General features: G+C 58.2%; 43 protein-coding genes and 6 pseudogenes (2 of these 49 only partly in view). 28 read left to right on the plus strand and 21 right to left on the minus strand.

The features are described 5' to 3' along the window. The 6 genes in view from JOH52_RS25275 to JOH52_RS25300 are tightly spaced (at most 50 nt apart) and all read left to right on the plus strand, a layout consistent with a single transcriptional unit that may run on beyond the window. A protein-coding gene (locus JOH52_RS25275) for a hypothetical protein (protein WP_015008469.1) crosses the window boundary here: on the plus strand, nucleotides 1-549 show its 3' portion. Its footprint begins 339 nt before the window's first position; 549 of the gene's 888 nt are visible here — the last part of the coding sequence; the start codon falls outside the window, past its left edge; its stop codon occupies nucleotides 547-549. 13 nt (nucleotides 550-562) lie between these two features. Then, nucleotides 563-2,155 carry an acyl-CoA ligase (AMP-forming), exosortase A system-associated gene (locus tag JOH52_RS25280; RefSeq protein ID WP_014530615.1) on the plus strand — a complete coding sequence of 531 codons (1,593 nt, stop codon included), beginning with the start codon at nucleotides 563-565 and terminating at the stop codon, nucleotides 2,153-2,155. After that, nucleotides 2,152-3,378, plus strand: coding sequence for a pyridoxal-dependent decarboxylase, exosortase A system-associated (locus tag JOH52_RS25285; protein WP_014530614.1), 1,227 nt, complete (start codon nucleotides 2,152-2,154; stop codon nucleotides 3,376-3,378). Before JOH52_RS25280 ends, JOH52_RS25285 begins: the two co-directional genes overlap by 4 nt. A 50-nt stretch (nucleotides 3,379-3,428) precedes the next feature. Next, nucleotides 3,429-3,692 (plus strand): phosphopantetheine-binding protein, encoded by a 264-nt coding sequence (locus JOH52_RS25290; protein WP_014530613.1) that lies wholly within the window; start codon nucleotides 3,429-3,431, stop codon nucleotides 3,690-3,692. A gap of 15 nt (nucleotides 3,693-3,707) precedes the next feature. Then, nucleotides 3,708-4,661 carry a glycosyltransferase family 2 protein gene (locus tag JOH52_RS25295; protein ID WP_014530612.1) on the plus strand — a complete coding sequence of 318 codons (954 nt, stop codon included), beginning with the start codon at nucleotides 3,708-3,710 and terminating at the stop codon, nucleotides 4,659-4,661. Between the two features lie 2 nt (nucleotides 4,662-4,663). Continuing rightward, nucleotides 4,664-5,347, plus strand: coding sequence for a polysaccharide deacetylase family protein (locus tag JOH52_RS25300; RefSeq protein WP_013850927.1), 684 nt, complete (start codon nucleotides 4,664-4,666; stop codon nucleotides 5,345-5,347). A 161-nt stretch (nucleotides 5,348-5,508) separates the two neighbouring features. Here the strand turns inward: JOH52_RS25300 and JOH52_RS25305 are convergent, their stop codons facing one another. Further along, complete coding sequence (locus JOH52_RS25305; protein ID WP_013850926.1) at nucleotides 5,509-6,105, minus strand: class I SAM-dependent methyltransferase; 597 nt, start codon at nucleotides 6,103-6,105, stop codon at nucleotides 5,509-5,511. A gap of 252 nt (nucleotides 6,106-6,357) precedes the next feature. After that, on the minus strand, nucleotides 6,358-7,203 hold the full coding sequence (locus JOH52_RS25310) for a 2OG-Fe(II) oxygenase (protein WP_014530610.1): 846 nt from the start codon (nucleotides 7,201-7,203) through the stop codon (nucleotides 6,358-6,360). A 636-nt stretch (nucleotides 7,204-7,839) separates the two neighbouring features. Here JOH52_RS25310 and JOH52_RS25315 point away from each other — a divergent pair. The 5 genes and pseudogenes from JOH52_RS25315 (at nucleotide 7,840) to glf (ending at nucleotide 14,050) form a co-directional block, all read left to right on the plus strand. Further along, a complete protein-coding gene (locus JOH52_RS25315) occupies nucleotides 7,840-9,087 on the plus strand; it encodes a rhamnosyltransferase WsaF family glycosyltransferase (protein WP_014530609.1) in 1,248 nt (415 codons plus the stop codon). 230 nt (nucleotides 9,088-9,317) lie between these two features. Continuing rightward, nucleotides 9,318-9,782, plus strand: a complete 465-nt coding sequence (locus JOH52_RS35260) for a hypothetical protein (protein WP_234705606.1) — start codon at nucleotides 9,318-9,320, stop codon at nucleotides 9,780-9,782. A gap of 665 nt (nucleotides 9,783-10,447) precedes the next feature. Then, a pseudogene (locus tag JOH52_RS25325) lies at nucleotides 10,448-11,588 on the plus strand (IS256 family transposase). 335 nt (nucleotides 11,589-11,923) lie between these two features. Beyond that, nucleotides 11,924-12,943 (plus strand): glycosyltransferase family 2 protein, encoded by a 1,020-nt coding sequence (locus JOH52_RS25330; RefSeq protein ID WP_017272712.1) that lies wholly within the window; start codon nucleotides 11,924-11,926, stop codon nucleotides 12,941-12,943. Beyond that, on the plus strand, nucleotides 12,944-14,050 hold the full coding sequence (gene glf / locus JOH52_RS25335) for a UDP-galactopyranose mutase (protein WP_013850922.1): 1,107 nt from the start codon (nucleotides 12,944-12,946) through the stop codon (nucleotides 14,048-14,050). A gap of 82 nt (nucleotides 14,051-14,132) precedes the next feature. Here the strand turns inward: glf and JOH52_RS25340 are convergent, their stop codons facing one another. From JOH52_RS25340 to JOH52_RS25355, 4 genes and pseudogenes are all read right to left on the minus strand, one after another. After that, nucleotides 14,133-16,292: a glycosyltransferase gene (locus JOH52_RS25340; RefSeq protein WP_017272711.1), complete on the minus strand. Its 2,160-nt coding sequence runs from the start codon at nucleotides 16,290-16,292 to the stop codon at nucleotides 14,133-14,135. Between the two features lie 134 nt (nucleotides 16,293-16,426). Continuing rightward, a pseudogene (locus tag JOH52_RS35265) lies at nucleotides 16,427-16,549 on the minus strand (IS110 family transposase); the annotation flags it as partial. Nucleotides 16,550-16,719: 170 nt separating this feature from the next. Beyond that, entirely contained in the window at nucleotides 16,720-18,255 is a 1,536-nt protein-coding gene (locus JOH52_RS25350; protein WP_017272709.1) for an O-antigen ligase family protein, read from the minus strand. A gap of 140 nt (nucleotides 18,256-18,395) precedes the next feature. Beyond that, nucleotides 18,396-19,009 (minus strand): annotated as a pseudogene (locus JOH52_RS25355) (IS5/IS1182 family transposase); the annotation flags it as partial. A 79-nt stretch (nucleotides 19,010-19,088) separates the two neighbouring features. On the opposite strand from JOH52_RS25355, the pseudogene JOH52_RS25360 reads away from it, so the two are divergent. Next, a pseudogene (locus tag JOH52_RS25360) lies at nucleotides 19,089-19,541 on the plus strand (transposase); the annotation flags it as partial. 141 nt (nucleotides 19,542-19,682) lie between these two features. Then, nucleotides 19,683-19,838 (plus strand): annotated as a pseudogene (locus JOH52_RS25365) (integrase core domain-containing protein); the annotation flags it as partial. Between the two features lie 332 nt (nucleotides 19,839-20,170). Here JOH52_RS25365 and JOH52_RS25370 read toward each other — a convergent pair. The 4 genes from JOH52_RS25370 to JOH52_RS25385 all read right to left on the minus strand — a co-directional run bounded on the left by JOH52_RS25370 (nucleotide 20,171) and on the right by JOH52_RS25385 (nucleotide 25,933). Further along, complete coding sequence (locus tag JOH52_RS25370) at nucleotides 20,171-21,442, minus strand: right-handed parallel beta-helix repeat-containing protein (RefSeq protein WP_017272707.1); 1,272 nt, start codon at nucleotides 21,440-21,442, stop codon at nucleotides 20,171-20,173. Between the two features lie 1,011 nt (nucleotides 21,443-22,453). Continuing rightward, nucleotides 22,454-23,188 (minus strand): right-handed parallel beta-helix repeat-containing protein, encoded by a 735-nt coding sequence (locus JOH52_RS25375; RefSeq protein ID WP_234833891.1) that lies wholly within the window; start codon nucleotides 23,186-23,188, stop codon nucleotides 22,454-22,456. Nucleotides 23,189-23,533: 345 nt separating this feature from the next. Then, the gene (locus tag JOH52_RS25380) at nucleotides 23,534-24,328 is read right to left on the minus strand and encodes a CpsD/CapB family tyrosine-protein kinase (RefSeq protein ID WP_127657775.1); all 795 of its coding nucleotides are present in this window, start codon (nucleotides 24,326-24,328) and stop codon (nucleotides 23,534-23,536) included. Between the two features lie 48 nt (nucleotides 24,329-24,376). Continuing rightward, nucleotides 24,377-25,933, minus strand: a complete 1,557-nt coding sequence (locus JOH52_RS25385; RefSeq protein ID WP_017271965.1) for a GumC family protein — start codon at nucleotides 25,931-25,933, stop codon at nucleotides 24,377-24,379. A 499-nt stretch (nucleotides 25,934-26,432) separates the two neighbouring features. Here JOH52_RS25385 and JOH52_RS25390 point away from each other — a divergent pair, with 499 nt between their 5' ends. Together JOH52_RS25390 and JOH52_RS25395 are read left to right on the plus strand one after the other, a co-directional pair. Then, on the plus strand, nucleotides 26,433-26,801 hold the full coding sequence (locus tag JOH52_RS25390; protein ID WP_127657776.1) for a glycosyltransferase family A protein: 369 nt from the start codon (nucleotides 26,433-26,435) through the stop codon (nucleotides 26,799-26,801). A 799-nt stretch (nucleotides 26,802-27,600) separates the two neighbouring features. Continuing rightward, a complete protein-coding gene (locus JOH52_RS25395; RefSeq protein ID WP_017271966.1) occupies nucleotides 27,601-28,284 on the plus strand; it encodes a sugar transferase in 684 nt (227 codons plus the stop codon). 116 nt (nucleotides 28,285-28,400) lie between these two features. On the opposite strand, the gene JOH52_RS25400 is transcribed toward JOH52_RS25395, so the two are convergent. Continuing rightward, nucleotides 28,401-30,611, minus strand: a complete 2,211-nt coding sequence (locus JOH52_RS25400) for an Ig-like domain-containing protein (RefSeq protein WP_017271967.1) — start codon at nucleotides 30,609-30,611, stop codon at nucleotides 28,401-28,403. Between the two features lie 232 nt (nucleotides 30,612-30,843). Between JOH52_RS25400 and JOH52_RS25405 the strand changes: the two are divergent. From JOH52_RS25405 to JOH52_RS25435, 7 genes and pseudogenes are all read left to right on the plus strand, one after another. Further along, nucleotides 30,844-31,461: pseudogene (locus tag JOH52_RS25405) on the plus strand (integrase core domain-containing protein); the annotation flags it as partial. 391 nt (nucleotides 31,462-31,852) lie between these two features. Further along, nucleotides 31,853-32,353: an acyltransferase gene (locus tag JOH52_RS25410; RefSeq protein WP_013850911.1), complete on the plus strand. Its 501-nt coding sequence runs from the start codon at nucleotides 31,853-31,855 to the stop codon at nucleotides 32,351-32,353. Between the two features lie 2 nt (nucleotides 32,354-32,355). Continuing rightward, nucleotides 32,356-33,393 (plus strand): Gfo/Idh/MocA family protein, encoded by a 1,038-nt coding sequence (locus tag JOH52_RS25415; protein ID WP_017265486.1) that lies wholly within the window; start codon nucleotides 32,356-32,358, stop codon nucleotides 33,391-33,393. Continuing rightward, entirely contained in the window at nucleotides 33,390-34,496 is a 1,107-nt protein-coding gene (locus JOH52_RS25420) for a DegT/DnrJ/EryC1/StrS family aminotransferase (protein ID WP_017271970.1), read from the plus strand. The genes JOH52_RS25415 and JOH52_RS25420 overlap by 4 nt, the downstream gene beginning before the upstream one ends. After that, nucleotides 34,486-35,190 (plus strand): acyltransferase, encoded by a 705-nt coding sequence (locus JOH52_RS25425; RefSeq protein WP_026031300.1) that lies wholly within the window; start codon nucleotides 34,486-34,488, stop codon nucleotides 35,188-35,190. The genes JOH52_RS25420 and JOH52_RS25425 overlap by 11 nt, the downstream gene beginning before the upstream one ends. 15 nt (nucleotides 35,191-35,205) lie before the next feature. Further along, nucleotides 35,206-36,180, plus strand: coding sequence for an NAD-dependent epimerase/dehydratase family protein (locus JOH52_RS25430; protein ID WP_107592570.1), 975 nt, complete (start codon nucleotides 35,206-35,208; stop codon nucleotides 36,178-36,180). Further along, nucleotides 36,177-37,370, plus strand: coding sequence for a DegT/DnrJ/EryC1/StrS family aminotransferase (locus tag JOH52_RS25435; RefSeq protein ID WP_013850906.1), 1,194 nt, complete (start codon nucleotides 36,177-36,179; stop codon nucleotides 37,368-37,370). Before JOH52_RS25430 ends, JOH52_RS25435 begins: the two co-directional genes overlap by 4 nt. A gap of 26 nt (nucleotides 37,371-37,396) precedes the next feature. On the opposite strand, the gene JOH52_RS25440 is transcribed toward JOH52_RS25435, so the two are convergent. From JOH52_RS25440 to JOH52_RS25465, 6 genes are all read right to left on the minus strand, one after another. After that, complete coding sequence (locus JOH52_RS25440; RefSeq protein ID WP_015008452.1) at nucleotides 37,397-38,905, minus strand: O-antigen translocase; 1,509 nt, start codon at nucleotides 38,903-38,905, stop codon at nucleotides 37,397-37,399. Continuing rightward, entirely contained in the window at nucleotides 38,877-39,806 is a 930-nt protein-coding gene (gene rfbD, locus JOH52_RS25445) for a dTDP-4-dehydrorhamnose reductase (protein ID WP_017271973.1), read from the minus strand. The genes JOH52_RS25440 and rfbD overlap by 29 nt, the downstream gene beginning before the upstream one ends. Continuing rightward, nucleotides 39,803-40,870, minus strand: a complete 1,068-nt coding sequence (rfbB, locus tag JOH52_RS25450) for a dTDP-glucose 4,6-dehydratase (RefSeq protein WP_015008450.1) — start codon at nucleotides 40,868-40,870, stop codon at nucleotides 39,803-39,805. Before rfbB ends, rfbD begins: the two co-directional genes overlap by 4 nt. After that, entirely contained in the window at nucleotides 40,867-41,451 is a 585-nt protein-coding gene (rfbC, locus tag JOH52_RS25455; protein ID WP_013850902.1) for a dTDP-4-dehydrorhamnose 3,5-epimerase, read from the minus strand. The genes rfbB and rfbC overlap by 4 nt, the downstream gene beginning before the upstream one ends. Then, the gene (rfbA, locus tag JOH52_RS25460) at nucleotides 41,448-42,326 is read right to left on the minus strand and encodes a glucose-1-phosphate thymidylyltransferase RfbA (protein WP_013850901.1); all 879 of its coding nucleotides are present in this window, start codon (nucleotides 42,324-42,326) and stop codon (nucleotides 41,448-41,450) included. Before rfbA ends, rfbC begins: the two co-directional genes overlap by 4 nt. 87 nt (nucleotides 42,327-42,413) lie before the next feature. Beyond that, entirely contained in the window at nucleotides 42,414-43,727 is a 1,314-nt protein-coding gene (locus JOH52_RS25465) for a polysaccharide biosynthesis/export family protein (protein ID WP_127657779.1), read from the minus strand. 489 nt (nucleotides 43,728-44,216) lie between these two features. Between JOH52_RS25465 and JOH52_RS25470 the strand changes: the two genes are divergently transcribed. The 3 genes from JOH52_RS25470 to JOH52_RS25480 all read left to right on the plus strand — a co-directional run bounded on the left by JOH52_RS25470 (nucleotide 44,217) and on the right by JOH52_RS25480 (nucleotide 47,745). Then, the gene (locus tag JOH52_RS25470; protein WP_017265479.1) at nucleotides 44,217-44,960 is read left to right on the plus strand and encodes a helix-turn-helix transcriptional regulator; all 744 of its coding nucleotides are present in this window, start codon (nucleotides 44,217-44,219) and stop codon (nucleotides 44,958-44,960) included. 793 nt (nucleotides 44,961-45,753) lie between these two features. Beyond that, nucleotides 45,754-46,530, plus strand: a complete 777-nt coding sequence (locus JOH52_RS25475; protein ID WP_164777888.1) for a response regulator transcription factor — start codon at nucleotides 45,754-45,756, stop codon at nucleotides 46,528-46,530. A gap of 426 nt (nucleotides 46,531-46,956) precedes the next feature. Then, the gene (locus JOH52_RS25480; RefSeq protein WP_107592573.1) at nucleotides 46,957-47,745 is read left to right on the plus strand and encodes a response regulator transcription factor; all 789 of its coding nucleotides are present in this window, start codon (nucleotides 46,957-46,959) and stop codon (nucleotides 47,743-47,745) included. 348 nt (nucleotides 47,746-48,093) lie between these two features. Here JOH52_RS25480 and JOH52_RS25485 read toward each other — a convergent pair whose 3' ends face one another. The 4 genes from JOH52_RS25485 to JOH52_RS25500 form a co-directional block, all read right to left on the minus strand. Then, a complete protein-coding gene (locus JOH52_RS25485; RefSeq protein WP_164851812.1) occupies nucleotides 48,094-48,936 on the minus strand; it encodes a Hint domain-containing protein in 843 nt (280 codons plus the stop codon). Between the two features lie 1,010 nt (nucleotides 48,937-49,946). Continuing rightward, nucleotides 49,947-50,138, minus strand: coding sequence for a hypothetical protein (locus JOH52_RS35270; protein ID WP_127638932.1), 192 nt, complete (start codon nucleotides 50,136-50,138; stop codon nucleotides 49,947-49,949). Nucleotides 50,139-50,954: 816 nt separating this feature from the next. Further along, nucleotides 50,955-53,969 (minus strand): AsmA family protein, encoded by a 3,015-nt coding sequence (locus JOH52_RS25495; protein WP_127657777.1) that lies wholly within the window; start codon nucleotides 53,967-53,969, stop codon nucleotides 50,955-50,957. 85 nt (nucleotides 53,970-54,054) lie between these two features. Beyond that, the gene (locus JOH52_RS25500; protein WP_122102894.1) at nucleotides 54,055-55,086 is read right to left on the minus strand and encodes a LacI family DNA-binding transcriptional regulator; all 1,032 of its coding nucleotides are present in this window, start codon (nucleotides 55,084-55,086) and stop codon (nucleotides 54,055-54,057) included. 206 nt (nucleotides 55,087-55,292) lie between these two features. On the opposite strand from JOH52_RS25500, the gene JOH52_RS25505 reads away from it, so the two are divergent. From JOH52_RS25505 to JOH52_RS25515, 3 genes are all read left to right on the plus strand, one after another. Continuing rightward, the gene (locus tag JOH52_RS25505; protein WP_127657778.1) at nucleotides 55,293-56,384 is read left to right on the plus strand and encodes a fatty acid desaturase family protein; all 1,092 of its coding nucleotides are present in this window, start codon (nucleotides 55,293-55,295) and stop codon (nucleotides 56,382-56,384) included. 44 nt (nucleotides 56,385-56,428) lie between these two features. After that, nucleotides 56,429-56,746 (plus strand): MocE family 2Fe-2S type ferredoxin, encoded by a 318-nt coding sequence (locus JOH52_RS25510; protein WP_010975439.1) that lies wholly within the window; start codon nucleotides 56,429-56,431, stop codon nucleotides 56,744-56,746. Nucleotides 56,747-56,857: 111 nt separating this feature from the next. Next, nucleotides 56,858-57,671, plus strand: the 5' portion of a protein-coding gene (locus JOH52_RS25515; protein ID WP_017271984.1) for an NAD(P)/FAD-dependent oxidoreductase. Its footprint extends 413 nt past the window's final position; the window shows 814 of its 1,227 coding nt (coding positions 1-814); it begins with the start codon at nucleotides 56,858-56,860; its stop codon lies beyond the right edge, outside the window.

Here is a 57,671-nt window from a genome sequence, read left to right on the forward strand (position 1 = left end):
CAGGATGGCTACACCTTTACCGACTTGTCGCCTAGCGGCAACGTCGTCTCGCTGAATGCTCGCCTCAACTTCCAGCACCTGGATACGGCGACCATGTTGGTTCCGAACTGGCCGTGGCCGCGCTGGGCGACGCGCACGCGCGTAATCTCCGATCCGACCTCAATCGAATGCAGGCTTCGCGGGCGCGACCTTGAGATTTACCGGGATCATGCGCACGCAGCTGCAGCGCACCATTTGGTTGTGCTTCGAGATAATGAATATTGCTATGTGATTTTTCGACGGGACCGGCGGAAGAGCCTTCCGTTGTTCGCGTCGATCCTGCACGTGGGCAATCCCGAACTGTTTCAAAAAGCCGCCCGTCCTGTCTACAGCTATCTCCTTACTCGCTTCGGAGTCGTGGCGACGCTGGTTGAAGAACGCGTGGCCGGTTGGTGCCCGCGCTTCTCCGTCGCGCTTCGTTCGCCACGTCCCAAGATGTTCCGGAGCAGCCGATTACAAGCCAGCCAAATCGACTATCTCTACAGCGAACTCACATGCGTGCCGTGGTGACTGGAAGACGCACATGCAACCACTAATCAAGGTCAACCTGTCCGATTTGCCTCACCACGCAGCGCTGCTCCACGCGGCAGCTCCTGCTCTTACCTACAAGAACACGACTTATAGGTATGCCGAGCTTTGGAGGCTGATTTGCGGATTCGCTTCTGGCCTGACAGCAACTGGGCTGCGTCGCGGCGATCGGGTGGCGATTCTGCTCGAAAAACGTGTCGAAACGGTGGTCGCCATTTTCGGCACCGCTGCGGCGGGCGGCGTCTTTGTGCCGGTGAACCCGCTCCTAAGGCCGCAACAGGTAGCCTACATCCTGGCCGATTGCGGCGTGCGCGTGCTGGTGACCTCCGCCGACCGTCTGGCGCAGCTGCAAGATCATCTAAGCAGCAACAGTTTGATTGACCAGGTAATCCTTGTCGACGAAAGGTCCAGCGTGAGTGATGCGATCAGTTTCCCTGGCGGCCAGGTGCGCCACTGGAGGCAAATTTTTGCTGATAGCAATGTCGAGCTTCCCCGGATCTGTACGGTCGACTCCGAGATGGCGGCGATGCTCTACACGTCTGGTAGCACGGGTAAACCCAAGGGGGTCGTTCTCAGTCATCGCAATCTGATCGTCGGCGCAGAGAGCGTCAGCCATTATCTGCAGAACTCCCCAGCCGACACGATCCTTTCCGTCCTACCGTTAAGCTTCGATGCGGGGCTCAGCCAGCTGACGACGGCATTCAACGCCGGCGCGCATGTCGTGCTGATGAACTATCTCCTGCCTGGCGATGTTGTACGGCTCTGCGAAAAACACCGGGTTACCGGAATTACCGGTGTTCCTCCTTTCTGGATTCAGGTCGCGAACCTGGAGTGGCCGGCCGAGGTTGCCTCGCGGCTACGCTATTTCGCGAACACCGGGGGGCGAATGCCGAAGACTACGCTCGACAGGCTACGCGCTGTGTTTCCGAAGGCGCTGCCCTACCTGATGTATGGTCTCACCGAAGCCTTTCGCTCGACTTATCTTGATCCGGCCGAAGTCGACCGCCGGCCAGACTCGATCGGCAAAGCGATCCCCAATGCCGAAATCCTGGTCTTGCGACCGGACGGGTCGCGCTGTGATCCCGGGGAACAAGGCGAACTTGTGCACCGCGGTCCCCTAGTGGCATTGGGCTATTGGAACGATCCGGAGCGGACGGCGGCACGATTCCGGCCGATGCCGGGCCGTGATGCCGGCTGGCGTGCCCCCGAGATAGCTGTGTTTTCCGGGGACACGGTCGTGGCCGATGAGGAGGGGTTCCTGTTCTTTGTCGGGCGTAGGGACGAGATGATCAAAACCTCCGGGTATCGCGTCAGTCCGACAGAGATCGAAGAGGTTGCGTATAGCACAGCCCTGGTCCGCGACGCCGTCGCGCTTGGTGTCGAAGATCCGGTTTTGGGGCAACGCATCGTTTTGGTGGCGAGCGCGATAGGCCAAGGGCCGCTCGACATCTCGGCCCTGTTGTCTGAGTTCAGGCACGAGTTGCCACAGTACATGGTTCCTTCGACGGTGGTCGAAATGAAATCCATTCCAACGACGCCTAACGGGAAATTCGATCGCGTCCTGCTGCGGGAGCTGCTAGCGTCGTGAATTCGCATCCGACCATCGCACTGTACGACGTTGTGGGGAACTGGCTCTCCGTAGGTGGCATTCCCATCAACCGGCTTGCGGAGTGTGTCGGTGGCACACCGTTCTTCGCCTATGATCGCCAACTGATTACATCGCGTGTCAAGTTCCTTCGCTCTGTCCTGCCCTCGGACATTCATTTGAGCTATGCGGTGAAAGCCAATCCCATGCCTGCGGTCGTTCAGCATTTGGCTCGGCTGGTCGATGCCTTCGACGTTGCATCGACGACTGAAATGAAGACGGCGCTTGATACGCCGACACCGGCATCGCACATCAGCTTCGCGGGGCCAGGGAAAACTATGGTCGAACTCACCCAGGCGGTCGCCGCCGGCGTGACTATCGAAATCGAATCCCCAACCGAAGCCGCACGCGTCGTCGAGGTCGGCAGCCGGCTTGGAATTCGGCCGCGCGTTGCTTTACGGATCAACCCTGATTTCCAAATCAAAGGATCCGGAATGCGCATGGGTGGCGGGCCGCAGCAGTTCGGAATCGACGTCGAGGAGATACCGTCGCTGCTCCAAAAGCTTGCAGCCGCAGAGCTGGACTTTCTCGGTTTTCATGTTTTCTCCGGGTCGCAGAACCTTCATGCAGACATCCTTTGTGAGGCCTTGGCAAAGCATGTCTCACTCCTGATTAGGCTTGCCGGAGAATGCCCGTGGCCGGTCCGCTACCTCAATCTTGGCGGTGGGTTCGGGATTCCGTATTTCGAAAAGGACCGTCCACTGGACCTTTTTGCCATCGGGGAGACTCTGAGTGACCTGATGGAGTGCGCAGTCCGCCCGAATCTTCCCGACGCTCGCGTCGTCATCGAACTCGGGCGATATCTTGTCGGTGAGTCTGGGGTCTATGTCACGCGCGTTGTCGACCGCAAGGTGTCACGTGGAAAAGTGTATTTGGTCGTCGATGGCGGTCTTCATCATCAATTGGCCGCGTCCGGCAATTTCGGCCAAGTCATTCGCCGAAACTATCCGATCGCTGTCGCGAACAGAATGAAGGAGACCGAGTTCGAGAACGTCTCGGTCGTTGGTTGCCTTTGCACACCGCTCGACATGCTGGGCGACAATATCACACTTCCGCGCGCAGATATCGGTGACCTTTTGGTCGTGTTTCAAGCAGGTGCTTACGGTCTGACCGCCAGCCCGACAGCATTTCTCGGGCATCCACTTCCGGTGGAGATTCTCGCCTAGGCGCCAGGTTTTATGCCCCATTTGGCTTTTTTAGGGAGCAGACGAACGTCATGAACTCAAGCACATCAACACTCGACGAGGTGAAGGACATCATCATTCAGACGCTTGGTATAGAAGACGCAAGCAGGATTGCGGACGCTTCGACACCCTTGTTCGGTAGTATACCCGAGCTGGACTCATTTGCTGTACTCAACCTGGCCATGGCGATCGAATCGCGGTTCGGATTCGAGATCGATGATAGCGAGTTTACGGCTGAAGTCTTCGAGACCGTGGGATCGCTTGCCGGATACGTCGACTGCAATCGCCGTCAGTAGACAGGGGGCCTCAGCGTGGTGAGAAATCAGCAAAAGATCGGCAGCAAGCGTGTGGGGAAGCCCTGTCCCCTGTCTGTTGTTGTCGTCACCTTCAACAACGCTTCCGCCCTTCCTGCATTACTCGACTCTCTGCCGGCAGGTCTGAAAGGCATCGACGATGTCAGGGTCATCGTCGTCGACAACGAGTCCGTGGATGACACGGCTGGGCTGGCAGAATCGCACCCAGTTAGGCCGGCAGTGATACGTATGGGTAGAAATGCCGGCTATGCGGCGGCCATCAATGCAGCTGGGTCGACCACAGATTCCGATTCCGATATGCTGATCCTCAATCCCGACCTTCGGCTCTACCCAGGCGCGGTAAGACCGCTTGTCGAGCGTGCCGCAACCGCGTCCGTGGGCATTGCCGTTCCCAGAAATTTCCGGGAGGATGGAACGACCGATCCGACCCTGCGGCGCGAACCGTCCCTATGTACGGCATGGGCCGATGCCGTTTTGGGCGGAACCCTCGCCGCCGGGCTCGGTTGGGGCGAGATTGTCGGCCAATCAAACAGCTATGATCGTAGCGGATTGATAGAGTGGGCAACCGGATCGGCGTTGTTGGTTTCAGCTAAGGCGCGGCGCGTCGTCGGTGACTGGGACGAATCGTTTTTTCTCTATAGTGAGGAGGTAGATTATCAGAGAAGGGTCCGCGAGGCCGGCTTCGACATTGTCTATGAGCCGCGCTCGCAGGTCACACATACTGGTGGTGGCAGCGGAACCGATCCGCGGTTGTTCGCGCTGCTCACGGCAAATAGGATCCGCTACTACAGGCGCCATCACGGCGTTTTGCCGACGTCGTTATTCAGGCTGGGCATAGCTTTTGGCCAGGCCCTCAGGTGCTGGCGCGGATCGGCCCATAGGGCGGCGCTACAAAGCGCTGTGATGCCCTTGAGGCCAGCGTCGTACTTCCTGACAAAACGGCAGAGCTGAGAATGCCGACGGCCTCGAGAAAATTCCGTGTTCTAAATTTCCACGGCATCGGAACGCCCCACCGCGTGCTTGATCCGCTTGAGGATGTTTTTTGGATCGGCATTGACCGCTTCCGCGATGTGCTCGACCGTATCGCTGTACATTCCGACCGCGAGCGACTGTTCATCACATTCGATGATGGCAACATCTCCGACTTCTTGATCGCGGTCCCGGAATTGCAGAGGCGCGGCCTCAGCGCCGAATTCTTTGTGCTGACGGGGCGCATCGGCGATCCGGGATCGCTCGGTCCCGAGGACATCCGAGCTCTCCTGCAGATGGGCATGCGCATCGGCAGCCACGGCATTGCTCACCGCGATTGGACCAGTTTGTCTGCGAGAGAACTCAACAACGAGCTGAATGCGTCGAAGGCGACGTTGGAGCGAATATGCGGCGAGCCCATTCGATGCGCTGCGATACCATTCGGGCGCTACAATGCCGCGGTTTTGGCGGCATTGCAAAGAGCCGGCTACGTAGCTGCCTATTCGAGCGATGGAGGCTGCATGCAAACAACTGCCTTTCTTAGGCCGAGAACCTCAATCCGGCACGATACTTTGGACGGCGAACTTACAGAGATATTGTCTGGGAAAATGTCCAATCTGCGATGGCTCCGCCGAGCCGCCGCCATGGCCATCAAGAGATGGGTTTAGCCGCGAGGTCAATATGAGCGGCCCGCGATGTCGGTGCTGAAACTTGCCATTCAGCATGAGGTGAATCTTCAATATGCGTGCCCGAAATGCCGGGCCACACGTCAGCCGTTCATTTTTTTACGAAGAAAGAACAACCTCAGCAAGCTATTCACCGCAACAGGTTATTTTGGGGTCCGATAGAAGGCAACGATGTGCTTGTCTCCGTCCTCAAACCGCTCGCAGCAGGTAAGCCATTCATGACGAGAAAACACCTCTTTATGCCCCACGCTCTCCATGACGAACGCCATTCGCGTAGCTCTGCCCTGTCTATCAGAGCGAATCTTGTTGAGAACGGAGTCCAGTAGGGGAGGTTCGAACGGATTAAAGAAGTAGAGCGCCGTAACGTCTGTATAGTCTGTCTCTTCCGCTGCCTGACAAAGGATTTTAGCGTCCGCTCTTCGCCCTCTAAGTCGCGCCACGTTCCGTTTGGCGACATCCGCACGCGTTGACGAATATTCGATCCCGATAGCCCGCTGTATCTTATGCCTGGCCGCGAGGCACACTACGCGACCCTTGCCGCAACCAACGTCTGCGAACGTGTCTGCCTCCGTCAGGTTCAGCTTCCGGAGGACGGATCGCGTGCAAGAGTAGGTGACCGTCGCGTAATACACGTGTCCCGGCAATTCCGCAGGGGCTGTTCCAGTTGTCGAAATGCCGAGCCACAAGTCCTGCAGATGGTTTGCGGCACGCCGAGCCGAGTGTCGAAGGACCGTGAGCACTGGTCTCCCCCTGGTATAGCTCAACTAGCGGCACGATACAGCGCTTCCGCGGGCTTGTCCCCGTCTCATCTTGGTACGGCTGGGAGGAAGCCGTATCGAGTCCGGCGCCCGCTCCGCGCACGGTGCTATCTTTGAACGACCCTTCTATCGTGCTGCAAATTACATGTAGAATAGCATAGCGGTACTCATCTTCACTGGTGCGGCGCCAGCATCGGAGCCGATCATGACACGTGGACCGATCTCCGGCTGGCGTCAATGTGTGCCGACCAGATGCTTCTTCAGGCGACGGAAGTTGCGGATCACCACCGGAGGGGCGAGTTCGACGGCCACTTCATTGATCTTGGTCCGCCAATCCACGCGGTCGGTCGTACCTGGACGGACCCGAAACTGTGTTGTTGTGTCCCGCTTCGTCTCGTCCCAAGTCGAGGTGTAATAGTAGAGCGCAATCGACCTTCGAGGGACCCTCTCGGGATGATTGATTGGCTGCGGATTTCCGTGCATGCTCTCCTGGGTCGTATTGAAAATTACACATCTGTTGAAAACCGGAACTATGGACTGGGCGCATCTGGTCATGCCCTGATCCCACAGTTCGAGTTGGCCACCATACTCCGCTCGCCAGTCCTTGTTGAGGTAGATCAGCACATTGACGCGCCGCTCCAGATTCATCGGCTTGTGATGATTGAAGTCAGCATGCATTGACAGGTGACCGCCCTGATGGATGCGATGGAGGCCTGCGCCGGCAAAATATGGATCCGGAATGAGACCTTTTAATCCGGTAATGTTTTCAATGACGCGGATGAATGGGCGCGAGTTGAACGAGTAGAAGATCTGTCGTGTGGAAGGCGGGAGGATGTCTGGGTTGAAACTTTCCTTCTGCCGCTCCTGGTGTCTGTCGAATTTCTGTTCGGCGACGTCGGACCCGGCAGGAAAATCCCTGACACAAATCTCAAGCACGTTGGACGGCAGGAATTCCTCTATCACTATGTGCGGGAAAGGGTCTGCACTCTGAAAGCTCTCGCGGAGTTCGCTGCCCTTGTCGCGGTCGATGTCGCCGGCAATCAGCCCGTTATTCTCATCCATTTCATGCAGATAGACCATGATATCCCCCAAGGAGAACCAGGTGGACCCGTATTTAGGCCGGACGAATCTACATGGCCAGCCATGCGCGGGACAATCGGCAAGGGATCAACTTAAGTGCCACCCGGGGCTACTCAATTAGAGGAAGTCGAGGTTACCCTAATCCGTTTGCGCATCGGTTTGTGCTGGGTTCATACGGATGCCAGCCGACCTTGAACCGGCCGGCATCCCCCGGTCGGGCCGAAGCCCGCCCGAGGGCAGGCTAGCGGTTGGTGAACAATCTCGAAACTTTCACCCACGAAGACGCCTCATCCAGCAGCGCGTGCCGATAGCCCTGCAAGGTTTCCTCGACGATGCGGATCTTCTCTGCATACGTCCACCCCCCGCCGGCAAGTTAGGCCATCGGCAGGGCAGGACCTCAATTCGTGAAACAACTGAAGCGACAATGGCATGGAATTGTAGCACCGTCACGCGCGTACGCGACAATCCCGCGGCCTCCCCTGCTATTATCCAAATTGCCGACTAGGCAACGCTAGTGATTTGACGTGTAATTGCGGCTGTGCGGCAAGTTCGGATGGATTGATCTTCGTCTCATCCGGAACGGCGCCTTACTATGGGCCCGCCGAGACGGGAAGAAGTTGGGGGGCTCGCGAAGCGATGGCGGCATCTGTTCTCGCAGCGTCTGTTGTCAATGCGGCGCGCCTTCAGCTCGGCCGCCGCGCGCGCCAGTTCAGTGCCATCCTGGCGAAGGACGGATACCAAGGAATCGTACGTCGTGTAAGGCTGAAGGCATCGGATTGGATCAGGCCCCGCAGCGTGGTTTGGTCCGTCTTTCCCGAGGACGTGATGGCGGCTGATCTTTTGCGCCCCCCGGTGACCGTGGTTCCGAAGATTGCCCCCGGCGAGCCGATCGTAGTCAACTGGGTGATGGAAGCATCCGGCCGCGGATCCGGAGGCCATACGACGACTTGCCGGATTATCAAGTACATGGAACGAAGGGGATATGTGAACCGCGTCTATTTGTATGATCCATTTGGTGGTGATCATAAATATTATCAAAGGATTTCGCGGGATTACTACGGCATCACTTGCGAAATAAGTGACGTAAGGGCCGGAATGAAGGACGCTCACGCGGTGGTAGCCACCGCCTGGCCGTCGGCTTATGCCGTCTACAACGCGCGCTGTTCTGGAAAGCGGTTCTATTTTGTCCAGGACTACGAGCCGTTCTTCTATCCGGCCGGCACAAACAGCGTACTAGCCGAGAACACTTACCGTATGGGCTTCCACGGTATCACCGCTGGGCGCTGGCTGGCTGAAAAGCTGTCGCATGAGTTTGGCATGATGACCGACTTCTTTCCGTTCGGATGCGATACGGCCCAATATCGCCGGCAGTCGTCATCCAAACGATCGGGAGTGGCATTTTATGCTCGAGCTGGCACCCCGCGCCGCGCGGTTGAATTGGGTCTGCTGGCGCTTGAACTGCTCGCAAATCGGCGACCAGATGTGGAGGTACACTTGTTCGGTGAACGAGTAGGACACCTCCCGTTCAAATTTCTGAATCACGGATTGGTAACGCCAGCCAAGCTTAGTGAGATCTATAACCGCTGCTTTGCTGGTCTTAGCCTGTCATTGACGAACGTTTCTCTGGTACCCTTCGAGATGCTTGCGTGCGGCTGCATTCCGATCGTCAACGACGCCGATCACAATCGCATGGTATTGGATAACCCCCACATTCGCTATGCTCCTCCCACGCCTCACTCGCTCGCGACTGCACTGGAAGCGCTGGTGAATATGCCGGATTTCGAAGCAACCTCCAGACGGGCGGCTGAAAGCGTCGTGTCTGCATCGTGGGATGATGCCGGAGCGGCGGTCGACGCCGCATTCCGTCGGGCTTTGGGCGCGTAGTGTCTCATGGTGAAACGACCTTGGATCCCTTCAGCTGGGCGATGGTAAAGTTGAGAAGAGGGCGGATCAGGGCGCCCTGCCTTTTGGATCGTGTGCCGCGCGTCAGTGTCGTCATCCCGTGCTATAATTATGGGCACTATCTGCGGCAATGCGTCGACAGCGTTACTTGAAACCAGCCGGGCATCGAAGTCGAGGTTATCATAGTCGATGACAAGTCCACCGACGATCGCATTGCCGTAGCTCGATCGATCAAGGACCGCGACGAACGCGTACGTCTGATCCTGCACGAGCAGATTAAAGGGCACATCGCGACCTACAACGATGGTCTCGATGGCGACGACGCCGGGCGCGCTTACCCGTGCCGCCGAACTGCTGGTTGCAGAGCCATCCGTCGGAGCGGTCTACGGAGACGCTTTTCAGCGGCGGTTTGCCTGCGCGCCGCACCGTTGGAAGAACCTGGATTATCTGGTCGGGTGTTGATTGGCTGCGTGACCGTTGCCGCACGGGGTACAATGTGGTTGCTTCTCCCGAGGTGGCCATGCGGACATTGGTACTGCGAACGATCGGTGGCGACCGCGCGGATCTTCCGCACGCCGGTGCCGTCGAAATGTGCCTGCGGACATCCGCCGTGTCCCAGATCGGCTTTTTGGTGGGTGTGGATAGGCGTAACTCCCGCCACCACGCCGTCAACATGAATAAACGAGATTTCAGTCAGGCACCTTACACGGCCAACTTATCGACCTGAAACAGCGTTGGCAGTCCTTCGCGGCCGTGTTCGCGGGCGGTGGCGGCAAGCTGGACGACAGCGCCACGCTTTTACAGGTCGCCCGCAGAACCTTGGCGCGTCAAGCATTGGAGCGTGTCAACTAATGCCTAGGCAAGATACTTTCGGGACTTTCGGGACTTCCATCAGCGGGGCGAGCACTCGCAAGGCGAAAGAGGCTTGGGATGGTTTCGCGGCCGCTTCATCCTCTTGTGGGCGCCATCAGCCATCGCTTTGCGCGTGGTACAAATGATGCGGCGCCATCGACAGCGGCGGATTGGCATATAGCTTCTCGACCGGTTAGAATTGGAAAACAAGCTGGGTTAGCCTAACTCAGTAGCCGCAGACCAGACTTCTTCTTCCAATCGATGTAGGTCGCCTGGCTGATGCCCGCCTTGGCGCAGATTTCCGCAACCCGGCACATGAACGCCTTCTGCGCGTCCGAACGGTGATGGCTTCGTCGTCTTCCGTTTGCTGTCGTCCGTCCCATCCCGCAGATTCGGTAGTGTGCTGAAGGTTCTGCAAATTCACTGAGAGAGGCGGTCATGGCAGGCTGGTGATGTTGACGTCACCTGATTCCCTGGAAGGAACGCCACCATGACCAAGACTGAAGGTAAGACAGCCAGCGCCGCCGTCAAAGACATTTTGCTTTCGAACCCCGATGGGCTGCGCGAGGTGATCCGCACGGTGATGCAGGAGGTGCTGGAAGCGGAGATGGACGAGGCGCTGGGAGCTGCGAAAGGCGAGCGCACGCCGGAGCGGCTCGGCTACCGTTCGGGCCACTATGGCCGCACGCTGATCACGCGGGTGGGCAAGCTCGAGCTGCGGGTGCCGCAGGATCGCTCGGGGCACTTCTCCACCGAATTGTTCGAACGCTATCAGCGCTCCGAGCGGGCACTGGTGGCAACCTTGGCGGAGATGTATGCCTTCTCGGCGTCATCGATCTCGGCGATCAACAAACGGCTGGACGAGAGCCTGAAGGCCTTTGCCGAGCGCCCGCTTCAAGAGCCGTTTGCCTACCTGATTCTCCATGCCCGTTATGAGAAGGTGCGCGAGGCCGGTGTGGTGATGAGCCAGGCGGTGTTGATCGCTGTCGGCATCGACTGGGACGGACGGCGGCAGATCCTGTCGGTCGAGATGGCCGGCCGTGAAAGCCGTTGCGCCTCGAAGGACTTCCTCGTCAGGCTGAAAGGGCGCGGTTTGAAGGGCGTCGAACTGGTGGTTTCCGACGACCATGCCGGTCTCGTCGCGGCAATTGGCGAGGTGGTCCCGGAAGCTGCCTGGCAGCGCTGTTACGTGCATTTCCTCAGGAACGCCCTCGATCACCTGCCGCGCAAACATGGCGACGATTGCCTGCAGGAGCTTCGATGGCTCTATGATCGCCGCGACCCCGACGAGGCGAAGGCCGATCTCGCCGCCTGGCTGGGAAAATGGTCGGTCCGCTATCCGCGCCTGACCTCCTGGGTTGAGGAAACCATCGAGCAGACGGCATCTTTCCCAATACCGAGAGCTGCCTACGCCTCGTCCGCGCGCTCGCCGTCGAAACCCACGAAAACTGGATGGAGGCCAATCGCTACATCAACATGGACGCTGACCTTCTTTCGTCTGCCGCGCCAGCATCACAAGCACCTCAAGAGCACCAACATGCTGGAACGCCTCAACGAGGAAATCCGCCGCAGAACCTACGTCGTGCGACCTGCGAGAGCACAAGAAACTCGCACTCCGTCAAGCCGCATGACCAGCACGCATGACCGCCCAATTTTGCAGAACTTGACGCACACAACCAGATTCACGATCATCAGATAAGAATTGTCGCGTGGGAGTAAAGGCAACCATTCCATCTATTCAGATTGCAGTTTTCCTTGAGTGCCTACTTCAATTGGTCGATCAGCCGTCCATTTGTCCAACTAGGATTCTGGTGGGCTTTGGGTATAAGTTAAGGGTTGCAAATCGGTCTGCGAGACAACCTGCTGAATTAAACGGGATTGCTTTTGCGTTCTTGCGCAATCGAATTGCAAAGCGTCGGCGGCAACGGTTATGCGGCGTCTCGCCGCCATTTGAGAGCACTCTGATATGGAACGATCGGTCGTCGCTGTCATCGTAACTTACAACCGCCTTGATTATCTAAAGAAGTCTGTTGCGGCGGTGATGGCGCAGAGTTTCCCTATTTGCGAAGTAATTCTTGTCGACAATAAAAGTACCGATGGAACGCCAAAGTTCCTTCAAGAGCTTGAACGATGTAACAGCACTTACCCCATACGCGTTGTCAATATGGAAAAGAACGAAGGTGGGGCAGGCGGCTTTGCACAAGGCATTGAGGAAGCCTATGAACGCGGCGCTGATTTAATTTGGCTTATGGATGACGATTGTGTGGCATACCATGATGCGCTTGAGAAACTTGTACGCGGATTTGATGCACTGACTGAAAAGTTGCCCGTCTCTTCAGCGGAGCAGAGCGTCAGCACTGAGCCTGGCTTCGTCTGCTCTAACGTACGATGGAAAGACGGAGAAGTATGTGAAATGAATATTCCAAGAGCTACGGGGGATTGGAGTCGCTATTACCTTCCGGAAAGTCCTTATGTCCGTGTCAACCAGTGTTCTTTCGTTTCTGTCCTTGTTAATGCCCGAGCTGTCTCCTTGGTTGGTTATCCCGTTCGCGAGTTCTTTATCTGGCTGGACGACGTTGAATTCTCAGGGAGAATTGCGGAAAGATGTCCGGGGTTTGTCATTCTTGACAGCCTAGTCGTCCACGACATACCTCAGAATACAGGTGTCCACTTCGGCGATGTTAGTGCGAAGAATGTCTGGAAGTACCGGTACGGTATTCGCAATGAAGTGGCCTACTTAGCCTCTCGACCTTTGGGAGTGCTGAAGGCCGCGCGATATATCGTTTCACAGCTTTCTCAAATGTCGGCAACCAAAGTTCCGTTCTCGCTTCGGGCGCAGATATTGTTTGCAGGACTGTCGGGATTTACCTTCTGCTATAAGTCCAAAATTCGCCTTCCGGCCGCCCGCAGTAGCTACTTGGACGTCAGGTCAAAACGCGAGCCGACGACGCGGCCGTTTTCTCCTGAACCTGAAGGTATGAAATAGATGTATGATTGGTTGATTGTTGGCGCCGGGTTTGCGGGAAGCGTTCTTGCGGAGCGCTTCGCGTCTGTCCGCAACGAACGGGTTCTCCTAATTGACCGGCGAAGCCATGTTGGTGGAAACGCATACGACCGCTACAACGATGATGGGATAATCGTCCATCAGTACGGGCCGCACATCTTCCACACCAACTCGAAACAAATTTTCGACTACCTGTCTTTGTTTACTGAGTGGCGGCCTTACGCACATAAGGTACTCGCCGAAGTAGACGGCATGCTTGTACCTATCCCGATCAACCTTGATACGGTCAATAAGCTCTATGGGCTTAACCTCAACTCCGAGCAATTGGCGGAATGGTTCAAAGCTCGCGCGGAGAAGGTGGACTCTCTGCGCACGTCGGAAGATGTGGTGGTATCGGTTGTCGGTCGAGAACTCTACGAGAAGTTTTTTCAGGGGTATACGCGCAAGCAGTGGGGGCTCGACCCTTCAGAACTTGACAAGTCGGTCACCGCTCGGGTGCCAATCCGCACCAATCGTGACGATCTATACTTTGGGGATGAATATCAATGTATGCCTCTTTACGGTTATAATCGCCTATTTGAAAATATGCTACGCAGTAACAATATTCATATAATGACCAAGACTGATTATCGTGACGTTAAGGACTACGTGCCGCATAGACGTGTAATTTACACTGGCCCAATCGACGAATACTTCGACTTCCGTTTCGGCCGGCTGCCGTACAGATCGCTTCGGTTTGAACACGTCACGCGCGACCAACCTTGGCACCAGCCAGTCGCAGTCGTTAATTATCCGCAGACAAATGACTATACTCGCATTACGGAATACAAGCATCTTACAGGGCAGCAGCATCCAAAGACGACGCTCACGTATGAATACCCCTCAAGCGACGGTGATCCGTACTACCCGGTTCCGAACGCGGCGAACCAAGAGCAGTTCAAGAAGTACGAACGCCTAGCACTTGCCACCCCTGGCGTGTGGTTCGTGGGACGTCTTGCCACTTATAAATACTACAACATGGATCAGGTCGTGGGTCAGGCGCTCAGCACCTTTCGGCGTATATGTGCTGCTGTTATGACGGTTCCATAGCGCTTTAGACCGAACCAGAAGGCGAACATCGCATATGTAATAGAGTCACCCAATGCCGCAGTTCTCAGGTCCCCGATTGACCTTAGTGGATCGCGACCGCGCTCGGGATGTCGCCGAGCATTCCTTCATCCCACGCGAGCTGAGGCGTTAAGCGTCGGAACGTGGCATAACCAATCTTATCGGCGCAATCGTGCAGGACCATGGCAAATTCGCCGCTGGCAATCAGCGCCTCCATCAGTTTCTGACCGCCCCTCGAATTCGAACCATCGACAAAAACCAGACCAGCAGAATCCGGGAGTCTGGTCAGATCGACCAGACGAGCGGCCTTTCCTGTGACGTACACAAGATCGCCAGGACGAAACGCAAATTCGTACTTTTTTTGAGCGACTCCGCTAACGCGAACCTCAACTAATTTTGGGCGCCAGGGACTGTTTCTCAGACTCCGTCTGAAAGATCGTTGACCGAGGTTCAGTGGCGAAGGCATTAAAATTACAGCGCGTACCGCCGGTTCGCACGTGGTGACCTTGTCGACATGCAAGGTCCAATCGTTCTCGGTAAGGCGCTTCCTCCAAGCACCCAGTCTCATCTTGGCCTGTTTCACAAGCACGCTAATAGCTGCCCTCGTGGCCCTTGCGTTCTCGAGGGAGTGAGGTTTGTTGCCGGCTCGTATTACGGAAATCGAGCTTGATAGATTGCCAGCTTGGATCGACGACGCTAACGCGTCCTGGCCGCATGCTCGTAGCATCATCGTTAACTGCCCTCGCCATTCAGACTCCCCGAGAGTTGGTGTTGGTGCGATGGATGGCCGTTTGTTACTGCTGTTGGAAATTTCCGTGTCATCCAACCCGAGAACGGTGCGGATGCGGTCGAGTTCTCGGTGGCTGAGGTGGCGGAACTGCGATGCCCTTTCCATTGCTGCATCGACATGTCCACAACAGAGCGCAACCCTGATCCACATTGCCCATGCGACAGGATCTGGATCCTTGCATTCGTGATACAGAAAGATGATGTCGAGCCATCTTTTAATGCTGTTTTGGGCGTTCTCAACGCTCCCTTGAAGCAACTGACAATAGCCGAGACCGACAAGGGCCTCGGGAATGATTGCGAAGTTCAGGCAGCGTAGGAAACTCTCCTCCGCAGCATCTAACGCAGAAGTACTGATTAGCTCCCAGCCCCTTCTGAGCAACAATCGATCCAGGCCCCCGCCAACTACCTGGTAACTGGCCTGGCTGACAGGACCAGGTACTATTCGCAATCCGCCTGCAGGGCTCTCCTGCACGATTGTCTCGCCTGCTTTGAGCTGGCAGCTAAGATCGAACCACTCTCTAATCTGGCGTCTGTGGGCCATGGTGTGATGATTGTGAACCAGGTTATGCCCGGCCTTTATAATACGGTGCAATTGCTCGTCGTCCGCGAGCAGCGTGTCGAGTTTCCCGACAATGTCTTCAGGCGTGGCGAACACGCAGTTCTCCATATCACGAAAGCCAATTTTCTCCAGTGCCGCAGTGCGTTCAGTTACGAGACATGCCCCGGTTGCTGGGATCTCCAGATGTTTTCGGACGAGGTCCCGGGTTACTGAGCCGCAGGCCGGCACGAACGTTGCGGCATTAAGCAGTCGAGCATAGCTTTCACCGAACATGGTTTGTGAGGTACCGGACTGCGCGTTCCATCCCCCGTGCGGGCATATCATTGTAGGGTACCGTGCAGACACGATGCGTGAAATTGCGTTCCGCCATGGATAAAACCCGATCTGACTACCTGTGATTAGGACCGGTACATTCTTTTCAAGCCCATAGTCGCGAAAAATTGTGGGGTCGACAAAGTTGGGCCAAGTATAAAGGCGATCGGAAATTTCGGGAGTATACTCACCCAACGAAACAGAGTGCGTAAAAAAGGTCTCGACCCCCCATTCGGCCATGTCGGCGATAAACGTCGCTCTTGCTGCGTCGAGTGCGTCGGCCAGAAGTAAACCCAGTTTGGGCGTTTGCGGGTGAGCAGAAACATTGCGGATGTTCCGTTTCCCTGAATCGACGCCAGACTCGAGCAATACAAGATCTGGTTCGACTCGATCGCAGATTTCGTCGTAATCTCCAACCGGAGGTAATTCGATTACCTCAAAAAATTGGCTGAGGCACCTACTCTGCTCGGTTACATGCACCTTCAGGAATTGCGGCATGCCGTTGCGCAGTGACCTAAAGAAGAGGAGTCTCGGCAGCCGCTCCTCCATACCTGTCATTAGCATTGAACGTAGCTCCTCAATCCTGAGCTGTGCTTTTCGCGGCAGCGATACACGCCCTTCCAATCGTCATTGGCGATTTCCGCACATCATCTTCCGCACATCATCTTTGCGAGAGCGTGCGAGCGCCACTTCGTTGATACCAGATCGCGCGTCTTCGACACCCTGGCACCGGCCTGCTGCTCGGCGCTCTTGACCGGAACGAACCGCATGGTCGCCAGCGCGACAACCTCGCAGATGTTCTCCGCATCCGCCGCGTCGGTACCCACGGGATCAAACCAATCCATCCTGCCATAGGCAGATCAGTGAGCCATGGGGGACGCATTAAATCCAGCCAGTTAAAGCCTATCTCGGTCGAGGATATCGATTGCACGCGCACCTTCCCGAGGGTGATGGGCGGCAACACGAGCAGGCGGTGGTGTAGCCAATCACCTCAAGAATAAAGTCGAAAATTATCAAGTCGCGGCTCCGGTGCGATGTTCCACGGCAACAAGTCGTCAATTCTGTTGATCGGATGATCGGCGCTGCCGGTAAGGACGTCGCACCTGGGGTTATCAATGCGAGGCCGAGGTCGTCCGGGTAATCCTCGACCTCTTACTACGAAGTTTTCCACTGACGAGTCCGCCAAGCTCTTCTCGCCAGGGCTTGCGTCCAATGTCCAGACACTGCTCCCCAATAGAAACATCAACCATACGTAGGTCGCACCGTGGAAGTGCACGGTGCATCCGACAAAAAAGAGGGCCATCAAACTTATGAGAAGAGAGAGCCGAAAGGTATCCTCTTTCTCGTCAAGTCCCTTCTTGAAGGCCATCGCGCCGGTTAGCCAAAGGCAGGAGCCCAACATCAGAACGACTGCCGGAATCCCGTGCCGGATCGCAATGAGAAGCCAAAAATTGTCGACGCTGGCAGATCCCATCCATGACGGGCGTGCATACTCAGTGAGACCGATACCCAAGATGGGATGGTTAAGTACTGAAGCTGATCCGAACTCCCATATGGCTAGACGATACCAGCCCGTCTGTGCGTCAAACGTAAAATGGGAGATATAGAATTTTACCGGCGTTTGGTTGGATCCGAACTCCACGACAAGATAGGCAATAAAAGCAAGTCCCCACAGGATCTTCCACCGATACTTGATTTTTCCGAGGAACCAATTCCACCCTGTCAGGGCGGTCTGGATCATCAAGCCTGCAATAGGTGCCGACGACATCGACAGAAAGGCTGTGGCACCGACCGCCGCTGGCAACAGCCAGCGCAAAACACCTCTGCGACGGCCCAATATGACATAGGCGACCGCAAGAAGGCTCCCGCAGAAAAGACCGAATTCGATCGGATGACTGAACGGGCCCTGAACTCGCCAGAAACCCCATCGCGGGCCCATCGTGGTGATTTCAACCGTGGGGAAGATCGCGCTCAACGCCGTAAGAATTGGCTTACTGCCAGAGATCCACTCGTACAGAGCAAATGGCGACAAAAGAATCACCACTTTTGCCCAAAGCAGAGTCATTTTGTATAAATCTCCTGCAGACCTTATAAAGCAACGCCCGAGAAAATACGCGCCAACTGTTTCTATGAATAGTATTCCGGCCGGTTCCACTGCAGAGTCAATGCCATGAGCGGCAACTAAGGTTATGCCGACCCAAAGGGAGAATAGGATAAATCCAATATCGGGAACTCTGATGCGGCCGGCCTTGCCGCGCACCCACATGATCAGCGACAGAGGAAGCGTGCCGACGAGGACAAATCGGTAGACCGACAGGTTGAATGTGCCCAACGGGATTACCCATGGAATGACGAGACCAATGAGGAAAATAGCTACCGGCAGACGCAATCCCGTTTTCGACTGCAGCGTCCCCGAGCGGTGGCTGGAGCGCAGGCCATATCTGCTGGCGCGCGGACGCATTTCGGCGGCCGTCCCTGAAGTGAGCGGATCCAATGGAGCTTCCGCTGCGCGTGCTACAATCTTCATTGCGCTCCTCAGCAGGTCTAGATTGAAATATTGAAATCATATCGATGTAGAAATACGCGATCAGCTTGGCAAAAGGTCGAGTTAGCCCCCTCCATTTGACCGATCGAAAGCGTGCCGCCCATGCCGGCACGGCCCGCCTTCAGCATCTTGCCGCGCGGACATTTAAGGGTATCGTGCTTGGCGTCGTAACGAAAACGGTGCATAGGCACAGGGCTAGGGATTGGCTCTGCATTTGCCGGAATAACCGCTTCGATCGCGCTTTGCTCCATACCTGCGACACGCGGCAGGGTCGGTGACTCAGACTTTCTTGTATTTGCCTGTTTTGCGGTTTTTTTCTCGCTCTCAGCGGCTTCGTTGGCGTCGGTGACCGCATCTATATGGCGGGCCGCAAGACTTTCCCAACTGACGTCGGCCCGGATGAGTGAGGCGTCGACATGAACGACCTCACCAATGTTGACTTTGGCCGCTACGCAGACCTTTACCGTCCGCTCAAAAATAGTTCGGAAACGTTCTGCACCCCAGCGCTGACGGATACGGGTCAACGACGAATGGTCCGGGGGAGCAGCGAAATAGCGATACTAACTTGAGCCTCGCGTATCAACCGGCGGTCATGCAAGCATCAACCGGACTGCAACTTCCGGATCAATGCCGGGTCGACCAAATCCCGTCGCAGAGAGCTCATACTTCTTTAGGGAGGAGATCCCGAAAAGTGCCGCACACGTACAAGCTGATCGCGTTCCTTACGGCCGAGCATCGGGGAGGCTCCAGAGAATCAACGGATACTCAATGGAATAATGGAATCAGATAGATAGCACTTCATCAACAGCCCCGGGGTCCACTTCATGCGCAAGGTTCTTGCCCACGGCGGCAAGAGCGGCCGGCGTATCGTCTCCGCCTTCATCGCCCCGCCTCGCCCAGGAGACGCCAGAGCCGCCACCGCTCAATGGCGCGCCGTCGCCGACCAGATCCGGCCGGAGGTCCTCAAGCTCGCCGCCACTCGTGGATGATGCCGAGAGAGCCGTTCTCGTCCACATGACCTTCCCGAAGGAGCACCTCGTCAAGCTGCACTCGACCAACCCGATCGAGCGCCTCAACGGCGAAATCAAGCGCAGGACCGGGGTCGTCGGCATCTTCCCCAATGATGACACCCTCGTCCGCCTCGCCGGCGCGATCCTGCTCGAGCAGAACGGCGAAAGGGTCGTCCACGCGCCGGCTATAGAACGGTGGAAACCATGAGCCAGATGAGCGATGATCCGGTCGACAGCCTGCCAGCCGTGGCGCGCTGATCATCCCGGCCCATGCCGGAGAACGCGGGGACCAAAGCCGCCACCTATACCACTTCCTGGGACATGATCCGGGCCTGGGTGTTGCCCGTGAGCTCGGCCGGTTATTAGGAGCGGCAAACCGACGATGATCGTCAGCGAACCAAGGTGGATTGGCACTGCATCGCTCCTGGCAAGCCTCTCCAGAACACCTTCCTCGAGAGCTTCAATGGTCGGCTGCGAGACGCGTTCTTGAATGAAACCCTGTTCTCATCTCTGAACCATGCTCGATCAGCGCTTTCAATCTGGCGCCGCGGCTACTGTTTCATAACATCCACCTGTTTATGTCGTTGAAAGGAATAGTCTTTGCTGATCGGCATGCGATCCGGCGGGGTATGTCAAGCGAAGCGAGGAATTGACCCCCCTATTGCCTCACCCAGGAATGTTACTGAAGTTGGGGCACCGAGATGCCACGTATCTCCTCCGGCCGCGGCGGGAGGAGATACGGACGCGCACTTCATCCAGTCGCCATTGATTATGATCTGCCCGGCTATTTCCATACGCCAAGCCTCGACGGCCATCTGCACCGTCCGCAGCCGCTCGATGAAGCTTGCCCGCCAGTGAGGCGGACAAGCTCCCGCAGTTCCCAGTTCTTAAGCGGCGAAGTCCCAATTTGCAAAAGAGTGGTTGTGGGTGAAACCGTCGAACTGGTGCGCCGTGTAGTCATCCGATGCCGTCGTCGCATCGTCAGCCGATGCTGCAGTGGAGAATTCCTCCTCGGAATACGCGCCAGCAGCTTTGTCAGTGGAGGCCCAGGTAGGGGCCGCCGCATCCCTGCCAGTGTCGACAGCATCATGCTTGTTGGCACCGTTCGACAGCTTGTCGAACACGACGTGATCAACACCGCTCAGCCAAGTGTTCGCATTGGTATCGTTCGGATCAGGCGCGGTCGTCGACCCCGCGACGTGCGGCTCCTGCTGAGTAGAACTGCCACTGCCATTTGAAGCGGTTTCACCGGTCGATGCGCCTGACGGAACTCCGGACGATATGCCATCATCCTCCGTGGACGTGCTTCCGCCCGTCAACTCGTCTGCCGATGTAACTTCTTGCACGGTAGTCCCGCCACTAGTCGTGGAAGCTTCTTCGCCGATAGAGGAAGACGTACTTTCAACTGTAGGTTCGATGGTGCCACTTGCTGGGGAGTTTGTGATTCCCGCTGATGTAGCATCGTCCGGGGCGAGGCCGGCCCCGACGCCTCCGCCGCTTATCTCACTCGGTGAGGTCCCCGCCGGAAGCTCGGTGTTGCCTGAAATTGTGGGGGAGGCGTTGTCTACTGAGTAGTAGCCGTACCCCCCCATCGAAAGGTGGTTGTCGGTGATGGAAACGTTCGTAATCGGACCGCCATTAGCTCTGCCGTCTACGTAGATGTCATACCCGGGAGTTCCGCCCAGAAAATTGTTGGTTACATTGACGTCATTAATTGCCCCAAAATCGTTCTTGATGAACACAGCCGACGTGTCGCGCGCGAGGATGGTATTACCCTCGATCAGAACGCCGTCCTGGCCACCCTGCACCGAAATGCCGTCATAGTGCGGATCGGAAGCGCTGTCTTCGAGATCGTGGATGTAGTTCCCCTTCACCGCGCTTGAACCGCCTGTCAACGTGATACCGTTCTCGACTTGGGAGATATCGTTGCGCAGGAAGGTCCCGCTGCCGAGGATAGCCGAGTTGCTGTCACCGGAGGAGCCTGGCCCTACGATATCGCTGTCCTGGATGGTGAAGTTGTTCGCGCCCTCGGCATCGACGCCCCAAGTCGAATCAAACGTGATCTCACTGTTTTTGATCACCACATCGTCAGCCATGACACGGAGGGGTCCGTTGATGATCATGCCATCGATCACGGTCCCGTTCTCTGTAATGGTCATCGGTCCGGTGTATTCTGTCAGAGTTGTGCCGGCCGGAACGCCCGTATTCGTTGCATTAGGATATGTTGTTATTGTCACTTTCGAAGTACCTTTCTTTCTCGCCCCTACCCCTAAACTGATTGGTGCTTGAAGCACCTTTGTGCGAGTTCGGCTAATACCTTCTTGATACGCCGAAAGCGGCTCTAGAGACGAAAAATGGCGCGTCTAGGGCAACAATAATTAACCATCTCCATGAGATAGGACCGTTTCGGATGCCACATTTCGGCCACAAGCCCGAATGGGATATATTAAATATGACTAATTATTTTAATGAAATTAGTGCCATGTGTGCTGGTGGCGCACGTGCCGATGAGCACAAAAAGAAGCGTGGGCGAGAGGGTTGGTCACGCTTTTGTTGTGGACAAATAAAAAATTTTTCTTCGCCAGGTCGATGATTTGGCAGTCCGGGAGCGATGTAACTGACGGATTGCCGCTCTCTCCGGCATGGGCGGGGAAGATCCGCGTGCCACGGCGGGCGACCTTATAGAGACAAACAAAGCCAAGGTCGTTTCAATGATCTCCTCGATCCGCACGAGGTGGCTCGGAAGGGAGCCGCGATTGGCTGTAGGGGTTTGGAGTGTTGTCTGCTCGAAGGCGCCCGCCAATCATCTGCAATTGCCGAGCTACGCCATGCGGTTGGACACGACCAGGAGACAGATGGCACGCTTATTTAGGCCGGGAGATTCCACATGGCGAGCCATGCGCCGGGCAAACGGCTAGAGATCAACTTAGTGCCATCGGAAGTTTCCAATAGAGGAAGTCGTGGTTACCGCATCAGTGCAACAAGAACGGCGCGGCCGTTGGACAAGCCGCTCCGGAAAGCTTTTTTGACTACTGTACCGCGGGAAATTCGGATCCTCTGCCATTATCCAGATTGCCGACTAGGCAACGCTAGTGATTTGACATGCAATTGCGGATCTGCGGCAAATTTGGACGGATTGATCGTCGTCCAATCCGGAACGTCTCCGCCGCTTATCTCACCCGGTGAGGTCCCGCCGGAAGCTCGGTGTTGCCTGAAATTGTGGGGGAGGCGTTGTCTACTGAGTAGTAGCCGTACCCCCCCATCGAAAGGTGGTTGTCGGTGATGGAAACGTTCGTAATCGGACCGCCATTAGCTCTGCCGTCTACGTAGATGTCATACCCGGGAGTTCCGCCCAGAAAATTGTTGGTTACATTGACGTCATTAATTGCCCCAAAATCGTTCTTGATGAACACAGCCGACGTGTCGCGCGCGAGGATGGTATTACCCTCGATCAGAACGCCGTCCTGGCCACCCTGCACCGAAATGCCGTCATAGTGCGGATCGGAAGCGCTGTCTTCGAGATCGTGGATGTAGTTCCCCTTCACCGCGCTTGAACCGCCTGTCAACGTGATACCGTTCTCGACTTGGGAGATATCGTTGCGCAGGAAGGTCCCGCTGCCGAGGATAGCCGAGTTGCTGTCACCGGAGGAGCCTGGCCCTACGATATCGCTGTCCTGGATGGTGAAGTTGTTCGCGCCCTCGGCATCGACGCCCCAAGTCGAATCAAACGTGATCTCACTGTTTTTGATCACCACATCGTCAGCCATGACACGGAGGGGTCCGTTGATGATCATGCCATCGATCACGGTCCCGTTCTCTGTAATGGTCATCGGTCCGGTGTATTCTGTCAGAGTTGTGCCGGCCGGAACGCCCGTATCCGTTGCATTAGGAAAGGTGCTTGCCATCGCTAGCATCCCTTTCTCCCCACCCGCGAGGAGTTGGGGTGATATAGCGTTTGTCCTGGGATCTACAACGCCAGCTAAATAAGTGAGCGCTACCAGGGTATTGACTAATACGGTCACTGGCGCCTTCCGAATCAACAAAATTCAAAGACTATGTCCGTCCTGCCATAGGCACGCCGAAATAACCTAGGTTGGGACGACCGCTCGATCTCGCGGATAAGCGGAGCTACTTCGATCGCTTCGGAACGCGTGCCGTATACAATCAGGACCTTGTGCATGCCGGATCCCTTTTCGTTTCCCTTGGTCTGCATCAACGTCGGCACGATGGGAGGCGCGGCCGCCGGCGCTTCAATAGCCGTACTTTTCTGGGCTGAATCGGCACTTGTTCAAGACGACGCCGAGCACGTTGGTCCTCTCGGAGAGTTCCTGCTCGCAGACATCGACTTCATCCAGGGTGCTTTGCTCGGCTGCCGCGACGAGGATTGCGCAATCCACGTGGGGAAGGAATGCCAAGACGTCGTCATTGGAAAGCATAGGCGGCATGTCAAACAGGATGACGTGCGGACTCATCCGTTGACGCATTTCTTCAAGTACTCTCACCGTCTCGCGGCTTTGCAGAAGCTCCGCCGAAAACGATACCGTTTGCTTGTTGGCGCCGATCGCGAGATTGTTGCCATGACGCAGAAAGACATCGCTAATGTCGATCTCCCCCATTAAGAATCTCGCAAGGGGTTGGGGAGCCTCGATGCCGAGCGTGTTGGCGAGCTGCGGACGTTTAAGGTCGAGGTCGACCAAAATTGTGCGGCATTCTTTCTGATTGGCAAGACTGAAGGCCAGGTTCAGCGCTACAACAGTCTTGCCGCAGCCGGCCGTTGGAGACGTGATCCCAACGGTGGTCCAATTGTGCTGCGTTAACTCCTGCAGCAGCTTTGTTCGGATTATATCAAACGCCGCATGCGCCGGGTTCGGCCGGCTGGTAGTGGTGACAATACGATTGAGGGCAAGGCGTCGCGCATCGGTTCGCAATGGCGGCAACCGCTCCCAAATGGTTTCGGTTCCGGCACGCGGGCATGCGAGAAGCGTCTGCTCGCCCAGCAGTTCCGGCCTGGGAAGCTCCCGCTGGGATGCATCGTAATGTTCCATGTGTCACGCCTCTAAATCACATAGGGGGCTAACCCGACGTTTCCGCCGCTAACCCATTGCGGCAAGCCACCCAAAGGCACTCTGGGCCATAACCGAGAGCGGCAAATAAAGGTAATGAATAGCAGTCAACAATGCCGGAACAGCTGCTGCGGGAAGCACCGCTGCCACGGTCCTTCTGATGGCGAAGCGATTCTCCTCAGCCGTCGAAATATACGGGATGGTGGCAATCGGCTTGTGGCCAAGCATGCTCGCGAGCTCAACGGGTCTCCGAATCGTTCCGTTGAGAAACTCGAGCAAGGCGACGAACGCCACGGCAAGACCCACCCCACCGACTGCGCCCATCAGCGCGATGCGAAAACGTTTTGGCGTCTCTGGAGACTCAGGAGGAGTCGCGCGTTCAAGGATGGAGAAGCGGCCCCCGTCGGACCGTTTCTCGATCTTTTCGCCCATCAATGCCTCCGCGCGCCTGGCGATTGCTGTATTGTATTGCGTCTGCAGATTGGCGCGGTTCCGCTCAAAGGAATTCAGAACGGTTTCGCTGGCGGGGGTGGCAGTTATTGACTTCGTCAGAGCGCCAATGCTTTCCGTTATGGCAGCCCTCTCTCGCGCGATCGCTCGCAAGCGCTCGTCGATGTAAGAAACCTGGAGGTCGAACGTGGAATGCCTCTTCTTCTTGCTCGATGCTTGGGCTTCCTGTGCTTGTCGACCTTGAAGTGTTTCCTGCAATGACGTGATCCGCCTGCGCAGTGCCAGGATGTTGGGGCTCGTTTCCGAAAAGATTGCAAGCTGATCGGCGAGCGCGCGGTTGAGCTGCAGGAGCATTTGCTGCTCCGGTGTCGCAGCTTCGCCATCGGGCAACTGGCCCGTCAACGCGTAACTTTCGGCCAGACTGCTCCGCTTACCGAGCAAATCGGATTCTTCGCGCTCCAGGGAGATCAGCCTCTCCTGACGGCTCGTTTGCTGGTTACGCCGAAACTCGAGACTGTCAGGCAGAGTGTCTGAGTTCTCGTTCTTGAACTTGAGAATTTCGGCTTCGATAAGGTTTAAATCCAAACCGAGCCTTGCGACCTCTTGATTGAAGAATTGCACTGTCTCGGCGGCGCGGCCGGTTCGCTGCTGCTGTTGCTTGAACAAGATTAGGTCGACGAGTTCGTTGGCTACCTCTGCCGCCAGCACCGGCTCGGCTGCCGCGAATGCGACGCTGAACACCGAAGCGGTCGGCCCGCCATCGGGTGCACCCAATACGATCTCCTCGAAGGTGATGCGGGAGCGCATGTCGTTGACGATATCCTCGTCAGCCGGAGGCTCCTTGCTCGGCGCGTAGATTTCCAGTTTATCAGCCAGCTTGAGAAGATCGTTGCGTGTCGTGATCTCTTGCCGAATGATCTGCAATTGCTGAACAGCCTGTATCGCCACCGTGGATCGCGCAAGGTCCGCGGGGATCTGGGGTGCCTCCACCAGTATCTTAGCGCTCGCACGATAAACGGGCGGCAGTACGAATGCTACGGCCACGGCAATCGCCAAAACCGCGGCAGTTATCGCCGCCAGATAGGGCGATCTTCTCATGAGAATCGAAGTGTAGAAACGCACATCCGCGCCATTCATCTTGAACAGACCTGAAATTGAAAAATCGACCCTCTTCGCCTGATGCCCATTCTCAAGCCCTTGTGACTGCTGGGGTAGATCGTAATTGGTGGAGGGTCCTGCACCGCTCTTTGCCGGAGCTAGTTCTTTTGGCTAGGCAGGATGCCATCGTCATGCACCGGCTTCTGAGAGAGCCGACTGCTTTAGACATCGGCGTGACGTGCGCAGATGTGGCCGTCGAGCCGGTCTAGCCAATGGAGGGCGAATTGGCAGCCGCATCCCTCGAAAGGTGGAAGGACCGTGCCTCACGACTAAGTCGAATGAGGAAATGATCCGGTAAGGCTTAGCCGAAGCTCCTCCAAGTTTGAGAAGGCTCGAAACCTTCCAATCTTCGTGGGCGCGACCATGCTCTTCATTGGGGACCTGCGTCAGTCAGCATGTGCAGAAGCGGCGATGGTAGCCGTCGCTCGATGCAAAGAGTCCTCCTTGGTACGTCTTCGCTATCCGGGCGAGATTTTCAATGCCTTCCATTCATGCTCCAGCGCAGCTGAGCGTCGTCATTCGTCATTCCGCACCTTCAACAAGCCCGACAATCTACTCTAGTGGCTGGCTGCGCTCGACGCACGGCGAGGAGAAGGCGTCCCATGCGACATCATCGTGGTGGACAATGACTCGTTCGAAGAACCCGGTGGCTGTGTGCTCACAAGTTGAAGGCGTCCGCCTGGAGCGCGAGCCCAATCCCGGGCCAGACCCGGCGCGCAATCGCGGCGCGTTGGTGGCCAAGGCGGAACTGCTCACTTTTGTCGATGCCGACTGCGTGGTCCAGTCAAGCTGGCCTCCATCTCATGGACAGCTCCCCGATGTTGATCTGATCGCTGGAGGCATTTGAATTCTGATGACCGACCGGATCGGCCGGCCGCAAATCGAAGCCTTATGAAAGTATCTATAGCTATCGCACCCGTCTTTTTGTCGAACGCCAAGGTTTCGCCGCAACCGGGGACATTGCAGTCCGCAGGCGCGTGTTGCGGGCGGTCGGCCCCACGGCGGAATTTCGACGATGGAAGACACGGATTGGGGGATGCGCGCGACGGCGCAAAGGCTATCGGTTGGTCTGTTTCCCCGGGGCCAAAGTAATAACGTCTTCATGCAAATCCTTCGGCGAGTTGGCACAGCGATGGGACCGACATGTCGCCCACGAATTTCGCAAACTCGGGACAGACTGGATGGCCAGGCTTCAATGGCTGATCACATCCGCCCTCGTCGGCGCGTCGCCCCTCTGTGGGGCTCTGACCATCCTGCGCACGGATCGGCTGTCAGGTCTCCACAACCGATTGCTCGCCCTCAAATGCCTCACGCGGGTGCGTCTCTATCGCGCCAGTTTGATGTTTTGCCTGGCACTTCATAGAGACACTGCAAGATTGTTCGGTACCCGGAAAATGCGGAAGTCCTGAAGTCGATATCTAGCCTATTTAGGTCTTTCGATCTAGATCGAATTGTATAACATGAGTGTATTGAAGATCGTAGTCTATATTTTCTAATATTGCGCTCGGCGCAGGGAGACCGTGTTAGCGTGTATTACAATTACTTTTCTTTCAATCGATAGAAGTTCCGGCACGAATATAGGCGTGCAACGGGCGATGCCACCCCCTGCGCTTGTTGGCGGTTTTACCGCCTCCATGGAGGGGCCCATGTCGCAAAATTCCAAACAACAATTGCACCGCATCGCCACAACTGGCGTATATGGCGGCGCGTCCACAACGTCGCGGCCGGTCTATGCCACATCGGTCAAACGCAGTTTCGATCTGTTGGTCACAACGGTGCTGGCGCCCTTTGCGCTGGCGATCGTTGGCATCCTCGCTCTGCTTATCTGCCTCGATGGTGGAAACGTCCTCTATTGCCAGCAGCGTCTCGGGAAGAACGGGAAGACCTTCAAGCTCTGGAAGCTTCGAACCATGGTGCCAAATGGGGATGAGCAACTGCGGGCATATCTCGAGGCAAACCCCGATGCCCGAACGGAGTGGGACAGCAACCAAAAACTGCGGGACGACCCGCGCATCACCCACGTCGGGAAGTATCTGCGCAAGTATTCCTTCGACGAATTGCCGCAGCTTTGGAACGTATTTGTTGGTGATATGAGCCTCGTGGGTCCACGACCGATGATGCCGGACCAGCGGCAGTACTATCCTGGGACGGCTTATTTCACCATGCGTCCCGGAATAACGGGGCTCTGGCAGATCAGTGAACGCAACGACTGCACATTTGCAGAGCGGGCGGTCCATGATAACCGCTATGCCGGAATCATGTCGTTCAGCCTGGATCTGTGGATCCTCTCGAAGACACCTGCTGTGGTGCTTCAGGGAACAGGCGTGTAAGCGGCATTTTACCTCTGCGGACGGCGGTGACTATCGGAGTTGGCGTAGTCAGTTTGTCGGGCGCTGATGGTTGGGCAATATCCTCCATATGCCCATTTGCGTTCGAATGACGAAATTCACTCGGCAGGATTTGCATCGGCGGTTTGGCTGTGGCCATACGACACACCATATGTGCCGCTCTCGACAGGAAAGATTGCGTACACGGCGCCCTTAATGGTCTCGGTCTTGTAGTCCACTGGCATTCCGCCGCGGGTGATCCCCGAAATCTCGATCCCTCCACTTCTTGCCGGGACCATTCCGCGAAGCATCTTTCCGGTTCTCGGGTCGGCGAAAGCGTCAAAGGTGAGGACGCTACCGCTCCAGGCGATATGCGCGAAATGGGAATTGTTGCGGCCGTCCGTCCAGTCAAGCAACTGCCGCGCCGAAACCAGGGGGACACCGCGGGCTTTTGCCGCAGCCGTCAACTGCCTGTCGAAATCGTCAGTGAAATCGTAATGGGTCCCGAATGCGCCATAGTAGCCTTCAGGCCCAAGCGCCCGGTCGAGTAGCGCCTCGATGGCCGACGGAAAGCTCATTCCGCTCTCGTTCACCAGATGCGTGGGCAACTGGTAAACGTCAATCATAGTCCCATCAAGATCGGCAAAACGCATTGGCAGGCCGGACCCGGTCATGAAACCGGGACGGTCCTTTATCCATGAGGGGGGCCAGTGGTAGTAGTTCAGGTCCATACGAACGCCGTACCGTGCCTCCACCTTCGGCGTGCCAGCCCATTCGCTCCACGGCAAGCAATGCGTGCGGCTTCCCGTCTGGGCAGGCAAGTCGCGATATTTGGCGCGGAAGTCGTGAAGCTCGCGGCTGAAGATCCCGGAAAATTCCGGCGGCTCGACATTTTTGCACCCGGTGTTGACGTGCACACCGATATCGAAGCCCGCTGCGGCATAGGCGCGGGCTTCCTCCGCCGTCAAACCGGACGTCGTGTACATCCAGGAGGTCGCGCGATAACATTCCCAGTCGACGAGTGAGCACCCCCTGGGCTCATTTGCCTTGAGCTCATCGAATGTTTTCCGGCTTCCCTTTCTGGTCCCATGATCGTCGCCCGTCATCACCAGAACCGCCTTGTGGCCTTTAGGGAAGTACCACAGTCTCGGCAGCGGCGCCTTGCCCTCAAGCATAAGGTTCATCAAGTTGACGAGCAGCCGCTGCTGCTCGTCAACCACCGGAATGGCGACTCGGTCAAGGTCATTCCAGTCGGGATGCTCATCACCCTTCTTGGCGCCAAAAAACAGATCAGTAGGCCGGATGACCGGACTTCCGTCACGCTCATCTCCGACCCAAGCGGGATTGCCCTGGCGCGTGTACACGATGGACCGGGCGAGATCATAGCTGAACGTCGCCGCTTGGCCTCCGGCTTCGCCAATCTGACGAAGCGTAATAGCCGGATAGAGCGTCGCGCTCGAAGCATCGCGGTAGAGTCGGGCGATCTCGGTCACACCTTCACTCCGCGTGTATAAATCCGCCGCGCCGTGGAACTGGATGGTCTTACTTGTGATGCCGCGCCCGGGATCCACCGCCGTGTCGATCAGTAGGTAACCGTCGTTCATTGATGCGCCGCGGTACTTCAGTCCCAGAAGCAGCGCCAGCTTCTTGTCGGGGCGCATGCTGATCAGATCGCCACCTCTTTGGACCCAGCTCGAAAACATCGCCGCTTGTGCCTCGCTGAGCCGCATCTCACCCAGGATGGCGAGACTGAAGCGGTCGAGCAGTTGGTCGGTAACCTGCGAAAGCTCGATGGACTCAAACGAGCCAATGCCTTCAGTTCGCAGAATCTCGCTGTAATATTTGGTGAAAGGCTGGCTCGCGGAGGCAATGATCAGTATTTGGCCTCCGTAGCCTTGTTCAAGATCACGCCTCGTCGTGAATGACCAACGGCGGCTGAGCGTCAGAGGGTTGCCGGCGTTGTCGCGCGCGTCCACGGCAACGGCCGCCATATATTTGGTAGAGATCGCCAGTGGTATGGCGGGCGAAAGCACCACGGAGCGGTTCCGCTCGTCGTAAATGGCACTCGCCTCGACCGTTACGTTCGCCGCTGACAGCCAGAATGAATTTATCCTGACGCTAGCAGAATCTATTCCATCGCCAAAGGTCACCATGATTGCGGCATCGGGATCTACATCCCTGCTATCCGCCGAGGGGGCAACCCAGGAAACAACGGGGGGCGCATAATCCCCCGAGGGGAACCAAGCAAACATCGCACCTAAAATCGTCGCCCAGATCAGTACCAGGCCTTTGGACAATTTCTTGCCTCCCCAACTCGACAATGCCGGCATCGGCGTCTTCGGCTATGGGGTTATAAAAACCAGTTTCTCGGCTGCCGAATGCAGTCGATGCTTGAAAACTTTACTTATACAGCGGCTGTTCCTCCGGGACACTGCATCTTTCGGGGGACCGGACTCTCGATCATCCACCGACAGAGGAAAACACTTATACGTGGGGGATCGCCGGCATAATTGCTGAAAGTGGGATCATCCATTTGGCGTACATTCTGCCGGTGGTGGGCGAGAAGCTGTCGTCCACCATCGCTGGCATCCTTATTTCGGTCGTCGTCTGCGGCTGCACTACAGCGAGAACCGACCTGATGCGCGAATGCTGGCAGGGACCCCCGAAACTTCGATCTCCGGGCGTCGCGTCACGCGGGAGCTGACGATGCTCCTCGAAGCGGGGCAAGCCGGGCATCATCGTCTCTGACCACGGCACGAAATGGACTTCGAACGCGACCCTCGCCTGGTCAAAGGATCACAAGGTCGAGTGGCACTATATCGCGCCGACAAAGTCGATGCAGAACGGCTATGTCTAATCCTTCAACGGGTGAATGCGCGACGAGCTGTTGAACGATAGCCTGTTCTCGGGCTCGGCCACGCTCGCAGCGCCATTCGCTATTTGGTCAACGATTACAATACTTTCCGACCGCACTGGTCGTTTAGATACTAGATCCCGGCAGCCTATGCCGGGACCATCACCGCAACCGGCTCCAACGCTGCGCAAGATGAGGGCTACGCGTTTCCGCCGGTTGCTCCCGCCGCGACAATTGGCGTATTCGAAAACCGAGGCTCTAATCGCCGTTTGATGAAAGTTCAGGGGCAGGTCACCGCAGCAGCGAGATCTATGGGGTTTATCTGACTACCGCCGATCGAAAGGTCATGCGGATACACGAGCAGTCGCAACGCTGATATTTCCCTTGATGTCCCGCGAAAGCCGCGCTCCGCAATTCCGCCACGTGGCACAGTAGATGGTGCATCAGAACACTGCCGGCCGTGCCTCTCCTTGCTAGTCCTAACTTTGGCGGAATGGCGGCCCCACCAATGCAAAGTAGGACAGTGGTTTGGCTCCTTAATACTAGGTAAGGAGATACGTCTTTTGGCGCGCTCAGTACTGAATTCTCTTTCGTTTACTCTGAGATTGAAAAGTATTCTCTTGTTGAAAGAGACATTGCCAGGCGAACAGGAACCTCGGTGGCCATGCCGGTCGTGGTTTCAAATCAACAAAAACAACTCAACGGGAACTTTGCAGCATGATTGCGTCCGATGTCACGCTGCATGACGGTGTAGTCATCTATCACCCGGAGCTCGTAAACCTCTATGGTTGTATAGTAGAAGCCGGCACGCGGATCGGAACCTTCGTGGAAATCCAGAAGAAGGCCGCGGTTGGAAAAAATTGCAAGATCTCCAGCCATTCCTTCATCTGCGAGGGAGTGACGCTCGAAGAGGGCGTCTTCATTGGTCACGGGGTCATGTTCACTAACGATCTTTTCCCGCGCGCGGTGAATGCGGACGGAGGACTTCAGTCGGAGAGCGATTGGGTTGTTGTCCCGACGTTGGTCAAGTGTCGCGCCTCTATCGGCAGCAACGCCACTATTCTCGCGGGCGTGACGATCGGAGAGGCCGCGCAAGTCGGCGCCGGAGCGGTGGTGACCAGGGATGTACCGGATTACGCGATCGTTGCCGGCGTACCGGCCAGGGTCATCGGACGCGTCAGGGACAATGAAATCGAGACTTGTTCCCTAGGGGGATGAAAATGATCGGTGTTGCAGTCGTGGGCTACGGTTATTGGGGACCAAACCTCGTCCGCAATCTATGGGAAATGCCGGGAGCGCGCCTGGTCTGCGTGTGCGACCTGCGCAAGGATCGGCTCGACGGCGTCCGGAGTCGCTACCCGGCCGTTGAGATCACGGACGAGTTTGAAGAGGTCCTGCGGGATCCGCGGATAGACGCCGTCGCGATTGCGACACCCGCTCATACGCACTTCAAACTGACGATGCAAGCGCTGCTGGCCGGCAAGCATGTGTTGGTCGAAAAGCCGATGGCGTCCACATCGGATGAAGCGCGCCGCATGGTAGAGGAGGCGGCGCGCCGCCGCCTCGTGCTTGCCGTCGACCACACCTTCGTACACACCGGCGCCGTGCGCAAGATGCGTGAGCTCGTCGAGAACGGGCTTGGGGACGTCTACTACTACGACTCTGTTCGCGTAAATCTAGGTCTCTTCCAGCACGACGTCAGCGTCATCTGGGACCTCGCGGTGCACGATCTGTCGATTATGGATTACGTGCTCCCCGAGCGACCGGTTGCCGTTTCTGCGACCGGCATGAGCCATGTTGCCGGCGAGCCTGCGAACATCGCCTATCTCAATCTTTTCTTCGAGAGCAAGTTGATCGCTCATGTCCACGTCAACTGGCTCGCCCCCGTGAAGGTGCGGCGGACCCTTATCGGTGGCAGCAGCAAGATGATCCTCTACGATGATCTCGAGCCGAGCGAAAAGATCAAGGTGTATGACAGGGGCATCACGTTGAACGGCTGCCCTCAGAAGAATGGTGAAAAGGTCTATCAAATGCTGGTCGGCTATCGCACCGGCGATATGTATGCCCCCCACCTCGATCTCGCAGAAGCGCTCGGCATCGAACTGCGCCAGTTCGTAGGCTGTATAGAGCGCAACGAAGTCCCCGTCGCTGACGGAAATGCCGGCCTGCGCGTGGTGAGGATCCTGGAAGCCGCAACGCAATCGCTCGCCGAGCGTGGGCGAGTCGTCGAGCTCGAACAGGTGAGGCGCATCGCATGATCCCCTTTCTCGACCTAAAGGCGCAATATGCATCGATTAAGGGAGACATCGATGCGGCGGTGATGCGCGTGCTCGCTTCAGCGGAATACGTGCTGGGAGAAGAGGTCGCACAGCTCGAACGGGAATTCGCGGAATATTGCGGCACGCGGCACGCGGTCGCCGTCAACACGGGCACAAGTGCCCTCCATCTGGCTCTGCTGGCGCTTGGCGTAGGCCCCGGCGATGAAGTCATCACCGTACCCTTCACGTTCGTCGCCACGGTGTCGGCGATCTGTTATACCGGCGCGCAGCCGGTCTTCGTCGATGTTGAGCCGGTGACGCTAACCATGGACGCTACAAAGCTCGAAGCCGCGATCACGTCCCGAACGAAGGCGATCATGCCCGTCCATCTTTACGGGCAGATGGCCGACATGAACGCGATCAAGGCTATTGCCGACCGTCTGGGCGTGCCCATTATCGAGGATGCATGTCAGGCTCACGGCGCCGAATACGAGGGCCGTCGCGCCGGAAGCATCGGGGTATTGGGCTGTTTCAGTTTCTATCCGGGAAAGAACCTCGGCGCCTGCGGCGAAGGCGGTATTGTCGTCACCAGCAATGACAGTCACGCGCGCACCGTACGCATGCTACGCGACTGGGGACAGGAACGCCGGTACCATCACGTGCTCAAGGGCTTCAACTACCGGATGGACGGCATTCAAGGTGCTATCCTGCGTGTAAAACTGAGGCATCTCAACAACTGGACGCAATCGCGCCGCGCCCATGCAGCCCGCTATTCCGCGCTGCTGGCTGGATCGAACGATGTGAGAGCGCCCTTAGAGGCTGCCGACCGGCGCCACGTCTACCACATTTATGCGATCCGGTGCCGGGATCGCGAATACTTGCAAAGGGCGCTGGCTATTCAGGGCATCCAATTCGGTTTGCACTATCCCATTCCGGTGCATCTGCAGAAAGCGCATGCTGACCTCGGCTACACCCCTGGAGATTTTCCGAGATCGGAGTCTGCGGCCCGCTCGGTACTATCGCTGCCCATCTACCCGGAAATGACCACGAGGCAGATCGAAGAGGTTGCGTCGGCGGTGGAGCAGGAGGCCCATGTCCATTGAACGCCCCGCGACTTGCCGAGTTGTTCCGGCGGTGCATGGCCGCCGTGAAGCCGTCGGCGACCCTCCGTACCAAATGGAACTGGTCAAGGAGCTCAGACGGGCCTACGGCCCCGGCGGGCTGGTTGAGCTTTACGGTCGCTTCTCGACGGGCGACGGCTTCACCGACGCTCTGATGCGCAAGGTGATCTGGCAGAGCGCCGCGAGGCGTTGCGGGAGCGGTCTGCAGGTGGGCAGCGGAGCCGGCTTCAAACATCCGGAGACCTTCGAGATCGGCGACGGCGTGTTCATCGGCGCGCAGGCCTATGTGCAGGGCCGCTACGACGGGAAATGTTTGATCGGCGACAATGTTTGGATCGGGCCGCAGGCATATCTCGACGCGCGCGAGCTCGTCATTGAGGAATTCGTTGGATGGGGGCCGGGCGCCAAAATTCTCGGATCCAGCCACACCGGCATCCCTGCCGACGTGCCGATCATCCGAACCGACCTAGAAATCAAGCCCGTCTACATCGGCGCATGGGCCGATATCGGGACGAACGCCACCATCCTGCCCGGTGTCACGATCGGCAAAGGGGCGCTCGTGGGGGCCGGCGCCGTCGTCGTCTCTGACGTTGCGGCTTTTTCCGTCGTTGCGGGGGTGCCCGCGAAATTCCTGCGCTGGCGGGGGGATTCTGATCCGTCGCCGGCGAAACGATGAGCAACGGGGGCCTTGATGAGAAACAAACGAGTACTGATCACGGGCGGGGCCGGCCTCATAGGTTCGCACATTGCCGATGTCGTCGCTCGCGAAGAGCCTCAGGAGATCCTGATCCTCGACAATTTTGTTCGCGGCAGGCGGGAAAACCTCCATCAGGCAGCGAGCACAGGGCGGGTGAGGATCATTGAAGGCGACATCCGGGATCGGGCTCTTCTGGCGAGAGTGATGGACGGCGTCGACGTCGTGTTCCACCAGGCGGCCATTCGCATCACCCAATGCGCCGAGGAGCCAAGGCTTGCCTTCGACGTGCTGGCCGGGGGCACCTTCGATGTTCTCGAAGCGGCGATCAAGGCAAGCGTGTCGAAGGTGGTGGCCGCTTCCTCGGCCTCCGTGTTGGGCTTGGCCGAGAGCTTCCCGACGACCGAGGATCATCACCCCTACAATAACAGGACCATTTACGGCGCCGCCAAGGTTTTCAACGAGGGGCTGCTCCGCAGCTTCACTGAGATGTACGGCCTCAACTATGTCGCGCTCCGCTACTTCAACGTCTATGGGCCGCGCATGGATGTCCACGGCGTCTATACGGAGGTGCTGATCCGCTGGATGGAGCGCATTGCGGCCGGACGCCCGCCGATTATCCTGGGCGACGGCACTCAGACCCTGGACTTCGTGCATGTCCGCGATATTGCACGAGCCAATCTTCTGGCGGCGAAATCCGGTGTCACGGACGAGGTGTTCAACGTCGCTAGCGGTACGGAGACAAGCCTCAAGGATCTTGCTCAACTGCTCGCCCGCATTATGGGCTCATCGATCGAGCCTCAGTATGAGCCGGCGCGGAAGGTGAACGCGGTCACGCGCCGGCTGGCCGACATGCGCAAAGCGGAACGGCTTCTGGGCTTCAAGACCGAGATTTCGCTCGAGGAGGGCCTGCGCGAGCTCATCGGGTGGTGGCGGCGCGAGCGCGCCTCGGCAGGGGGAGAGGCGGCATGAGGCATGCATCGCACCAGCTTCCGGTCGCCAAGCCCGTGCTCGATGAGCGGGAGGTGGAGGCCGTCCGACGCGTTGTCCTTTCGGGTTGGGTCACTCAGGGCCCCGAAGTAGCGGCGTTCGAAAGCGAATTCGCCGACTTCGTCGGCGCGCCGCACGCCTGCGCCGTTTCGAACTGCACAAACGCGCTTCACCTCGCCTTGAAGTGCGTGGGTGTCGGCGCCGGAGACGAAGTCATCACGGTCAGTCACTCCTTCATCGCGACGGCGAATGCCATCCGTTACTGCGACGCGCTACCGGTTTTCGTCGACATAGAAACGAGCGGCTACAATATGGATCCCGATCTGGTCGAGGCAGCAATCACGCCCCGCACAAAGGCAATCCTGTGCGTGCACCAGCTCGGCATGCCTTGCGACCTTCGCCGCGTTGTCGAGATCGCTAAACGGCATGCCATTCCGGTGATAGAGGATGCCGCCTGCGCCGCCGGAAGCGAGATCCTATGGCAAGGCCAATGGGAAAGAATAGGCAAGCCGCACGGCGACATCGCATGTTTCTCGTTCCACCCTCGCAAGGTCGTAACCACCGGCGACGGCGGCATGCTGACGACTGCGAACGTCGAGCACGATCGAAAGTTCAGGCTTTGGCGCCAGCATAGCATGAGCGTTCCGGACACCGTCCGACATGGCGCGAGACAGGTGATCTACGAGGGCTATGCGGAGCTCGGCTACAATTACCGCATGACAGACTTACAGGCGGCGATTGGACGTGAGCAGTTGAAGAGACTTGGTGCGCTTGTTTCGCGGCGAAGGGAACTGGCGGAACAATATACGGAGCGCCTTTCCCCGGTTGCGGGGCTGCAGACGCCGGGCGAGCCCGCCTGGGCCAGGAGCAACTGGCAGAGTTATTGCGTGGGACTGTCCGAGTGGATTGACCAGCGCGAGACCATGCAGGCGCTGCTGGATTGCGGCATTTCGTCCCGCCGCGGCGTCATGAACATCCATCTGGAGAAGGCCTATGTTGGAAGCGAAACGCATAGAGCTGCCACGAGCCTCACACGAAGCGTCGTTGCGCAACAGACATCGGTGATCCTGCCCCTCTTTGCGCAGATGTCAAACGCCGATGTGGCGCTAGCAGTCGACACTCTTTTATCCATCATCGCTGTCGCCTCGCCAACAGCCTTGCAGGCGCTCTGACGATATTGCCCATTTGCGGGCGCGGCTCATGCCGAGCGTGAAAACCAGCCCTTTAGTGCCGCGGGCAGTGACGCGATAGGCACGAGTTCGGTGAGCACCCGAAGAGAGTAGACCCCGCTCAACGCGGTCATGAGGAGGCCGAATACAGTTGCCGGCCAGAGCGGCAAAAGGGCGAGGGCGCCAAAGACGAGCGCGGATGCGGGGAAAAAGATCAGTCCGAGCCTGCGATTTTGATCCGACCAGCGAAAGCCCGAGAGCCGCCGTACGATGATGTAGATCAGCAGGCTATGCCAGATATAGAGCCCGAAGAAGGCAGCGCCGGCACCCACCGTCCCAAAGGCTTCGACCAGGAGCCAGGCGAGCCCGATATGTGCCGTGGTCGCCGCAACCTCTGCCCAGAAGAAGGCGGCCTTTGCGCCCTTGGCGAGCACGATGAAGCCCATCGGCCATGAGATGATCCGTAGCATCATTCCGAGGCAGATCCAGCGGACGAGGTCCACCGCGTCATAGAACTCGGGCGAATAGAGGACCCTTACGACCAAGGGAGCGGCGGTCAGCGTCGCGATCAAGCCCGGACCAGCAAGGAGGATACTGATTTCCGCCTGTTCGTTGACAAGCCGATTGCACTCGGCGTTATTCTTGGCGATCGCCGTCAAGCGTGGGTAGAAATCGGTTCCCATTGCCTGCAGGATGAAACCGGCATAGAGGCCGCCAAGCGTCCACGCGGCCTGGTAGAGACCCGCAGCGGCAATACCTTCTGCTTTGAGGACGATGATGCGGACCGCATACGCCGCGCCGAGCGTCAGGAACCCGCTGATCATGAAGATGGCGCCCAGCTTTAGGAGAGCAGAGACTTCCCGCCGAACGTTTAGCGTTGATATTGCGCTGACGCTTATGCGTATCTTCCTGCCGTACCACCAACTGGTCGCGAGTGCTGCCGCGGCGACGGCGACAAGAGAAACGACGATCCCGGACGTGCCAAGGACGTATATCAGCGGAATGCTGATCACCGTGCTGAAGAAGGCGCCAAAAACATTGATGCGGGCGAGGCTCACGATGTCTCGCATGCCCTGAATCAATGCGATTTGGCCGTCAGCCAGCAGCCGAAAGAGGATGGACGCCGAGAGCAGGACGATGCCGGCGGCGTAGCTGTGGTCGCCGAAGGTGAAGTTCGCAACCGGAAGGGCGAGCGCTGCGAGAAGCAGCGCACCCAGCAAACCCAACACGACTGACGTCCGTCGAAGAACGGTCGCCGTGCGGGCAACTCTCTCGGCGTCACCGCTGCCGACTGCTTCAGCGATCTGGCGCACGCCACTCGCCTGTATCCCAAGGCCGGCGATCGCATAGGCGATATCGGCGATCGAGCTGTAAAGGCCCATTAGCCCGACACCCGCCGGGCCGAGGAGTATCGCTATCGCCTTGTTGCGAATGATGGCAAACAGCACCGTTATCACAGACGAGCCGCCGATCAGCGCCGTGGCCTTGAGGATCTGGGTGTAACTTCGTTCACCCTCGGAGTTTGCGCGCGGTTTCATAGACCTCACTCGCGTCCACTGCTGCGCGGCCGGGCGCGAGGATGCGCGCGACGACCGTTTCGGTGCTTGTTTGCCAGTCAGGCAGACGCCAGCCGAATGTGCCGGCGAACTTGTTGGTGCAAAGGCGCGAGTCCCGGGGGCGCCGGGCTTTCGTTGGGTAATCGGCGGTGGCGATATCGTCCACAATAGCGGAAGGTCCGCCATGGTGCCGGCTTACGGCCAGGACGTGGCGTGCGAAGCCGGACCAGTTACTCTCGCCCGTTCCCGTGAGATGGTAGGTGCCGAAGCGATCCTGCCTCGGCTGCGTCGCGATCAGGAGGATCGCAGCTGCAACATCCAGCGCCGACGTCGGGTTACCGTACTGGTCCGAAACGACCGACAGCCGTTCCTGCGCTGAGGCGAGCCTCAGCATCGTCTTCACGAAGTTGGTGCCAAAGGGGCTGTAGACCCAGCTTGTCCGCAAGATGATGTGACGCGCTGTAATGCTTGCAACCGCTTCTTCCCCTGCGAGCTTGGTGGCGCCGTAGACGGTGCGCGGCCCCGTTTCGTCGTCTTCCCGGCGTGGTGTGCGGTCGTCACCGGAAAAGACGTAGTCGCTCGACAGATGGATGACCGGTATATCGAGCGATGCCGCGGCTTCCGCGACACAGGCGGCCCCCGTGACATTGACGGCACGCGCCAATGCTGGCTCGTCTTCGGCGCGATCGACCGAGGTATAGGCGGCCGCAGAGATGACGATGTCGGGTCTTGCTGCAATGATGGCTTCCCGCATTGGTATCGGTCTCGTGAGATCGAATTCGGGGCGGCCGATGGCAAACAACTCAACGTCGCGTGATCCCGCCGCGACCTCCCTCAGGCTGGTGACGAGTTGGCCGGTCGTGCCCGTGGCGAGCACTCTCATCGCCCGGCCACCGCTCTGCCGAGCCGCTCGCCGCGATAGTTCCGTTCGCGGATCGGCCGCCACCACCAGCTATTGGCCAGATACCAGTCGATCGTTCGCGACAATCCCGTCTCGAAGCTTTCCAACGGTTTCCAGCCAAGTTCGCGTTCGATCTTGGAGGTATCCATGGCATAGCGTTGGTCGTGGCCCGGTCGATCGTCGACAAACGCGACAAGGTCGCGATAGCTTCGGCAGCTTCGCTGCGGCTGCTTTTGATCGAGAATATCGCAGATCGTCTGGACGACCGCGAGGTTGGAGCGCTCGGAGCCTCCACCGATATTGTAGCTCTCGCCGGTTACGCCGTTCGTCGCGACCAGATCCAGAGCGCGTGCGTGGTCGTCAACATAAAGCCAGTCGCGAATATTGGTGCCGTTGCCGTAGACCGGCAGCGGCCTTTCCTCCAGGGCATTCAGAATGATCAAAGGCACCAGCTTTTCCGGAAAGTGAAACGGGCCATAGTTATTGGAACAATTGGTAATGACGACGGGCAGGCCAAAGGTGTGATGCCAGGCGCGAACAAGGTGATCAGATGCAGCCTTTGAGGCGGAATAGGGCGAGGATGGAGCATAGGGCGTCTCCTCGCGGAAACTGTTGTCATCAAGGGAAAGATCGCCGAACACTTCGTCAGTTGAAACATGGTGGAAGCGGAACCGTTCGGCTGCCGTTGCCGGTAGGCTGCGCCAATATTTCGTTGCCGCCTGGAGCAGCCTGAACGTGCCAACGATGTTTGTCTCGATGAACGTGCCAGGTCCGTCAATCGACCGGTCCACATGTGTTTCCGCGGCAAGATGCATAATGCGGTCGATACGCTCCGCAGCAAGGACATCGGCCGCAGCTGCCTCGTCGCAAATGTCGCCCCGGACGAACCGGTAGTTCGGCAAGGCCTCGATTTGCCTGAGCGATGCCGGATTGCCGGCATAGGTGAGCTTGTCGAGGTTGATGACACGATTGCCTGGATCGGCCACAAGGTATCGGCAGAGCGCGGAGCCAATGAAACCGGCGCCGCCGGTGACGAGGATGTTCATAGCCGGGCCCCCTCCACCGGGAAGTTGAACAGTTCGGCTTGCCCCAGCGGCGGAGCCGCCGCGTCCTTGCCAGACAGCTGGAATTCGGCAACTGGCAGTGGCCAGGCGATTGCGATCTCGGGATCGTCAAAACGGATCGATCTATCGTAAGCTGGTGAATATGGGTTGGTGACCTTGTAGATCACCTCCGTGTTCGGTTCGAGCGTCAGGAAGCCGTGCGAAAAACCCTTTGGGATCAGGATTTGGTTCCACTTGCGAGCGGAAACCTCGGCCGCGACCCATTGCGCGAAGGTTGGCGAGCCACGGCGTATGTCCACTGCGACGTCGAAGATGGCGCCTCTTATCACCCTGACCAGCTTGTCCTGCGCGTAGGGTGAGAGTTGGTGGTGAAGTCCGCGCAGGACGCCTTTCGCGGCCGAGAAGGAATGATTGTCCTGAACGAAGTGCAACGCGATCCCGGCTTCGGCTAATTTGCGCTCGTTCCAAGTTTCAGAGAAGAAGCCACGTTCGTCCTCGATCCTGCCCGGCAGGATCTCCAGGACCCCGTCGAGGCCAAGCGATCTGATGACGACGAGGCTCATCCGGCATGTTCCTCTACCAGCCGGCGGAGGTAGGAGGCGTAGGCCGTCCTGCCGAGCACGCCGGCCCGTCGCAACACGTCTTCGGGGCCAAGCCAGCCCATATCGAGCGCGATTTCTTCTGGGCAGGCTATCTGGACACCCTGACGGCGTTCGACGGTTCGCACGAAAGAGGAGGCGTCATGCAGACTGTCATAGGTGCCTGTATCGAGCCACGCATAGCCTCGTCCGAGCTGGCAGACATGCAGCCGATCCTGCTCCAGATAGAAGTTGTTGACCGTGGTGATCTCGAGTTCACCTCGCGCGGAAGGTCCGACCGACGCAGCGATGTCGACCACATCCTTGTCGTAAAAATAGAGGCCCGTGACCGCCCAGTTGGATTTTGGCCGCGCCGGCTTTTCCTCGATGGTCACTGCCTTGCCCGTCCGCTGGTCGAAGGTGACGACGCCGTAGCGCTCCGGATCGTCGACGCGATAGGCAAAAACGGAGGCGCCAGTCTCTCGGGAAGCCGCCTGCCTGCAGACGTTCGGCAGACCGTTGCCGAAAAAGATGTTGTCGCCGAGTATCATTGCGACATTGCCGCTACCGATGAAATCGCGGCCAATGATGAAAGCCTCGGCAAGCCCATTGGGGTGCGGCTGTGCGGCATAGGAAAGGCTAAGCCCGAAGACGGAGCCGTCGCCAAGAAGGGCCTCGAAGCAAGGCAGGTCCCGCGGGGTGGATATAATGAGAATGTCCCGGATACCCGTCAGCATCAACACGCTCAATGGATAATAGACCATCGGCTTGTCATAGATCGGCAGAATCTGCTTCGAGACCGCGATTGTTAGCGGGTAAAGCCGCGTGCCACTTCCGCCCGCCAATATTATGCCCTTCATCCACGCCTCCCCCTGTCGCTGTCCTATCGCCGGCCTGTCGTGGGCGTTGTATGGCGCGCGAAATCACGTATGCGCTGGCGAGGTTATTCATTGACTGGCCCGCTCTAGCTCTGGCACGGTCGGACCTACACTTTCCAGATGCGCCGACGGTTCGACGGCGCGCTGCTGAACCTGCCGCACGACACTGACAACGTCGCCGGGCATCAAGTCCGTTGCTTCGGACGCTGGAAATTCGGTGGCCTTGCCGTTCACCCGTCTCGTGATGGAATAGGTGGGGGAGGGGCCTTCGGCTGTAGGACCTCCGATGGTTCTAGTCTCGAGAGCCTCGAGCAGCAGCCTTTCCGTGGTTTCTCGCTTTAGCTTCAACTGGTCCACCTTTTCCTGCTCTGATTGAAGCGCGGCTGCTACTTCCGACTTATGCCTATCATTGAGACCCTCGAGATTGCGCGTGGCCTCACTGATATTCTGGCGCGCTCTCATAATGGCGGTGACCAGATCGAGGCGATCGGCGCGGTAGCCTGCAAGTGCCCGCTCCAGCTCCGATTGACGCGACGCCACGGCCACGCCCTTTTCGACCAGGCTTTTGACGCCTCCCAGTTCCTTTTCGGCTGCTTTGATGCTTGCTTCGGCGCCTTTCATCTTTACGCCGAGCACGTCGATTTCTTGGTTGTAGAGATCGCGCAGTTCAGAGAGGGACTTCGACTGCCGCTCCAGCGCCTTCAGTCGCGCCGCAAAGATGACAGTCTCTTGCTCGCGTGCCACGGCGCCAAGTGCTCCATCAATGGCCAAAGAGTCAGAGAAGCTGATCTCTGTGGCACCCGACAGCTCGGCCTTGAGGCGCGATATCCGGGCATTGCTCCGCAAAAGGGAGTCGCGGATGGTTCGTAGTCCACCCGTCAGAGTTATTTCGGCTTCCGATGATTGTTTGTCGGCGTCGCGGAAATAGCCGCCGCTCTTCGCCAGTGACTGCAGAACCGTAAGCCCAGGGCGAAACTTGTACTCTCCCGGCGCCGCAACGTCTCCTACGACATATACCGGTGGGTATTCGAGGACCTCGACAACTGCTTCCGGCGCTTCAACGAGCCCGATCTTGGCCTGTAGGCGTCGTGAGATTTCGACAGCAAGTTGTCCTCTGTCGAGATTGTGCACAGCAAAGGTACCAATGACGGGCAGCGAAATATCACCGGCCTCAGACACGACGTACTCGCCGCCGAGGGCCCATTGCGAATATTCGCCTCTCGTGGGCATCCACTGTACAATCTTCAGGCGAATTTTGGTTTGAGGAGCAATCTCTGGGGCGCCGGCCACCGCCGGCGTCAACGCGCCGCTGACAAGGGCGAGTGCAGCCGCAAGGAAAACACTTCGAAGGGAGCTACGGTTAGCACGGTGGGATACGTTCATTATTTCTCCAACCAGCATAGTCATTCGCCGCACACCCGAAGGGAGAGGGGCGCGTCTCGATCGACAAGATCGTCCGCAATCGCAATATGCGTAGGTCCGCGATAGGTTTATGGCTACTTCAAGTGTGAAGGTTTTGAATAAATTGGAAAGTGGATCGAAGACGGTATCGCTTCATCAATATTGATGAAGCAAGGGGACGGCAGGTCCATTCGAAATCAAGCGGTATATCGATCGCTCGACTTGACCAACATAAGAACGAGCCCGGCGTCGCAAAGCCGAGCGAGTGTTCGGCCAGTCTCATTCGATCGAGGATGATAGCCGTGTTTATCTAGTTCGATCGGATGAGGTGGGGCGAACATACTCCGTCGATGCCTGCCCTTCTATGTATACCTCAATCCTTTTGCGCCGTCGTCATCACGCATGGCGAAGGCTAGAGTCGTCAGCTGTGATCCATAAAGCCGGTCCGTTGTTTGGAGCTCCGGGGAAGGGATGTGCTTGATGAGCAGGCGTGACTATGACAATGCGACGGTCGGGAGAGTCGCAGCCGCAAAAAATGAGCGGAGGCCCCGACGCGTCATTCTCATCATAAGCAAAACCGGCATAATTTCAGAGAGATTGATCAGTGCTCTCGAGCGGGAATTCTCTTGGGTGCTTGTCGAAGAGGTTGAGCAGGTTGCCGCGGCGTGCAATGTCTTTGCCCATCCTGTATCGCTCATCCTTGTCGACCCTGGGATGATCGACGAAGCCGATGAAAGATACATCGAACTGCTGCGTTTGCACCCAGACGCGCTTGCGGCGGCGATCGAGCCTAATGACGAGAACCTAACTGCATCGTTCCTCAAGCTCACCCGTTCGCCGTTGGTACACAGTGTCCTCCCGATGAATCTAAGGCTCGATACATGGTTGTCCGTCATCGGGTTGATGCTTTGCGGCGGCGACTATCTTCCGCCTGCGCTAATTCTTGACGCAAGAAGGAACGGTCATGCTCCCGGCGGCGGCGCCAAACTGCCTGGCGCACCGATCAACGGGACGGGTGTCTCGGAGCTGACGGCTCGGGAGCTGCAGATTCTCGAGATGGTTTCCCGCGGTCTGCAAAACAAGCTGATTGCCGCCGAATTCCGTTTATCCGAGCACACAGTAAAGATTCATCTGCACAACATTATAACGAAGCTCGGCGCCCACAACAGAACGGAGGCAGTCGCAAGATTTCGCAGCTTGCAAGAACGCCTTTGATCACAGGCGGTCTACGTCACGCCGGCAGGCCCTGGTGATTTACACCACCAAATGGCGCGCGTTTACATGGAGCCTTACGACACGACGCGCTCATTCGTCGTTGCTAGGGGGAAAGCAGCCCTGCAGGCGACAGGGCTCGGCGCCGCTGTTGGTCATGTCCTTTGGCCGGTCGCGTCTCAGGCCTTCGCCGCGAGCTGACATCGATCGAGGGAGCGGCTCATGACGGGGGTTTCACCGCCCCCGCGTCGAGCGCCGACAGATCGACGGTAGGAGCACTCCTGGTGGCGGGAATAATGCTTAGAACGCTGACGGGGGCCGTCTCCAGTACCGTCCTGTGGGCGCGGCGACATCATCCGCCGACACCTATGCCACTCCCGATGAGTTCGCCCGGCTCGATATCGGCTAGACCGCTCTCAAGCTCATCTGCTTTCTGGCGCGAGCGAAACAGGTTTGAGGCACGTCCGACACCTTGGCGTTCGTTGCCGTCATCCTACATAAGGTGAATGGCCCGACAAATCGGCTACCTCAAAGGTAGTGGCACTCTCTCATTTCGCTAATTGCAAAGTGCTGGCGGTATCACGTAATCCGAAGGATGACATGAGCGAACGTCCGGTGCTTATCGGCCGGCCGCAGTCTAGAAACTATTGTATACTGCTTAATTTTAAGTCGTAAACTCACGGGAACTTTCTTTAAAGAAGAGTTTTTGTTTAATACAGCTTCGGCGGGATCGTTCCCATCCTCCCTCAACTCTTAAGGAGTTGTCTGAGTAGCCATGACGAAAGGGAGTTCGGCAATGGCTTCTTTTACACCGAAATTGGAGAACGAGCTGCCATTCGCGCAGGACCAGCACCGCGTAACCAACCCGTTACAGTCAGGCAAGGAAGCGGAACAGCAGCCACTTGCAAAGAAGGACAAACGGTGTCTGCTCATCTTTGATGACAGGGCGCTAGGCCGCGAATGTCTGGCGAGGACTCTGGTCGATCACGGCCTCAGGATGGAAGTCGCTGCTTTCGGCTCGTTCGACGAATGGCAGGAGACAAAGGGCAGCTATCCCGACGTCGGAGCCGTCCTCGTCAATATCGGCGCGCGCAAAGTAGGGGATGTGACGGCAGACATTTCCAAGCTCGCCTCTCAGTTTAACCCCGCCCCCGTTGTCGTCCTCTCGGACAGCGATGACATCGCCCAGATCCTGCAGGTCCTCGAAAGCGGGGCACAGGGATATATTCCCGCATCTGTCGGCGTGGATGTGTGCATCGAAGCGATCGCCTTGGCGATGGCAGGCGGCGTCTTTGTGCCGGGAAGCAGTCTTCTGGCGGCGCGCCACCTGATCGAGGCAGAGAAGCGGGAGACTTCGCCGCTGGCGGGAATGTTCACACTCCGTCAAGCGGAGGTGGTCGAGGCGTTACGAAGAGGCAAGGCAAACAAGATCATCGGCTATGAACTCAATCTCCGCGAGAGCACGGTCAAGGTTCATGTTCGCAACATCATGAAGAAAATGAAGGCCACGAACCGGACGGAGGTCGCTTGCAAACTCAATGAGCTGTTTTCAGGCGATGCACGTGGCTCCTGAGGCCGGACTGCCGTGGCTCCTGAGGCCGGACGGCTCCGCCACTTTTTCAGCCGAGTCGGAGCGGGAAATCAGCCGAATCCAGACATTAACGAAGATCAGCGCCCTTGTCTTGGAGGGAACGATGAGTATACCGAGTTAGCTCAAACGGCTTATATCGCCAAAAGTGTAATGTAATAATCGAGTTTAATCATAATGTTTAAATAGTTTCATCTAGATCGGTTCTATGATATCCTTCATTCTTAGAATCTCCTGACAGGGACATTAATTGGCGGCCGCTTAGCGCCCTCTTTATTTCTTCTAGTTGCAGGCGACCCGTTGCGGTCGCCTCAAAAATGCATTTGTGAAACGGTGAGGTGAACCTTCGTTCAGCCGCCCCTCTCGTTTTTATTTGCGCCCGAGTAGTGGCGTGGCGGGGAGATTTCAACCATGAATTCAGTGGCTCTTTCTTACAACAATACGGCGCTTCATGCTTTGGGCGCATCCTCTCCCGATGAGGCGACCAATGGAGCCCGTGACAACACGGTAGCCGGTTCGGCGCTGCTCCTGTTGGACAATCGGACGCTCGACAGAGAATGCCTGGCCGAATGCCTCGTTTTGCACGGCCTCGGCATCGAGGTCCTAGCCTTCGGATCGGTTGGCGAATGGCGGAAGAACAAGGATCTTCATCCGCCCGTCGCGGCAATCCTCTTGAACATCGGAGGCAGAAAAGTCACCGATCCCAGCAATGCCTCAGAAATAACCGATCTCGTGACGGAGTTTGGCCCCACGCCGGTCGTGGTCCTGTCTGATTTGGACGAACTGGCACAAATCCTAAAGGCATTGGAGTGCGGCGTCAGGGGCTATATTCCATCATCGATCGGCTTCGATATCTGCGTGCAAGCAGTCAACCTGGCGCGAGCCGGTGGGACATTCGTCCCTGCGAGCAGTATCCTCTCCACTCGACAGATCACGGTGGCTGCTGGGGAGGTGCCTCGGCCGCTAGGGGGGATGTTTACTCAGAGGCAGGAAGAAGTCATCCGGGCGCTAAGGCGCGGCAAGGCAAACAAGATCATTGCCTATGAGCTCAATCTGCGTGAGAGCACCGTAAAGGTCCATATCCGCAATATCATGCAAAAGCTGAAGGCGACGAACAGGACCGAGGTGGCTTACAAGCTTGGCGATATGTTCCCCGCCGAGATTGGAGAGTTGGAGAAACCAGGACTGCCTCAACCGTGAGCTTCTTGATCATTCCAGCAAATGACGGTGAGGGGGATTGTGCAGGTGAATTTCGCTCGTTTCGAGCCGGCGCAAGCACATGAGCCGGGCTCTCGATTCCGTAATCCTACAAGTTTTCCTATGAAGACGAGCGCGTTGATAGGCGCAACTGGTTCGGGAACATGATGCGCGTTGGTGGTTGGGGCTCCGCCGCGAAGGCGCCCCACGTTGACCCTGATGCCTGTGCTGCAGGCGCCCCGGCCAGGGACGTTCGATCTGGCCCCTGTCGCCCGTGGCTTAACTTCCCAGTCGCGCTTGACATAAGCTCAGCGACGATCGTTCAAGGCGCTTCCTTCCCGACTGAATACCTTAGCTCAAGAGATCGCCTGCGCGTGCCGCCACGCGCACATAGACGTCCTCCAGGGGTGAACGTGGCGCGACGAGTTGATGCGTTGCAAGTCGCAAAAGCGCGTTCAGATGCTCCCTGCCGCCATAGCCAACGGTTTTGGCGAAGGGCTTCATCGAAGTGTGCTCACCGACGGGGTAAAGCTGCGCGTACTCCGCGCCGTTCGTGAACTCCTCATAATTGGAGCCCTCGACACGGAAAGTCTCGACCGGGACACCCTCTGCTAAGACCGCTTCATGGGTCGCGAGCACGATCTGATAGTATTCGAGCACATCCGAGTCGCCGGGCAGCGCCGGGTCAATCGACGTTCCGTTAACGAGATCACTCGGCCTGATAAAAACGCCGTCGATGTACAGTGCGTGACCGGAGGAAAGATAGAGGTCTTTGCGGGGCGTTTGCTCGTCAAGGGCGAAACGGCGGATGCGGATTGGCACCACGCTCTCGCTCCACGTGGATGACGCACGCCGGTAGACGTGGCGACCTATCCATTTGACCGGCAGCAATTCGCCGCGGACCGTCTTGACGAGATCGCCTATTCGGAGGTCTTCGATCGCCGTCTCGCCCTTGGACGTGAGGATTGCCGTGCCGCGTAGCAGGCACAGTGGGCCGCCTTTGCCAATGCCGTCGCGACCACGGCCAAGGCCTAGATCAATACCCCGCTTTCCGGCCTCCTTGGCGGCCGCTGATGACGTCACGGTAGCGGAGAACGCGGCGAAGGCGGCTAGTCTGGCTCCCGCCGCGGCCGCCAAGCCGATGAAATGTCTTCGCGCCGTATTCGTGGGTGAGCTTCCTTGACCGTCGGGCATATCTCCATGCTCCTAATTCGAGGCGTCCCTTCCCTGATGCTATTCTATGCTCCCGGCGCTCTTGGCGAGAATACGCCAATTCGGCAACCGCAGAGCCAAAAAGGAGGATGGATGGTACTTTTGGAGGAGCCAAGGTTTACGGTCGCCGGTCACTGCAGTAAAAAGTCCTATCGCGGCCTTTTCTGCTGTCTCGAGGTTTCGTCCATGCGAGCCGAGTCCGTGTCAATGCAGAGATCCGGTACTTTTATCCACATGACAGCAATGTCCAGTGGTGACGTTTTTCCGACATCGGCCGTCAAGAGCGATGGCGTTTGAGCACGATGCGCGACCGCTGTGGCCGTTCATGGTGGCTCCACTCTGATGGCGAAATCAAAGTGCGTTAGAAGTGCCGTCCGAGCGAGCAATCCTCTCTTTGCACCAGTGCGGGCTTTTTGAGCGGGAGATGGTGCACCCGAACACATGCGGTTTTTCGAGCGCTATTTCATGGTGGTCGGTGCTACGGAGCGCAACTCACAATCAAGGGCAAGCGACGCCCTCGTACATCAATGCATCGCCTTCGGCATGTATCCGGTCTCTGTACGCGCAGGGTACGGCTCCTGTGGCTCTCGCTCGAGAGAAGGCGGAAGCGATTGGGCAGCTTGTTCGGGGCGAGGATCCGCGCGCCGGTCGCGTTTCAATCACGCCGAAGACGTTCAAGGATTGCATGGATGGTCTTCTGAACTGCCTGCTTCCGCACTGGCGGGAAAGGCCCAAGACAGCCGACAGGCTGCGCTCGCCCATACGGTCAGTGATCGACGACGCAATCGCTCACGAATGGGACACGGCTGGCAATCCGGCTTGCTGGAAGGGCCGCTTGGAGAAAGTGATCCTACGCCGTCAGAAACTTCAGCGCGGGCATCACGCTGCGCTCGCGTATCCGTATGAAAGATATAGAAGGCCGCTCGATGGCCGCCTTCTATTGGGAACCGCGGACGTTCCACCTCGCGATGATCGCCGGGACTGCTCCGACTTTAATACCGCCACCTCGGTTCGCGCTTGACGTTGTGAAGCAACTCGGAAGCCGTGGCGAAATCGCCGAAGAGGCTGGTCAAACGCTTCTCCTCCTCTTGGGGCAGGCGTTGTCGTCGGCAAAAAACGTGTATATTCCATACCTTAGAAGAAATTTTCTTGGAAAATTTGTCGGCTTCAACTCGTTCTACCATCTTGCTCCTCCCAAAGCGAAGGAGGGTAGACTATGATACTAAAGTCTAATTAAGCAAGAAATAAACTAAGTAATACTTATTGCCTGGCGCCCTCCTCCTCTCGCGACGGCGATCCTGCGGCCGGCACTTAGCAATGGTTGAGCTGGCCGCTTTTTTCCGATTCAACATGAGTGAGGGACCGCAAAAAAAAATGTGATGCCGCTCAGAGAGATACGCCGCCGGCTATCGAGGCTCGGGCCGCCGGAAGGTCGTTGTTTGCTTGCAGAGGGCACGTGTCGCGCGTCCACCCTTGAAGGTCGCGTCGCCATACCGCACGCTTTCGTCCACCGGGACTGATCCCGCGTCGACCGGAGCGGGCCCTCAGCGGCAACCTCGATGCTGCGCTCGGGGGCCACACCCGAAGCTTTTGGCACGGCGCTGCGTCACCGTTCGCTCGATATGCCACACAAGGACGCCAAGGTCGATGTAGCGATGCTTGCTGGACCAGATTGCTCAGCACAGGCCGGGAGAGCTGCCATGCGGCGCCAGCTCTTCGCCGATCATGCGGCGCGGCACCCTGGCGCCATGCCCGTCAGAACCTCTACCCGCCCGTAAGTTCACTCCTGGCTACGTCGCCAATTACGAAACTAGCGACGTAAATTCTCACCACGGGCAGGCTGCTTCACCGGAAGTTACCCTGGCCGGCATCGCCATCCGTGCCGTTGATGATCCTGCGTGCGCTTACATAGTTAGCCTTGTCGCCGTCGATGTAGTAGGCGATTTTCTTGCCGGTAAACCATCCCTTTGGCGGCCAAGACAATTGCAGGATAGGGTCGGCTAGCGCAGGAGCTTTTTGAACAGGCTCTCCATCGGACTGTCCACCTCTTCACCGGGCATCTCAGTTCCGGCTCCCGGTTGCTCGGCGGTTGCAGGCTCCTCGTTCGCCGGCATTTCCACAGCCGCCTTGTCGGGATTGGGCGCTGGATCTCCCCCAATTATCTCCTCGATCGAGAGTTGCTGTTCTCCTTGTTGGGACGCCTTGTCTTTTAGTGCCTTGTCCAAGGTGCCGCCGAGCAGATCCTTGACCGAGGCGCCCGCACCGCCTCCGTTAAGGAGGTCGCCGATCGGCAACTTGTCGATCGGCAGTCCGAAATCCTTGAGCTTTGCCAATGCGGCATCGGGGTTCTTCAGCAAGTCCGAAAGGTCCGGATAGATGCGGGGTGCGGCGAAGCTGCCTTCGACCACGACGGGGACGCCGATGCCATCGGTGGAGATCTCGGCGCCCTGGCCCTGGAGAGAAGCGACGAGCCGGGGCTCGAGCCGGAAGTTCAAAGTGCTCTGCGCGAGGTCTGCCGCGCCGTTCCCGATCATGCGGATCAGTGGACCGACAAGTTTAAGGTCTTCGGTGCGCGCGACGCCGCCCTCAATGGCAAAGGATGCCGCAAGCTCGGTGAATGTCGTCGCTTTGCTGCCGTCCTGCTTGAAGCCTGACGACATCAGGCTCACGAGATTATTGTAGACATCGGCGATGTCGATGCCGCGAATGGCACCATCGGAAAAGGCCACGTCCGCGGTGCCCTGCAGTGACTTCGCAAGCGTCCTGCTCGTGGCGCCCGCACCCGTTACGTCGAACCGGGCTTTCAATGCACCCTCGAGATATTTGAAGCCCGCCATGTCCGTCAAAAGCGGTGCGGCCGACGCTCCGGAGATGGAGGCCTGAAGGTCGATCGAGGGCTCGGCCTGGGAGCCGTCGGCCTTAAGGCTCGCGACGACATGGCCGCCATAGAAGGGGCTTTCGGGCAGCGTCAGGCTTGCGACGCCATCGGAGACGACGAGACTGGTGGCAACCGGTCCGGCAAAGACCTTGCCGTAGCCGAGTTTTTTGGCATTGAGCTGGACGGTTGCATCGATCGACCGAAGCGAAGAGAGATCCAGCGGAACGTCGGCGGGTTCCGCCCCCTTCGACGCCTTTGCCTGCGGAGCCGGGGATTGCGCCCCGGCAAGCCGCGCAAGGTCCAGTTCGTCGAAGTTCAGCGCGGTCTTGATCTTCAGCGGTGTCGTGAATTCGACGGAGCCGCTGCCCGCACCTTCGACGCCGTTGACGGATATGCTCGCCTTTTGAAAGGAAACACCCGTCGCGCCCGCATCGACATGCCCGTTGAACGCCAGCGGACCGATGCTCTCAGCACCGCTCTGCCCGAGGGCGGCAAGGAAAGCAGAAAGGTCGGCGGTGGAAAAACCGAGTTTTCCCGCATAGGTCCCCGACAGAGCAGCTTTGCCGTCGAGCGACAGGTTTGTGTCGGACATCTTCACCTGAAGCTTGAAGGGCATTCCCTCAGTGGAGAGATTGCCGGTGAGAATCGTATCGGCGGCGGGGATTTGCAGATCGACATCGACCGGTTTGTTGCGCCAGTCCAGGCGGCCGGCCACGCGCACCGGCTTCGCGAGGCTTTCAATCCGGGCCGTGATCTTCTTCGCCTTCACCTCGCGCATCGTCTCATCGGCAATGCCCGGCAGGGTATAGGCCGCATCGCGCAGGCCGATCGTTCCCGTGAGATCGGCCGTCTTTCTGACGGCTTCCGCATCTAGGCCGCGAAAGGCGAAGCCGGCGTCGATCGTCAATGCTCCCGAAAGCGGGACGGTTTGGCCGGCGAGGGCTGAGAGCTTCGCGATGTTGAGCCCGGTGCTTGCGAGGCGGCCCCGGAAGACCGGGTCTTCGGCCGTGACGTCGGTCGCGACGCTCGCGGCAACGCTGCCAGCGTCGATCCCCAGATGCCCGAGCTTAGCCGTCAGTTTTCCGTCCTTGAGTGCGGCCGAAAAGGAAACGTCCGACGCTGAAATTTCGCTAAGGGTCAAAGCGGCCGCGTTGATGCTCATATCGGCGTCGAAGCCGGCCAGAAACTGCAAATTCGCCGGCTTGGCCGTGTCCGCGGCCGGCGCTCCCGACTGCGACGTTTGCGGCGTGGCATCCATGAACGGCGTCAGGTCGAGCCGGTCGGCTTCGAGGTCTACAAGAAAGCGCGCGCGCTCCCCGGGGACGAAGAGCGCGTTCAGGCCGAAGACCTGTTCGCCGGCTTCCACTTCGCCGCCTCTTATCTGATAGCTGCCATTGGCGTTCAGGGTGAGCTGTCCGCTTGCCTCAAAGTTGGTCAGGCCCGGCGCGGGAGCCGGATCCGCTTCCGCGGTAACGGTGACATCGGCGGGCTGGCGCTCGAGCAGCGACCGCAGGGTTGAGATGGTAAAGCTCGTCTCGTAGTTCCGTTCGCCCATGCGGGCGGATGCAGAAAGCGAGAACTCGTCGTCGATGTCGGGTGCCGAAAGCGTAAGCGCTATATCGGACACGACCTCATCGCGGTTCGTCGCGCTTCGCAGGATAAAGGTGCCGGACGCGATCGAGACCGACTCGATTGCGCTTCGTTCAAGAAAGGCGACGAGTGCGGGAAGCGGATCGCCAGAACCGGTCTCATGCCCGCTGCCTGCAGTGGTTAGCGCCGCTTCGTCCGCCGCCTTTTCTTCGAGGACGATGACGGGACGGTCGAGCGCGATCTGCTTGATGTGCAGGCGGTCCGACCAGAGGGAGGAAAGCGCCACCGAACCGGAGACCTCCGCAAACTCGGCGGTTATCCCTTCCGCTTCGGCCGAGAGCGTCACGTCTTCCGCGACGACCGCAAGATAGGGAAATGCCGAAAGGTTCACAGGGCCGTTGAACGCGATCGAACTGCCGGTCGCAGCCGACAATTGCCGGCCCAGTTCGCTCCGCACCCAATCGCTGGAAATCAGGCTTGGCAGAATGGCAATTGCAGCGATGGCGAGCGCGGCAACGCCCAGAAGACTAAGAATGAAGCGCCGCATCGCTTTCTCCTGGTTGTAAAAGCTATTGATTCGCTATCGTTTTCCAGAAAACGCGATTTCGCAAATGTCTTTCGCGAAGTGGGCGTCAGATATTTTCCGGCGTATAGATGTCGAAAGGTAGGAAGGTCTGGCCGGGCACGCTCGAAGCACCCCGGTCGATCGCGCCGATCATAAGGTCTATCGTTTCCCGGGCCAAAGCCGGAACGGGCGTCGAGATCGCCATCAGAACCGTTTCGTCGGTAAGGCCCGCGCGCGATTCCGGCGTCAGCTCGTTGACGACGGCGAGCAGCTTGCCCCCGAGCTTTTCCTCGCGGATCGCCGAGATGGCCCCCTCCATGCCGCCGCCGCAGACGTAAAAGCCTAAGAGATCCGGATGGCGCTGAAGGAGATCGAGCGTCGCCTCGTGGGTGATGTCGGGCGTGTCGAGATTCACCATCGTGTCGAGGACCTCGAAATCGGGTGCGTTTTCGCGAAAATAGGACCGAAACCCGATCTCGCGCAATTCGTGCCCATGGAAACGGTGGCTCCCGACGAAGGCCGCGACCTTTCCGGGCCGCTTGGCTGCCTTGACGATCATCCAGGCAGCCGTCCTGCCGACTTTCTGATTGTTCAAACCGATATAGCCTTCGCGTACGCCCGCCGCGAAATCGGACAGCAGGGCGAAGACGGGGACGCCGCGTTCCTTGAGCTCCTCGATTGCCGCAGTCACGGCCGGGTAGTCGGGCGACACCAGCGCGATCGCCTGATTGCGCGCCGCCATCATCTTCAGCTTTTCGACGATGGCGCTGGGCGTGGAGCTTGCGACGAAATCCACCTGCGCGTTGGCGCGGACATGCGTCACCGAAAGCGCCGCGTTTTCGATCTCCTTTGCCAAGGCCTTGTAGAACGACTGCTCGGGCTTTTGCAGGAGAAAGCCGAGCGAGTATTGCGGCAGGTCCTCGAAGACCCTTTGCCGCAGCAGGCCGACGGCATGATAGCCGATGGTTTTCGCCGCATCATAGACGCGGCGTGCCGTTTCCTCGCGCACCGGATGACGGCCGTTCAGCACCCGGTCGACCGTTGCGACGCTCACGCCGGAGGCGCGGGCGAGATCCGCGATCGTCGGCCTCTTCGTCATGTTCCCTCCCTGAAACTATTCCCTCATCCGTGAGCCTGTCGTTCTGATAGGAATTGAGAGAATATATCATGACTGCATTGAGAAGCATCCAAAGTCAACCTATCCTCACTTCATTGGATGGAGGCGCCGATCGGGAGAGGCGCCGGTTCAAAAGGCTGCAGCCACATTAGCGCATATGAGAGGCGCCCGCTGCAGGGGAGGCAGGGATGACGACAGTTGCGACGAAGCGCGATTACAGCCTGCTCGGCCGCGATGCCGAGGCGGCGGTTGCAAGCGGCCTTGCCGCAGCCGAATGGTATCACACCGACATTCCGCGCAAGCAGATGAAGGAGCTGATGAAGCGGGAGGACGGCCCCGCCATCCGTGACACCGCGATCTGGCTCGGCAGCATGGTTCTTCTCGGCGGCCTCGGCATCTATTTCTGGGGAAGCTGGTGGGCGGCGCCTTTTTTCCTAGCCTATGGCGTCCTTTACGGATCCGCTTCCGATAGCCGCTGGCATGAATGCGGCCATGGCACCGCTTTCAAGACGATGTGGATGAACGACGCCGTCTACCAGATCGCCTGCTTCATGATCATGCGCAATCCGGTCACCTGGCGCTGGAGCCATACCCGCCATCATACCGATACCGTCATCGTCGGGCGCGACCCGGAAATCGCCGTCATGCGGCCGCCGGACCTCCTCCGTTTAGTCCTCAACTTCTTCGGCATCATCGACGTCTGGCATGCCATGATCGATATGGTCAGAAACGCCTTCGGCGTGACCAGCGCCGCGGAGAAGACCTTCATTCCGGAAATGGAGCAGCCGAAGGCGATCCGCGTCGCCCGGATCTGGCTTGCCATCTATCTGGCGACGATCGGCCTTTCGCTCTATCTCGGCTCGATCCTGCCCTTGATGCTCATCGGTCTGCCGCGGCTTTACGGCGCTTGGCATCACGTGCTGACGGGGCTTCTGCAGCATGGCGGCCTTGCCGACAACGTGACCGACCACCGGCTGAACAGCCGCACGGTCTACATGAATCCGGTCAGCCGCTTCGTCTACTGGAACATGAACTACCATGTGGAGCACCACATGTTCCCGATGGTGCCCTATCACGCGCTGCCGAGGCTGCACGCCATGATCAAGCACGACCTGCCGGCGGCCAATCCTTCGATCCTGCACGGCTACCGTGAAATGATCCCGGCATTCCTGCGGCAGCTGAGGAACGATGATTATTTTCTGAAGCGCGAACTGCCGCCGACGGCAAAGCCCTATCGCGAAGAGTTCCACAACGACCGGCTCGTTCCTGCCGCGGAGTGAGGCGGCGCGGGCGATCGCAGCAAACCATCGAATGGAGGAAAGAAATGAGCTCGAACTGGGTGGAGGTCTGTGCGGCCGAAGAGATCGACGAGGAAGATGTCGTCCGTTTCGATCACGAGGGGCGCACCTTTGCCGTTTATCGCAGCCCGGACGACGAATATTTCGCGACCGACGGTCTCTGCACGCACGAGCAGATCCACCTCGCCGACGGCCTGGTGATGGGCGACATCATCGAATGTCCGAAGCATAACGGCCGCTTCAACTATAAGACCGGCCAGGCCAGGGGCGCCCCCGTCTGCGTCAACCTCAGGACCTATCCGGTCAAGGTGGAGGCGGGGAGCGTGTTCATCGGGCTTTCTTAAGGGTTGAGATTTTGGACGCTCCCGGCGGGTGAGAGGGCATGAATCCGGAACGCGTCGGACGAAATGCTTTCGCAGGGAGAGGGGCCTTCAAGGCAGAAAAGGGAGGAGAGCATGACGCATATCGTTATTATCGGCGCCGGCGAATGCGGTGCGCGGGCAGCCTTTGCCCTCCGGGAAAAGGGCTTCGGCGGCGAAATCATGCTAATCGGCGCCGAACCGCACCTTCCCTATGAGCGGCCGCCGCTTTCCAAGGACGGCCTCGCGGAGGCCTCCCTGCCGAAATTCATCGCGGGCGCCGCGCGCTACGAAGAAGCGCGGATTGCGGTGCTGACCGGCGTCACGGCGGAGAGCATCGACCGCGTGCACAAAGCCGTCACGCTCTCGGACGGACGATCCCTCGATTATGACCGTCTGCTTCTTGCCACCGGCGCCCGGCCCCGCGCTTTTCCGCGCGTGCCGGAAAATGCCGGGCGCATCCGGACGCTGAGGACGCATGCCGATGCGCTTGCGATCCGCGGCGCCCTTACACCCGGTGCAAGGCTCGCCGTCATCGGCGGCGGCTTCATCGGCCTGGAGCTTGCCGCGACTGCGCGCAAGCTCGGCGCCGAAGTCGTGCTTGTCGAAGGCCTGCCGCGCGTTCTCTCACGCGGCGTGCCGGAGGAGATTGCCGTTTTGGTCGCCGAGCGGCACAGGCGGGAAGGCGTGGAGATCATCTGTGGCGCGCAAATCGCGGCGATCGACGAAGCCGGAGACGGCGCACGCCTGCTGCTTGCCGACGGAGTCGACATCGAGGCCGACCTGATCGTCGTCGGCATCGGCGCGGTGCCCAACACCGAACTTGCGGAGGCGGCCGGACTTGCGATCGAAAACGGCATTGCCGTCGACGAGAGGCTCTGCACGTCGGACCCCGACATCTATGCCGCCG

Source organism: Sinorhizobium meliloti (genome assembly GCF_017876815.1).
GTDB lineage: Bacteria > Pseudomonadota > Alphaproteobacteria > Rhizobiales > Rhizobiaceae > Sinorhizobium > Sinorhizobium meliloti.

Coding starts and splice junctions, on each gene's coding strand:
- JOH52_RS25280 (WP_014530615.1), top strand. CDS start 563: ATGCAACCACTAATCAAGGTCAACCTGTCCGATTTGCCTCACCACGCA.
- JOH52_RS25290 (WP_014530613.1), top strand. CDS start 3,429: ATGAACTCAAGCACATCAACACTCGACGAGGTGAAGGACATCATCATT.
- JOH52_RS25300 (WP_013850927.1), top strand. CDS start 4,664: ATGCCGACGGCCTCGAGAAAATTCCGTGTTCTAAATTTCCACGGCATC.
- JOH52_RS25310 (WP_014530610.1), bottom strand. CDS start 7,203: ATGGTCTATCTGCATGAAATGGATGAGAATAACGGGCTGATTGCCGGC.
- JOH52_RS25315 (WP_014530609.1), top strand. CDS start 7,840: ATGGCGGCATCTGTTCTCGCAGCGTCTGTTGTCAATGCGGCGCGCCTT.
- JOH52_RS25330 (WP_017272712.1), top strand. CDS start 11,924: ATGGAACGATCGGTCGTCGCTGTCATCGTAACTTACAACCGCCTTGAT.
- glf (WP_013850922.1), top strand. CDS start 12,944: ATGTATGATTGGTTGATTGTTGGCGCCGGGTTTGCGGGAAGCGTTCTT.
- JOH52_RS25340 (WP_017272711.1), bottom strand. CDS start 16,292: ATGCTAATGACAGGTATGGAGGAGCGGCTGCCGAGACTCCTCTTCTTT.
- JOH52_RS25350 (WP_017272709.1), bottom strand. CDS start 18,255: ATGAAGATTGTAGCACGCGCAGCGGAAGCTCCATTGGATCCGCTCACT.
- JOH52_RS25370 (WP_017272707.1), bottom strand. CDS start 21,442: ATGACCATTACAGAGAACGGGACCGTGATCGATGGCATGATCATCAAC.
- JOH52_RS25375 (WP_234833891.1), bottom strand. CDS start 23,188: ATGGCAAGCACCTTTCCTAATGCAACGGATACGGGCGTTCCGGCCGGC.
- JOH52_RS25380 (WP_127657775.1), bottom strand. CDS start 24,328: ATGGAACATTACGATGCATCCCAGCGGGAGCTTCCCAGGCCGGAACTG.
- JOH52_RS25385 (WP_017271965.1), bottom strand. CDS start 25,933: ATGAATGGCGCGGATGTGCGTTTCTACACTTCGATTCTCATGAGAAGA.
- JOH52_RS25390 (WP_127657776.1), top strand. CDS start 26,433: ATGCCTTCCATTCATGCTCCAGCGCAGCTGAGCGTCGTCATTCGTCAT.
- JOH52_RS25395 (WP_017271966.1), top strand. CDS start 27,601: ATGTCGCAAAATTCCAAACAACAATTGCACCGCATCGCCACAACTGGC.
- JOH52_RS25400 (WP_017271967.1), bottom strand. CDS start 30,611: ATGCCGGCATTGTCGAGTTGGGGAGGCAAGAAATTGTCCAAAGGCCTG.
- JOH52_RS25410 (WP_013850911.1), top strand. CDS start 31,853: ATGATTGCGTCCGATGTCACGCTGCATGACGGTGTAGTCATCTATCAC.
- JOH52_RS25415 (WP_017265486.1), top strand. CDS start 32,356: ATGATCGGTGTTGCAGTCGTGGGCTACGGTTATTGGGGACCAAACCTC.
- JOH52_RS25420 (WP_017271970.1), top strand. CDS start 33,390: ATGATCCCCTTTCTCGACCTAAAGGCGCAATATGCATCGATTAAGGGA.
- JOH52_RS25425 (WP_026031300.1), top strand. CDS start 34,486: ATGTCCATTGAACGCCCCGCGACTTGCCGAGTTGTTCCGGCGGTGCAT.
- JOH52_RS25430 (WP_107592570.1), top strand. CDS start 35,206: ATGAGAAACAAACGAGTACTGATCACGGGCGGGGCCGGCCTCATAGGT.
- JOH52_RS25435 (WP_013850906.1), top strand. CDS start 36,177: ATGAGGCATGCATCGCACCAGCTTCCGGTCGCCAAGCCCGTGCTCGAT.
- JOH52_RS25440 (WP_015008452.1), bottom strand. CDS start 38,905: ATGAAACCGCGCGCAAACTCCGAGGGTGAACGAAGTTACACCCAGATC.
- rfbD (WP_017271973.1), bottom strand. CDS start 39,806: ATGAGAGTGCTCGCCACGGGCACGACCGGCCAACTCGTCACCAGCCTG.
- rfbB (WP_015008450.1), bottom strand. CDS start 40,870: ATGAACATCCTCGTCACCGGCGGCGCCGGTTTCATTGGCTCCGCGCTC.
- rfbC (WP_013850902.1), bottom strand. CDS start 41,451: ATGAGCCTCGTCGTCATCAGATCGCTTGGCCTCGACGGGGTCCTGGAG.
- rfbA (WP_013850901.1), bottom strand. CDS start 42,326: ATGAAGGGCATAATATTGGCGGGCGGAAGTGGCACGCGGCTTTACCCG.
- JOH52_RS25465 (WP_127657779.1), bottom strand. CDS start 43,727: ATGAACGTATCCCACCGTGCTAACCGTAGCTCCCTTCGAAGTGTTTTC.
- JOH52_RS25470 (WP_017265479.1), top strand. CDS start 44,217: ATGTGCTTGATGAGCAGGCGTGACTATGACAATGCGACGGTCGGGAGA.
- JOH52_RS25475 (WP_164777888.1), top strand. CDS start 45,754: ATGGCTTCTTTTACACCGAAATTGGAGAACGAGCTGCCATTCGCGCAG.
- JOH52_RS25480 (WP_107592573.1), top strand. CDS start 46,957: ATGAATTCAGTGGCTCTTTCTTACAACAATACGGCGCTTCATGCTTTG.
- JOH52_RS25485 (WP_164851812.1), bottom strand. CDS start 48,936: ATGCCCGACGGTCAAGGAAGCTCACCCACGAATACGGCGCGAAGACAT.
- JOH52_RS35270 (WP_127638932.1), bottom strand. CDS start 50,138: ATGGTAGAACGAGTTGAAGCCGACAAATTTTCCAAGAAAATTTCTTCT.
- JOH52_RS25495 (WP_127657777.1), bottom strand. CDS start 53,969: ATGCGGCGCTTCATTCTTAGTCTTCTGGGCGTTGCCGCGCTCGCCATC.
- JOH52_RS25500 (WP_122102894.1), bottom strand. CDS start 55,086: ATGACGAAGAGGCCGACGATCGCGGATCTCGCCCGCGCCTCCGGCGTG.
- JOH52_RS25505 (WP_127657778.1), top strand. CDS start 55,293: ATGACGACAGTTGCGACGAAGCGCGATTACAGCCTGCTCGGCCGCGAT.
- JOH52_RS25510 (WP_010975439.1), top strand. CDS start 56,429: ATGAGCTCGAACTGGGTGGAGGTCTGTGCGGCCGAAGAGATCGACGAG.